Genomic DNA, 48752 nt, shown 5'->3' with positions numbered 1-48752 from the left:
GCCGGATATGACGATGCCGCTCTACGGCGCGTTCGCCGGCCGGATCGAAATCGAAGCACGAGCACGCGACCATCTCACGATGATGGGCAATACCGCCCGCGCGCGCCAGCGCGCCAAAAACACAGCACCTTCACGAACAAGCCCGCATCCTCGCCTCCACAAGAAGATCGCACCCCCGCCGCAAGCCCACTCTCACCCCACAAGCCCACACACCCCACCTCCACGAGCAAGCACACATCCCCTCCCCCACAAGAAGGTCGCACTCACCCTCCACGAACAAGCCCCCGCCACTAACCTCCACCTCCACGTGCACGGCGCCGCCGGATCGTCCGCGATGGGCACGATCATCCGGTTACCGCTCCTGGTCTCGCCGAAAACACCCGTGCACCCGCCGACCGAGATCGACGGGTGCACGGGTACGACTGCGCGGGGACCGCTAGGACTTGACCAGCGTCTCCTCGGGATGATGTTTGGCAACGCCCGTGAATCCGACGTGTGCTTCCTTGCGCATCCGCTCGACCATATGCGGATAGTGCAGTTCGAAGGCAGGCCGTTCGGAGCGGATCCGCGGCAGCTCGTAGAAATTGTGCCGCGGCGGCGGGCAGGAGGTCGCCCATTCCAGCGAGTTGCCGTAACCCCACGGGTCGTCCACCGTGACCACCTCGCCGTAGCGGTAGCTCTTGAAGACGTTCCACAGGAACGGCAGCATCGAGGCGCCGAGGATGAAGGCACCGATGGTCGAGACCGTGTTCAGCGTGGTGAACCCGTCACCGGCCTGGTAGTCGGCGTAGCGGCGGGGCATACCCTCGGCGCCCAGCCAGTGCTGCACCAGGAAGGTGAGGTGGAAACCGAGGAAGGTCGTCCAGAAGTGCCACTTCGCGAGGCGTTCGTCGAGCATGCGGCCGGTCATCTTCGGGAACCAGAAGTAGATACCGGCGTAGGTGGCGAACACGATGGTGCCGAAGAGCACGTAGTGGAAGTGCGCGACCACGAAGTAGGAGTCGGTGACGTGGAAGTCCAGCGGCGGGCTGGCCAGGATGACACCGGACAGACCACCGAAGAGGAAGGTGACGAGGAAGCCCACCGAGAACAACATCGGTGATTCGAACGTCAACTGTCCCTTCCACATGGTGCCGATCCAGTTGAAGAACTTCACCCCGGTCGGGACCGCGATCAGGAAGGTCATGAACGAGAAGTAGGGCAGCAGCACCGCGCCGGTCGCGTACATGTGATGCGCCCACACCGCGATGGACAGCGCCGCGATACCCAGGGTCGCGTAGACCAGGGTCGTGTAACCGAAGATCGGTTTACGGCTGAAGACCGGGAAGATCTCGGAGACGATGCCGAAGAACGGCAGCGCGATGATGTAGACCTCCGGATGGCCGAAGAACCAGAACAGGTGCTGGTAGAGCAGGATGCCGCCGGTGCCCGGATCGTAGATGTGGCCACCCAGGTGCCGGTCGTAGGCCAGGCCCATCAGGGCGGCGGTCAGCAGCGGGAAGGCCAGCAGGACGAGCACACTGGTGACGGCGATGTTCCAGGTGAAGATCGGCATCCGGAACATGGTCATACCCGGAGCGCGCAGGCAGACCACGGTCGTCAGCATGTTCACACCACCGAGGATGGTGCCCAGACCGGAGACGGCCAGACCCATGATCCACAGATCGGTGCCCACACCCGGCGAGTGCAGGATATCGGTGAGCGGCACGTACGCCGTCCAGCCGAAGTCCGCGGCACCGCCCGGGGTGATGAAACCGGCGGTCGCCATGGTGGCGCCGAACGCGTACAGCCAGTAGCTGAAGGCGTTCAGGCGTGGGAAGGCGACGTCGGGGGCGCCGATCTGCAACGGCAGGATGATGTTGGCGAAGCCGAACACGATCGCGGTCGCGTAGAACAGCAGCATGATCGTGCCGTGCATGGTGAACAGCTGATTGAACTGTTCGGGCGAGAGGAACTGCAGACCCGGGCGCGCGAGCTCACCACGCATCATGAGGGCCATCAGGCCACCGATGAGGAAGAACGCCATCGAGGTGGTCAAGTACATGACGCCCAGGACCTTCGGGTCCGTGGTGGTCACCATCTTGTAGATGAACGACCCCTTCGGCCCCGTTCGCGCCGGGAATGGCCGAGTCGCTTCCACCCCCGGTGGGACTGGTTTGGGCTCTACGGCAGTCACTGATCCTCCTGAAGGTGCCTTTAGGGTCGCTCCGCAGGCTCCACTGTTTTGCCCGCCGCCCGGTGCACTGGGCGGCCAACGGTTAGCGTGCGCTTCTCGAATCGTAAACCTTCGGCCCAGCCCGGGTCGTCCGGGTCCTACTCTGTGTCGTACTCGGCTCCGGCGGGCACTGCTTCCCGGGGAGATATCAGCAGATATCAGCTGGGCACCGGAGGTAGCGCAGAGGACTCCGAGTGCCGGTCGGTGCACCGCCCATGCCTCGCGGCCGTTCGGAACACGCAGAACAGACGTGACCCACAGCAGTCGAGTTCGACGAGGCACCTCGAAGGATCGGGACCCGTCCCACCCTCGGCCGGAGGTACTCGACGGTTTCCACGGACGGCCGACCGCACCCCGCACGAGCCGAAGGCCCGAGTCCCGAGGTCCGAAGGGCGGGACACCAGGGGCTCGCCCCCGCGACGCCGGAGGCGGCGGCGAAAAAGCATCAATCACGGTGGGCATGTACCCTTCCCGGCATGCCGGTGAGCCCTGCTGTCCATACCCCAGCCGCGCGTGACCCCCGGACCCCCGTGCGGATCGGCCGGCTCCTGAGCGTCGTGCTCGCCTGCACCGCGCTGGTGGTATCCGCGTGCGCGAGCCATCCCGACGATTCGGCCTCGATCATCCGCACCACGACCAAGATCGCCGGGGCGGGCGTGATCGGTACCGAACGCGACACCACGCAGGCCTGCTCGCTGCCGACCGCACCCGATCCGTCCGAGGGACCCACGCGCACGGTCCGGCACGCCTCCGGCGAATCGCGGGTTCCGGCCGATCCCCAGCGAATCGTGGTGCTGGGCACCTCGGCGCTGGATGCCACCTGCGCGGTCGGGCTCTGGGAGCGGGTGGTCGGCGCGACCACTGTCGCGGGTCCCGCGCCACAGCCGGGTTATCTGGGGTACGGAGTGCTCGAGGTCCCGGGCGTCGGTACCGCCGGCGATCCCGATCCGGCGCTCATCGCACAGCTGGATCCCGATCTGATCATCGGCGAGGTCCCGACCGGCCGGGCCGGCTACGACGCGCTCAGCGAGATCGCCCCGACGGTACTGGTCGGCGACCAGCCGGGCTGGCAGGAACAGTTCACCGCTTTCGCGGGCGCGCTGGGCCGCCAGGGTGCGGGTGAAGCGGCGCTGGACGCCTACCGGGCCGAGGCAGCCGATACCGGCGCCACCTTGAACGCCCGTTTCGTCCAGGCCTCGATCGTGCGTTTCACCGCCGACGGCAGCGAGTACCTGGGCACCGAGACCTTCGCGGCGCAGATCCTCGCCGATACCGGCGCCGAGCGGCCGACCGCGCAACGCGAGACCTCCGGTCCGATCGACGAATCCGATCCGGTGGCCGCCGAGGGCGATCTGATCTATGTGATGTTCGACGGCCCGGACGGGCAGGAGCACGGCGAATCCGTGATGCGCTCGGAGCCGTGGGAGAAACTCGGCGCGGTGGGCGACAACCGCACCTTCCTCGTCGACGACGCACTCTGGCACACCACCGGCCCGACCTCGGCGCGTGCCCTGCTCACCGATATCCGCGACACGCTCAACGCCTACGTCATGGACTGAACCGTCCCGGCCACAGCCGGATTCCGCACCCGCCCGCGGACCCCGGCATTCGACCGCACCCGGCTGCCGTTCCGGGCGCCCGGCGTTCCGCGCACCCGGCCGGTGGCCGTGCGCGCGTCCACAGAGGACTCACAGCACGGCTCCAGGGATGCGCCAGACAGCGTCCCTACCGTGGGGATCACCCCATCGAGAAGAGGTGCGCAACGTGCGGAAACTACCTTCACCACCGCGAACGGAACTCGGGCACGAACACGATCTCGGACTCGCCCACGATATGTCGGTGATGCTGTCCCGGCGGCGAGCGCTCTGGATCCTCGGCGCCGTCGGTTCCGCATCGGTGGCCGCGGCCTGCGCGTCCGGGAACGAGAACCCCGGGACCAGCGCCGTCGCGGAGGCCACCACGGATGCCACCACCGTCGCCGCGGCCCCGCAGGAAACCGCCGGACCGTATCCCGGTGACGGATCGAACGGGCCGAATGTCCTGGTCGAATCCGGTGTCGTCCGCTCCGATATCACCGGCAGTTTCGGGCCGTACTCGGGTACCGCCGAGGGTGTCCCGGTGACCATCCGGCTCACCCTGCGGGATCTCGCCCGCAGCGGCGCCGCCGGCACCGGGATGGCCCTGTACCTGTGGCATTGCGACCGCGACGGCGAGTACTCGCTCTACGGCGAGGGCATCACCGAACAGAACTATCTGCGCGGCGTCCAGATCGCCGACGATGCCGGGCAGGTGAGTTTCACCTCGATCTTCCCGGCCTGCTATGCCGGGCGATGGCCGCATATCCATTTCGAGGTCTACGACGACCTCGCGACCGCCGTCGCCGGGGAGAACGCCCGGCTGACCTCGCAGATCGCGCTTCCACAGGACAGCTGCGAGCAGGTTTTCGCCGCCGACTCCGGTTATGCCCGCAGCCGCACCAATCTGTCGGAGGTCACCCTGGCCGGCGACAACGTCTTCGGCGACGGCTGGGACGCCGAACTCGCCACGGTCACCGGCGACCCGGGATCGGGACTGGCTATCTCGCTCACCATCGGGGTGGCCGAGAAATCCGCCGCCTCCGGCGACAATCCGCCGAGCGCACCCGGCCCCGGTGACCATCCCGCCGGCGAGCCGCCCGGCGGCACCCGGCCACCCGGTCGACAACCGCCGGTCGGTGCTCCCTCGGCCAACTGACCGTTGGCGGGCCGGGTACGGAAACGAGGTTCCGGGCCGCACTCGCCGGCTCGGCGAACACCGGTCCGCAACCGGACGTCAACCGTTCCGAGACCCCGTTCTCGCAGGTGAGCGGCATTTCGCGAGTACCTTCGAAGTATGGGCGACAAGGATGAGGGTGATCGCTCGCTCGCTACGCGGTTGAGTATCGGGATCGTCATCGGACTGGCGATCGGGATACCACTGGGCTTGGTCGTGTTGAGCAATGTGGCACTCGGGGTCGGCCTGGGCATCGGCTTCGGTCTCGCGTTCGGCCTCGCCATGGCGTCGTCGAGCGACGACAGATCCGATGGCCACCACAAACCCCCTTCCGACGACTGAAGTACGCTCGGCGCCTGCGGTCGCAGTACGCCGAAAAACCCCGCTCCCCTAGCGCATTCGACGCGTGAAACACAAGTTGTGGTAGCGCTCGGCGATTCGACCCACAAGGGGTAGTGTTACCGCACGCGCAGGGTAGTCGTCGGATTCGTTGGGAAGGGTGTGGAAGCAGCATGAAGCTCATCGATCGGGTTTCGGCCATCAACTGGAATCGGGTACCCGACGAGAAGGACGCCGAGGTCTGGGATCGGCTCACCGGCAACTTCTGGTTGCCGGAAAAGGTGCCGGTATCCAACGACATCCCCTCCTGGAACACCCTCACCCCCGACGAGAAACAACTCACCATGCGGGTGTTCACCGGCCTGACCCTGCTGGACACCATCCAGGGCACCGTCGGCGCGGTCAGCCTGATCCCCGACGCGCTCACCCCGCACGAAGAAGCGGTGCTCACCAATATCGCGTTCATGGAGTCGGTACACGCCAAGAGCTACAGCTCCATCTTCTCCACCCTGTGCTCCACGCGCGAGATCGATGACGCCTTCCGCTGGTCGGAGGAGAACCGCAACCTGCAGCGCAAGGCCGAGATCGTGCTGGAGTACTACCGCGGCGAGGATCCGCTCAAGCGCAAGGTCGCCTCCACACTGCTGGAGAGCTTCCTCTTCTACTCCGGTTTCTACCTGCCGATGCACTGGTCCTCACGCGCCAAGCTCACCAACACCGCCGATATGATCCGCCTGATCATTCGCGACGAGGCAGTACACGGCTACTACATCGGCTACAAGTACCAGCGCGGACTCGAACAGGTCACCCAGGCCGAACGCGACGACCTCAAGAACTACACCTTCGAGTTGCTCTTCGAGCTCTACGACAACGAGGTCGATTACACCCAGGACCTCTACGACGAGGTCGGCCTCACCGAGGACGTCAAGAAGTTCCTCCGCTACAACGCCAACAAGGCCCTGATGAACCTGGGTTACGAGGGGTTGTTCCCGAAGGACGAGACCGAGGTCAACCCGGCCATCCTGTCCGCCCTCTCCCCCAACGCCGACGAGAACCACGACTTCTTCTCCGGGTCGGGGTCCAGTTATGTCATCGGCAAAGCGGTCAACACCGAAGACGACGACTGGGACTTCTGAACACCCGTCCCGGTGAATCGGGCCCGTTCGGGCCCCACCGCGCCGGGCAGCCGGGAATGTGGGCCGGGCGTCTTCTCGACGCCCGGCCCACATTCGTATATCGAATCGGACCAGCGGCTGTCGATGCCATCGGAACCGAGTCACAGAATTGATGGATTCGAAACCGGAAGGTCCGACCGACCCCCGTTAAGGTTGATGGCGACCTACCCAATTCAGGGAGATGGCGAACATGGCAAATTCGGTCATGGACGACTACGTCAGCCAACTGCGCGTCGCGTTACATCAGCTCCGCGATTGGCCCTACCCCGATCAGATCGATCACGAGCTTTTCCGGGCATTCATGAAGACCCCGCACGATGTGGGCGGGGAGCCCGATGCACCGGCTGTTTTCGAAGAGAAACAGGAGGAGGTCTGGGAGCTCAATACGTTCATCACCTGCGAGGTGCTGGGCTGGCGGGGCATCTGGACCTCCGAGGAACGCCGCCGGCTGGGGAATGTCGATATCGGGCGTACGCAGTATCTCGGCTTTCCCTATTACGGCCGCTGGGTGCTGGCCGTTGCCCGCTGCCTCATCGACAAACGGCATATCACACTGCGTGAGCTGCTCGAACGAACCCAGGAGGTCCGCGAGCGCGCCGCGGGCCGCGCCGGCCCATTGGAGGCCACACCGCGCAGCAGCGGAGACGGCACCGAGGTAGTCCGCAATATTCATCACCGGGATGCGGTCGGCCACGGCGATCCCCAATGTTTCACCGGGCAAGCGGACACTCCCCGATTCGGGGTCGGCGACCGGATCCTGGTGCGCGACCTCCCGACTATCTTCTACACCCGCACCCAGGAGTATCTGCGCGGTAAACCGGGGACGGTCGTCAGAGTGTCTTACGAGAGCCCGATACCGGAAGACGAAGCGTTCGACCGCGAGGACCGGCGACCCGAATGGTTCTACATCGTGCGCTTCGATATGAAAGACCTGTGGGATCCGTATCAGGGACCCCCCGGTGACACCCTGCAAGCGGAAATATCGGAGCCCTGGCTCCAGGCGATCTCGTAGACCGGTCACACCTCAGTGAGAGGAACACGATGAGCGGGATTTCGAACGAAGGCGAGGACGACGAAGCACCCCGGCACGCGGCGCCGATGGTGGAGGAGGTCACCGATTTCGAGGTGCTCGAAATCGCGCTGCGCGAGCTCGCGATCGAGAAGGGATTGTTCACCGCCGAGGACCACCGCCACTACACCGAGTATTTCGAACAACTGGGTCCGGTGCCGGGTGCCCGGTTCGTCGCCAAGGCGTGGTCCGACCCCGAATTCAAGCGGCTGGCTCTGGAAGACGCCGTCACCGCGTGCCATGAGGTCGGCATCGATTGGCTGCGGCCGACCGGGTTCGGTACGCCGAGTGATTTCACCGCACTGCACATACTCGAGGACACGCCGACTCTGCATCACGTGATCTGCTGCAGCCTGTGCTCCTGCTATCCCCGCCCCCTGCTCGGGAATTCGCCCGAGTGGTATCGGACGCCGAACTACCGCCGCCGGCTCGTCCGCTGGCCGCGTCAGGTTCTCGCCGAATTCGGCCTCTACCTCACCGAAGACGTCCGGATTCGCGTCGAGGACTCCAATTCCAAGCATCGGTTCATGGTGCTGCCCGTCCGCCCGGACGGGACGGAGGGATGGAACGAGGAGCAGCTCACCCGGATCGCGACACGCGACTGCTTGATCGGTGTCGCACTTCCCCGGCCCGGACGAACCGCGGATGTGGATCGCCCTGTACACGCCGCGGTGCACCCGGCGCAGAAATACTGACGGACCGGAGGACAACAGATGGCAGTGGGCCAGGACGTCACGCGGATCAGAGTGCAGTTGCTGGAGCAGATGATCGCCCGGGGGCAGGTGTGGTCACGGATGGCCGAGAAATACGGCGTCGACAATCCTTCTCCGCCGTGGAAATCGAGTCTGGACGGGATATGCGACGCCCTCGATAGAGAAGGGACGGCGCTACCGCTGCTCGCTCGGCGGGACGAGGAGGATCGTCTCACCGGGGATGTGTATCCGGCACTGCCGTTCCCGGAGAATCAGCTCGTTGCGCTGGCGCATTCGCTGATCGCCCGGAAGATCATCGACGAGGCCGAGTTGGCCGATCATATCGAGGAGGTCCGGGCCCGGCTCGAAGCGGGAGAATGAACCCGTGGGCATTACCCGGGACGGTTCACTGTGGTCGCGGGACGGATGCCCTCCCGGAACCGTCCGCGCGATGCCGGTGATGTCCTGCGGCTGCCTCCGCTATCTCGATGATCCTGTCCCGCAGCTCGACGGGGGCAACGATATCGACCTCGGCACCGAAACCCACCAGCATGGCCGCGGCCCCCTCCACGCTGCGTACCCGCAGCCGGTACACATCCGGCTCGTCCGCGACGGGTTCGGGGTCACCGAGCGCGGTCACCGCCAGCGACCGCCACACCAGCGGTAACCGCGGCCGATGCACCCGCAGCACGATCTCGGTCGCGGGCCCCCCACGGAAGTCGTCACGCATCTGCCGCCACACCTGGTGCAGATCGAGGTCCGCCGGCCGCCGGCTGGGCTCACCGAGCCGACGCATCGCACTGATCCGGGACACCCGGTAGCTGCGGGGTCGACCGCGATGAGCGGCGACGAGGTACCAGGTCGGGCCGACCTGGAGCAGTCCCCAGGGATCGACGGTGCGGTCTCCCGGAGCGTCGGCCTGCCTCGATCGGTAGCGGATCCTGATCCGCTCGTCGTCCAGCACCGCGGCCTGTACCTCGGCCAATGCGTCGAGGGCCGCCGGTTCGCGGTGCCATCCGCCGGCGTCGAGGACGATTCGATCCTGCACATGGGTGACCAGCCGGTGCTGGTCGTCGGGAAGACCGGTGGACAGCTTGTGCAGGGCACTACAGAACGAACTGCCCAGGCCGAGAGCTTCGGCCGTACTCCGGCCGCCCGCGACGAAGAGCGCTCGGGCCTCTTCCGCGGTGAGTTGCTCGGCATCCGGTTCGAACCCGGGGACCAGGGCGAATCCGCCACCGCGGCCGCGTTCGGCGTACACCGGGATACCGGCGGCGGAGAGCGCCTCCATATCGCGCAGCACCGTCCGTTTCGTGACTTCGAGGCGCCGGGCCAGCTCGGCGGCACTCATCCGCCTGTGCCGCCGCAACAGCTGAACGATCAGGAGCAACCGGTCCGCGCGCATTTCTCCAGAATCCCACGAAAAGGTGACACGAGATGTCACCTTGTGTCCCACAGACTGCTCCCATGACCCAGATCCCCGACTTCCGATCAGATCTCGCCGCCGCCCAGGAATGGGTGGCCGGACTCATGACCGCAGTGCGCGCCGAACAATGGAACGAACCCACCCCCTGCACGGAATTCGACGTCCGCGCACTTCTCGAACACCTCTCCTGTCATCCGGCCAAACTGGTGGCGACCGCCACCGGCGCGGATCCCCGCCCACTACCCTCCCGGGCAGACATCGATACGGCCCGGCCCGGCGAGGATTACCTCAAACGATCCCGCGCTGCCCTCGACCAGTGGGCCGACGACGCGTTGCTGACCCGCACGCTCACCGCTCCCTGGGGTGCGGCGCCCGGCGGACTCGCGGTCGGGGGGTATCTGATGGAAACGGTCGCGCACGGCTGGGACCTGGCCGTGGCCACCGGCCAGAACGCCGAAGCCGACCCGGCTCTGGTGGCCGCGGCGCAAGCGATCGCGGACCGGGCGCTGAACGACGCCTTCCGCGGCCCCGAGTCGCCTTTCGGCCTGAGGGTCGAACCGCGCGCCCAAGCCGGGCCGACCGAGCGGCTGGCCGCGTTCCTCGGGCGTCGCCGGCCCGAGAATCGCTGACCCGACCTCCTCGGCGCGCCCGCCGCACCGCATCCTCACTCAGGCCGGTGTGGCGGGTAGGCGCGTCTGCGGATCGACAGTCATCTCGAACTCGGCCCGCGAATCTCCGGCGGCTACCCGCCCGTGGATACCACTGCGGCGGAACCCGTGACGGAAGTAGAAGCGCTCGGCCACGGTGTTCCCTTCGGTCACCTCCAGACGGATCCGATCGCAGGCGCGGGCGGTCGCATGATCCAGCACAGCGCGCAGCAGCAGATCGGCGACTCCGGTTCCCCGGGCGTCCGGTGCCACCCACATGGAGATCAGGTGTAGTTCGGCGCCTTCACCTACGACGCCGACTGTGCCCATCGCGGCACCGGCGACCACTGCCACGAATTGCGTTCGTCCGGCGAGTAGTTCCCGCCAATCCTGTTCGCTCCGTCGCCGGGCCGTGTCCAGCGTGGCACCGAACGCATGCGGCGCGTCGGCGAGCGATCGAAGCCGGATCTGCCGGAAGGCGGCCCAATCCGCGACCTCCAACTCCCGGATGCGCGCGGTAGCGGGATCCATCCGGTCATTGTGGTGCACCCGGCACACTCCTGCCGCCGTTTCGCGAGCACCGCCGGTTGTACGGCAGCGGCGGCGGGTCTGCCGATGTATTACTGAATCATCACGGATGAGAACAGGATTCGAACAGTACTGCACGACCGGCGTATCGACGAGCACGAATACATCCGCCAGCAGAACCATCGTGGCCGCAGGTTCGCATATCCCGGTCTCGATCCGCGGCGCACCGCACTGGTGGTAGTCGACACGGTGCCGTTCCATATCGCCGGCAACGCCTACTGCCGCGGCATCGTGCCGCATATCAACCGCCTCGCCCACGCCCTGCGCACAACCGGCGGAACTGTGGTGTGGGCGCTACCCGGAGAAGGCGGCCCGCTTCCACACGCGATCGAGTTCTTCGGCGCCGCGAGAGCATGCGATCGCGACCACAACGCCACGCTGCACACCATCTATCGGTCGTTCGGGGATGTGCGGCCGACTTCGGAGGTACTGGACATGATCGAGGCGTCCCGGTCGAACGACGCGCACGATCGAGTCCGGCGACCGCGACACCGTCCGCCGGGATGAGGCGACACAAATGCCCGCTGTCCGGTCGGCCCCTCGTGCCGTCGGCCGGACCGGCACACGACGGCCGATGACGCCGATACCGGCCCGCCCGCCGACACTGCTGCGGCGACGACCCGAACCGACCCGCAACGCGCACAGAGAGTGTGAGGATGGTGCAACGAACCGACTAGGGAGGAACCATGGGGAAGCTGGACGGAAAAGTCGCTGTGATCACCGGCGGCGCGCGCGGACAGGGCCGGTCGCACGCGGTGACCCTGGCAGCGGCGGGCGCGGATATCGTGTTGTGCGATATCGCGGCTCCCATCGCCACCGTGCCCTACTCACTGGGTTCGGCCGACGATCTCGCCGAAACCGCGAAACTTGTCGGCGAGACCGGCCGCCGCTGTGTATCGGTCACCGCCGATGTCCGTGATCAGCAACAGATGGATACCGTGGCCGAACGCGCGATCGACGAATTCGGCGGTATCGATATCCTCCTGGCCAACGCGGGGATCGCCTCCAACGCTTTCCTCGCCGAGATGCCCGAGCAGACCTGGCAGGACATGATCGATGTGAACCTGACCGGCGTCTATCACAGTTTCCGCGCCGTGGTTCCGCATATGATCGAGCGCGGCTCGGGGCGGATCGTCGCCACCTCCTCCATCGTCGCCCGGATGGGCGCCCGCAGATCCGCCCACTACTCCGCTGCGAAATGGGGTGTGGTCGGTCTGGTGAAATCGCTGGCGGAGGAGGTCGGTGGACACGGAATCACCGTGAACGCGGTCCTGCCCTCCGGCGTACAGACCGAGATGATCATGAACCCCGCCACCTACCGCGAACTCATGCCGGATCACGAGAACCCGACCCGCGCGGACGCGATGGCGATGTTCGAGGCCGGGGGCGGACTCATCCAGCCGGAGGAGGTCTCGGAGCTGATTCTGCTGCTGGTCTCCGACTCCGGCGGCCGCTACAACGGGGAGGCGATCACCATCTCGGGCGGTCTGAGCACCCATACGGTGTGATCGGAATCGTGGATGCCGAAAACTCGGTCCGCGTTTCCGATACCGCGACATCTTCGAGCAGGAGCATCCTCGCCCACGACGGGGCCGGACCGTGGGCACGGCGGATCCGGCCGACCGTCGATCCCCGGGGCGAATCCGCGGAGCGGTCGTCGAGACCGCGGAACTCAGGGCTCCGCGAGGTCATAGGAGGTGCTGCGACCTCCCGAGTCCGAACGGCTCAGCACACCGAGATCCACGAGTTCGTTGATATCACGCAGCGCAGTGTCCTGAGAGCATTTGGTGATGACGGCCCACTTGCGCGTGGTGAGTTTGCCGTTGAATCCGTCCAGGATTCGATTCAGCACAGTCATCTGGCGGTCGTTCATCGGAACCGGTTGCCAGTGCCGCCGGAAACGAGACTTCCGGAGGACGTTGTCCACTGTCTCATCGGAATGGGCGGTCGCGCGATGCAGCGCTTCGAGGAACCAGATCAGCCACCCCGTCACATCCAGAGAGCCCTTGTGAGTGCGCTCCAGTATCCGGTAGTACGCGGCGCGATCGCGTTGGATCTGCGCGGACAGACTGTAGAACCGCCGAGAGCTGTGATCCGCACGTGCCAGCCACAAGTCGCCGAGAGCCCGTGCGATGCGACCGTTTCCGTCGTCGAACGGGTGCACGGTCACAAACCACAGGTGCGCCAATCCGGCTCTGATGATTGCCGGTTCGGCGGTGTCCGCACTGACCCATTCCAGAAACTTCCGCATCTCGTCGTCCAGCCGCGCCGCAGGCGGAGCTTCGAAGTGCATCCGTTCCCGACCGTAGTCCCCGGACACCACCTGCACGGGTCCGCCACCGTCGGTGCGCCACGACCCGATCCGAATCCGGGTTCTGCCGGAATATCCGGTCGGAAATAGCGCGGCATGCCAGCCGTGCAGACGTTCCGCGGTCACGGGCCTGTCGTGGTGCGCGGTGGCGTCGAGAACCATTTCGACGACACCGTCCACATGTCGGTCGGCTGGAGCCGGCGCTCCGATATCCACTCCGAGGTGACGTGCGAGCGAGGAGCGCACGGAGGACACATCCAGCAGCTCGCCCTCGATCTCGCTGGTCTTGACGACATCCTGGGTCAGGACAGCCGAACTCGCCTCGTCCTGGACGGTTTCGGGTGTCTCGGCGAGCCGACCCAGCAACCGGCCCTGTTGCTGCGCCGCTTCGGTCAGCGGTACGGCCGACCGGGCAGAGTCGTATTCGAACAGCGGCCGATCGTCCTGTTGCCAGATGCACTTCCGGTACCCGGACGCCATGCGGTGATACCACCCTCTGTTCACCGCAAATCTTGCGGTGAACAGAGGGCCGATGGTCCGGTGCCGAATCAACGGCGCCGCCGCGGTCAGGTGTTCGCGCGAAGGACCCCTGTTCTGTACACCTGCGTCGGCCGACCGCTCGGAAATACCGGGATCGAACTGACGCAGGTGCCGCTCAGATCCCCAGGACCAGTTTCGCCGTGGTGAAGTAGATGATCAGTCCGGTCGCGTCGACCAGCGTCGTGACCATCGGCGCCGACACCACGGCCGGATCGATCCGCAGCCGCTTGGCGAGCAGCGGCATGGTTCCCCCGATGGTGGCGGCCCAGGCACAGATCAGTACCAGCGTCACCCCGACGACCACCGCGACCCGGGGACCGACGAACAGTCCGCCGATGACCACCCCGACCACGGCCAGCATGGTCCCGAGCACCAGCCCCACCCGGCATTCGCGCCAGATGACCTTGAACAGATCACCGCCGCGTACTTCACCGACCGCGACCGCACGCACACACGCAGTGGCCGCCTGCGCACCCGCGTTACCGCCCGCGCCGATCAGCAACGGAATGAACAGCGCGAGCTGCGCCGCCTGTTCCAGGGTGGCTTCGAAGAAACCCGTCACACTCACCGTCAGGGTGGCGGCCACCAGCAGCAGCATCAGCCAGAGCGCCCGGTAGCGGGCCAGCTGGAACACCCCGGCGGCCATGTAATGGCCTTCCCAGGGGGCCGAACCGGCCTGTTTGGCGACGTCCTCGCTGTCGGCGGCCTCGATGACCTCGACGGCGTCGTCGATGGTGAGCAGGCCCACCAGGCGGTCCTCGCTGTCGACCACCGGCATATTGATGTCGTTGGTCTCGCGCATGAGGCGCGCGGCCTTCTCCGCCGAATCGGTGGCCCGGACGAACGCGGGTTCGGTGACGACGAGATCGGCGACCATGGTGTCGGGGCCGGTGAGTACCAGTTCCCGCAGTTCCACGATGCCCTGCAGCCGGCGGCCGGCGTCGACCACCGGCAGGGTGTACACCGTTTCGGCGTTACCGCCCTTGAGACGGACCGTACGCAGGGCGTCGGCCACCGTGAGCGTCCCCGGAATCGCGACGACCTCGGGTGACATGAACCGGCCGACCGAACCCTCCGGGTAGCCGAGGAGCGCGGCGGTCATCCGGCGCTCGCGCGGGCTCAGTCCGGCGAGTGCCTTCTTGGCCACCTTCGCGGGGGCTTCCCGCAGCATGCGGGCCCGGTCGTCGGGCGCCATGCCCTCGACGAGTTCGCGGAAGCTCTGGTCCCGCAATCCCTGCAGGATCTGCTGCTGATCGACAGGTTCGAGTTCCTCGAACACCGCCAGCGCCAGATCCTTGTCCAGCAACCGGAACGCCACCCCGGCCTCGACCGCGTCCATCCGGGCGAGTTCGTCGGCGATGACATGTGGCGGATGATTGTCCAGCCAATGCAACGCGGCGTCCACGCGATGGCTTTCGACCACGTTCTGGAGGGATTCCGACAGCGTCGTCGGCACTTCGATGAGATCGATCTGCGACATGAGAAGTCCTCGGCACAGCAGTGAGTTGCGAGTGATTTCGAAGGAAAGTCACACCGCGAGGCGCCGAGCCGGACCGCTCCGCCGGCAGTCGCTGCTAGCGGAAACGCGGGCGGACGACGCCGCGCGGCCTTCGACTGGGAGGTTCGCTGCGCATTACAACACCACCACCTCTCGAGTCGCCGCCACGCGCGTATATGAACGCCCGATCCGGATTTCAGTCTATGAACGCGAACGGATTCTTGATCAGAGTACATCCTGATCATGGGAAGTCGGCATCGACATGTTCGGCACACGGCGTTTCACACTCTCGGGCGTGTCCGCGCCCCGCGTAGTTCCGCGGGATCGTCGAGAAACAGGCTGATCCGGGTCACCGCGGCGGCGATCCGGCCGCTGGGCAGCGGCGACTCCACCCGGATATCGACCGGTTCGCGCAACGTCACGTCGACGGTGGTGCCGTCCGGGCCGGCGAGGAACAGGCGGTCGCCGTCGAGGGCGGTCCCGGTGTGGTTGTAGCGGCGATGGTCGGCGACGGCCGCGATCCGGTCGAACGCTACGGTCGCGACCTCGCGGCCGCCGCGGCGCAGCACGAGCGCCCGGTCGGTCGCGTAGTGCGGGTAGGCGATATCGGCGACGACCACCGCGAACAACAACAGCAGTGACCACAGTGACAGCACGCCGAGCAGCGCATTCAGCCACAGCCACGGGATCAGGATGTGCAGCATCGTCATCTCCAGCACCGTGGCCGCCAGGAAGGCCAGCGGCAGCGCCAGCACACCCTGGGTACCGGGCAGCGGCCGGCGTTCCCGGCCGTCGCAATCGGTCCGACGGCGTGCCCACAACCAGATTCCGCGGTAGGCCCGGACCTGGTTTCGCAGCAACCCGGTCGCCCGCCCGGTCACGGCCGGCCGCCCGGATCGCCGGTCAGCAGTTCGATCGCGCGCAGTACCGCCGCACGCTGAGCCGGGTCGGGGACGAGATCCACCGGCGACCAATCGGGTCCGCTCGCGTCGCCGGAAACCTCCAGCGAATCGAAATCGGCGGCCCGCAGACCCGCGACGAGTTCGTGCGCCACCTGTTCGATCAACTCCCCGCACTGGTCCACCGGCCGGCCGCTCAACTGCTCCCAGCCACGCAGTACCCGGCGATAGCTCGCCCGGGCCGAGGTGTTCGAGATCGCGCGCGCGAACCAGGTGAACAGTTCGTCCGGGGTATCGCCGGAGATCGCGATGATCTCCAGCAGATCGCGCTCCCGGTCGAACGCGGCACGTTCCAGATCGTCGGCCTGCTCCCGGGCGGTATCGAGTGCGGCGGCGAGATCCACGGGTAACGCGGTGAGCGTGCGGCCCGCGTCGACGGCGGCCAGCATCCGGCCCAGCCCTTCCTTCTTGCGCACGAGCTGGGCCACCCGGTGGGAGATCTCGTCGTGCAGCGCCGCCAGATCGGCACGGAGATCATCGGTATCCGATGATCCGTGCTCGGTCGCGAACACCGCGGCCACCGCACCCAGCGGCAATCCGTTGTCGGCGAGCCAGCGGATACGCATGAGCCGCGCCAGCTCCGCCATTCCGTAATCGCGGTAGCCGTGGTCGGGGCGGACCGGTTCGGGAAGCAGGCCGAGCCGGTGGTAGTGGCGGACGGCGCGGGGCGTCGTTCCGGCGGCCGTGGCTATTTCGCTGATCCTCATATCAAGAGCTTGAGGTGTGACGCTACGTCGTAGTCAAGACCGGAAACGAGCGCACTGCGCACGCAGGTTTCCGCGGCGGCGAGATACCGCATTGCTCAGCTCCAGGGGAGAATCGCGTCCTCGACCTCCGGCCAGGTGCGGGCGTGTCGGACCCACTGCGGGATCGGCCCGCGCTGCACACCGAAGAGATACAGATGTGGTACGAGGTCGCGCAGCGCCCGATGGACCTCGACGCGGGCGCTCGCAATTCGACGCGGGCAGCGCGCAACCGTTGCCCGCATCGTGAGTCCTCGACAGAGTGGAGGTCGAGATATCTCGCGACGGCCCCCGGGCCCGACATCTGAGGAGAGTGCTGTGCGCTTCGGAATCTTCATCCCGCAGGGGTGGCGTCTCGACCTGGTAGGTCTCGAACCCGCTACCCACTGGGAGGTGATGCGAGGTCTCGCGGCCCGCGCCGACGCGAACCCGGTGTGGGAGTCGCTGTGGGTGTACGACCATTTCCATACGGTCCCGGAGCCCAGCGACGAAGCCACCCACGAGGCGTGGACGCTGATGTCGGCCTTCGCCGCGACCACCTCGCGGGTGCGGCTGGGCCAGATGTGTACGGCGATCAGCTACCGCAACCCCGCCTACCTCGCCAAGGTCGCCGCGACGGTGGACCTGATCTCCGGTGGCCGCACCGAGATGGGTATCGGCGGCGGCTGGTACGAACACGAATGGCGCGCCTACGGATACGGCTTCCCCAGCGCCGGTGAACGGCTCGGCCGCCTGGACGAAGGGGTACAGATCTTCCGCCAGGCCTGGCAGACCGGCAGTGCCACCCTCGACGGCCGCTACTACCAGGTGGACGGCGCTATTGTGCGCCCGCTACCCGCTCAGGAGGGCGGCCCGCCGCTGTGGATCGCGGGCGGCGGCGAGAAGAAAACCCTGCGTATCGCCGCGAAATACGCGAACTACACGAATTTCGCCGGTAACAACCCCGACGAGTTCACCCACAAATCCGAGATCCTGCGCGCGCACTGCGTCGATGTGGGCACCGATTTCGACGCCATCGTGCGCAGCGCCAACTTCAATGTCGCCATCGGTACCACCGAAGCCGAGGTCGAACAGCGCAAGTCCGAGCACGCCGCCCGGCTCGTCCCGGTACTGGGCGAAAAGAAGGCTCGAGCCTACGTCGACAACCTGAACAACGACGGCGCGGCGGTCGGCACCCCGGAACAGATCGTGGCGAAACTCACCGCCGTCCGCGATCGCGGGCTGGGCTACGCCATCTTCAACTTCCCCGAGGCGGCCTACGACACCAGCGGTATCGAACTCTTCGAACGCGAAGTGCTCCCTGCGCTCACCGACTGAGCCCCTGCCCCTTTCGCGCCGGCCGTATCACGACACGACTGGACAACGCCTATCTGTCCGACCCGGCTGCCGGGCGGCAAGTGCGGCGTGGATGGACCGTCTTCCCGTCGGTAGGACGGTCCGTCCAGCAGCCGGCAGCCCGTATCGGCGGCCGATTGAACTCCGAGGAGGAACCTTCAGAGCGCGACGACGGTCAGCAACGGATCAAGACCTTTGAAGTCGTCCACATTGCGGGTGAACAGCGGCAGATCGTTGGACGAGGCGATCGCAGCTATCATCAGATCCATCTTGCGCGGCTTGGGATTTCGTCCGGCCGTATGCACCAGTTTCGCCATCGAGGTGAATCGCCGCGCCGCGATGGAGGAGAACGGCAGTGCATCGAAAGCGTGCTCGATCTCCAGAAGTCGTTCGGTACGCAGAGCGAGCGTTTCCGCATTCGATGCCAGCGCTATGCCCGAGCCCAACTCCGCAAGCGTCACCGTGCTGATCTTCGGCTGGATCGGAAGTTCCTCATCGTCGATAACCGCCAAGTCGATGAGTACACACGTATCCAACAGACCGACTGGATAACGGAACTTTCCCCCCGGTTCAGTCATCCAGCCGGTCCTCTCCGAACGCGACGTCGATTTCTGCGCGCTCATCCGCAGCATTCGCAGTGCTCGCGAACCTGGCGAGCCGCTTCTTCAGTTCGGCGGTCGTCAGGTTCTGCCGGGTCGTGATCGGGCGCAGTTCGCCGACGGGTCGTCCGTTGCGGGTAATGACGAAATCCTCGCCCGCTTCCAGCGCATCCATCACACCCGCGCTGCCGTTGCGTAGCTCGGCTTGGCTGATCGTCCTCGTCATTCACCCAATATAGCGCTCGATGCTATGGGATGCTATGGGCGGTGGTACCTCAAACTGCAGTCGGCACCGCCCTTCCGTTACGAAGACCAGCGATGCCGACTGTCGGTTATTGCGATAGATATGTAGCCGGGTTCCTCAGAGCATGCAGCTCACGCAGCCCTCGACCTCGGTGCCCTCCAGGGCCATCTGCCGCAGGCGGATGTAGTAGAGGGTTTTGATGCCCTTGCGCCAGGCGTAGATCTGGGCCTTGTTCAGGTCGCGGGTGGTGGCCGTGTCCTTGAAGAACAGCGTCAGCGACAGGCCCTGGTCCACGTGCTGGGTAGCCGCGGCGTAGGTGTCGATGATCTTCTCGTAGCCGATCTCGTACGCGTCCTGGTAGTAGTCCAGGTTCTCGTTGGTCATGTACGGAGCCGGGTAGTAGACGCGGCCGATCTTGCCTTCCTTGCGGATCTCGATCTTCGACGCCACCGGGTGGATCGAGCTGGTGGAGTGGTTGATGTAGGAGATCGAACCGGTCGGCGGGACGGCCTGCAGATTCTGGTTGTACAGGCCGTATTCCATGACCGCGGCCTTCAGTTCCCGCCAGTCGTCCTGGGTGGGGATGCGGATACCGGCGTCGGCGAACAAGCGCGCGATCCGCTCGGTCTGCGGTTCCCACACCCGGTCGGTGTACTTGTCGAAGTACTCACCGCTGGCGTACTTGGACTCCGGGAACCCGCCGAACCAGGTACCGCGTTCGCGCGCCAGCGCGTTCGATGCCCGCAGGGCGTGGAAGACGACCGTGTAGAAGTAGATATTGGTGAAGTCCAGGCCCTCTTCGGACCCGTAGTGGATATGTTCGCGGGCCAGATAGCCGTGCAGGTTCATCTGGCCGAGCCCGATGGCGTGCGAGGAGTTGTTGCCCTGTTCGATCGAGGGCACCGAGTTGATATGGGTCTGGTCGGAGACGGCCGTCAACGCCCGGATGGAGACCTCGATGGTGCGCGCGAAGTCCGGGGAATCCATCGCCTTGGCGATGTTCAGCGACCCCAGGTTGCAGGAGATGTCCTTGCCCACATGGGAGTAGGTGAGGTCGTCGTTGTAGATCGACGGGGTGGAGACCTGCAGGATCTCCGAGCACAGGTTCGAATGGGTGATCTTGCCGGCGATCGGGTTGGCCCGGTTCACCGTGTCCTCGAACATGATGTAGGGGTAGCCGGATTCGAACTGCAGCTCGGCGATGGTCTGGAAGAACTCGCGCGCCTTGATCTTGGACTTGCGGATCCGCTTGTCGTCGACCATCTCGTAGTACTTCTCGGTGACATCGACATCGGCGAACGGCTTGCCGTAGATACGTTCCACGTCGTACGGCGAGAACAGATACATGTCCTCGTTCTTCTTGGCCAGTTCGAAGGTGATGTCGGGGATCACCACACCCAGCGACAGGGTTTTGATGCGGATCTTCTCGTCCGCGTTCTCCCGCTTGGTGTCGAGGAACCGATAGATATCGGGGTGGTGAGCGTGCAGGTACACCGCGCCCGCGCCCTGGCGCGCACCGAGCTGGTTGGCGTAGGAGAAGGAGTCCTCGAGCAGCTTCATGATCGGGATGACGCCGGAGGACTGGTTCTCGATCTTCTTGATCGGCGCGCCGTGCTCACGGATATTGCTGAGCAGCAACGCGACCCCGCCACCGCGCTTGGACAGCTGCAGCGCGGAATTGATGGAGCGCCCGATGGACTCCATATTGTCCTCGATACGGAGCAGGAAGCAATTGTGCACGACGGTGCCGCGAATCGTGTAGGTGTGAGTGTCTTCGACGTGCAGGTTATAGACCTTCTCGGGCGCTTCGTTTGTACGCTCGATCGCCCGGACACCGTAGACATGGCGGCCCTGCACGACCTGGTAGGTCGAACGCTTCGTACCCTTGCGGCCGGTGTAGTTGTGCAGGTTCTTACCGATATCGAAGATGAACTCTTCGTTTGTACCGGGTAACCCGGGTACGAAGACCTGGCCGGTCTGATTTCCTGCCTGATTCACGTACGTGCGGACGACCGATACGATGCCGAGGCGCCGCAGAAGCAGTTGCACCTGATCGACCAGGTCGGGATTCACCAGATCGAGAACCATTCCTCCGGTGGTGCTGCACCCGTCGCCACGGAACAGTCCAGCGAGCAGGCCGCGCTGGAAATCCTCGTCCGCGGTCATCACATCGTGCGACAGCCGTTTCATGCTGTAGCCCGTTCCGGCCATCGACAACATCATCGATGCGACGACACCGCTGTTGCACACCATCTTCGTGGAGTGGTCGGAGTGATTCGTGTGCAGCGAAAGATCGACACCGAACACCTGCTTGAACGCCATGCCGAGTTCGACATGATATTCGGCCTCATGCGCGCCCAGCGTGAAGTGAACACCGTTCGGCCGGACACCGTCGACACCCGACCGCTTGGACACAAACCCTTCGGAGAGGTACCACCCGAGAATCAGGCCCAGGTCATAAGACTCCTCGACAATGCGGTTCACCGCAACGAAGCGCTGGTGATGCCGCTGTTTGTTACGGTGCTTCGCATCCGTGTCGACCTTGCGGATCTGCCCGTCGACTTCTTCATAGGCCCCCTCGCCGACGAATTTCATCAGATCGAACGTCCGGCGCTCTCGGATGTCCAGCGGTGCCGTTGTCACGATGAAATCCGAAGGATGGACATCCTGCGCGGCCAGCCACACGAACCCATTGAACGGGTCGGCACCGTCCCCGTCGATCAGAGTCTCGACGTCACGAGCGGTCCAGACCAGAATCGGGTGTTCTGGGGTGCAGAGAATCGGCTCCTTGTGCCCGAAGTGCGAAATCGAGATCAGCGCCTGATCGTTGGGGTTCTCGATCAACTTCTCCACCGTGGAATACGAACCATCGTGGGAGAGGACTCGGTCACCCGGGCGCAAGGTCTCTATCGGCCGGGGGCCGTCGATGGTGTCCACCGGGGTTCCTGCCGGGAAGCAGGACACCGGTTCGCCGCGCTGCTTCTTACCGGAATTGAGGAAGGTCGGGGTGGCCGGCTGGAAGCGGCCGTCGATGATCTCCTCGACGAGCATGCCCGCGAGTACCTCGTCACCGGCGGCCAGGGTCAGCGCGACCATGCAGACCCGGTCCTCGAAACGCTCCAGGTAGCGCTTCCCGTCGAAGGTCTTGAGGGTGTAGGAGGTGTAGTACTTGAACGCGCCGAGAAAGGTGGGGAACCGGAACTTCGCGGCGTACGCCTGCTGGAACAGCTTCTTCACGAAGGCCCGGCTGTACTGGTCGAGTACCTCGGGTTCGTAGTAGTTCTCCTCGACGAGATAGTCGAGCTTCTCGTCGAGGTTGTGGAAGAAGACGGTGTTCTGGTTGACGTGCTGCAAGAAGTACTGGTGCGCGGCCTCGCGATCCTTGTCGAACTGGATCTCGCCGTTCGGACCGTACAGGTTCAGCATCGCGTTGAGGGCGTGGTAGTCCAGGACCTCACCGGGTTCGCCGGCGCGCTGCGGGGGCTGCTCCAGGCGGGCCGTCATACCTGCTGGTGCTGTCGTTGTTGCTGCCAAAACAATCCCAATCCCTCACGGACGCGGGCGACGTCCTCGGCGGTTCCCATGAGTTCGAAGCGGTACAGGTAGGGCACCCCGCATTTGCGGGAGATGACATCACCTGCGAAGCAGAAGGTGTCACCGAAGTTCGTGTTCCCGGCCGCGATCACCCCGCGCAGTAGTGCGCGATTGTGCGGATCGTTGAGGAACTTGGCGACCTGGCGCGGTACGAATTCCTTGTCCGGGCGAGCCGAAGAACCCAACACGTGCCGACCGCCCCCGTAGGTGGGGACGATCAGCACGTAGGGTTCGTCGACGCGCAGGGACTCGGTGGTGTGCAGGGGTATCCGGAGCGCCGGGATATCCAGCTTCTCGACGAATCGGTGTGTGTTCTGCGAAGCGCTGGAGAAGTAGACCAGCGAATTCGATTCCGACATCTCACCTCCCCTGCTCCCCGATCGGTTCGGGCCTGACGCGCTCAGGCTGTGCCTATTACGCCTGAGCTCGGGCCCTTCGTGGTGACACTGCGTTGCCGCCTCCGGGCCTGACGCGCTCAGGCAGCGACGGTGGCCAGCGCCTTGATGCGGTCCGGACGGAAGCCGGACCAGTGCTCGTCACCGGAGACGACCACGGGAGCCTGCAGGTAGCCGAGGGCCATCACGTAGTCGCGGGCATCGGCGTCCTCGGAGATATCGACGACCTGATATTCCACCCCGGCCTTGTCGAGAGCCTTGTAGGTGGCGTTGCACTGGACGCAAGCGGGCTTGGTGTACACGGTGATCATTCGAGTCCCTCTCTCCTGTGCCTATGTGCGGTGTTCGCGGCCTTCGTGGTGACGGTCCGCCGCCCTCCGGGCCGAGCTCACCGCATGACTGATCGCAGCCGGTGACCCGTCTGTCTGTGCGGTGTGGTCGGCACGATCGGATGATCTGCGCAAACTCCGAGGACCGACCCTGAAACGCCACGTCCGGGCCGGTTCCACCCGGCGCCGGCGGGCCGATTGCACCGCCGTCTCCAGGCATCGATGACACTACACCTAGTGGCCGACAGAAAGAAACAACACGAGATGTTGCGAGTCACAACCATGTGATTTCACCGCTGTAAGCCGCAGGACAGCAACTCGACACGCCGCGTTCATCGTGGTCCAGATCACAAATCCATCGGGCCAGCTCTCTTTCAGCAAACGCAGGAGACTACGCCCGTCACACCAGTAGCTCCGGACCCCAGCAGGCCCTCCGGTCCCGTACGAAACCGACCGACCGGAAACGCGAGGGCCGCCCCGTCCGGTGGGACGGGGCGGCCCTCGCGTACCGCTGCGGGATCAGGCAGAGACGAGTTCCCCGCGAGCCGCGGTGACCAGAACCTGCACGGCCGCGGCCAGCTCGCGCTGGGCGTCCGCGTCCTCACGCGGATGGCCGGCAGCGAAACGCTCACCCCAGGCGGCGTAGTGCAGATGCGCCTCCTCGACGACCTTCCCGCCGGCGATACCCACGGACTTGACCGCGTCGGCGTGCGCCCACCGCGCGGCGTTGGGGCTGATCGAACCGCTGAGCACGGCCACCGGCAGACCGCTGATCGCGCCCGCACCGTAGGGCCGGGACAGCCAATCGATCGCGTTCTTCAGTACCGCGGGCAGGGTGCCGTTATATTCCGGGGTGACCAACAGCAGCCCGTCGCTCGCCGCGACCGCGTCGCGCAGCGCCTGGGCGGCGGCCGGTACCGAACCCGCGACGTCGATATCCTCGTTGTAGAACGGGATATCACCGATACCTTCGTAGATGGAGACCTCGGCGCCGCCGGGCGCGGTGGCGACCGCGGCCTCGGTGACCTGCCGGCTGATCGAGGCGCCGCGAAGGCTGCCGACGAGGGCGACGATACGGGTCTGACTCATGTTCACTCCTGCGGTACTAGTTGTGTGACGATCCCACTGCCCAGACTAACCGGACCACGGTCCGCTACATTCCTCCGGAGGGACGCACAGCGCCGTGAACTACGACACACTCAGTCCGGACTCCACCGATTCCGGAAGACCCCCGGCCGGACCACCACAGACCCCCGCATCCGCACCGGCCGCCGCCGCGGCGCCCCTCGCGCTGCGGGTTCTACCGCCGCAGCCGGTGGGACCCGCGCTCCCCGGGACCGCCGAACCCGCCGAACGCGCCGATGCCGCGCGCAACCGGCGCCGATTGCTCGACGCCGCACAGGAACTCGTCCGCGAACACGGAGTCGACGCCCTCACCATGGACGCACTGGCGAAACGGGCCGGCGTCGGCAAGGGCACGGTGTTCCGGCGGTTCGGTAACCGGACCGGCCTGATGTACGCCCTGCTGGACCATTCCGAAACGCTGGCCCAGGAAGCGTTCATCTTCGGACCGCCGCCGCTGGGGCCCGGCGCACCACCGGTGGAGCGACTCGTCGCGTTCGGGCGCGCGCGGCTGCTCGATATCGAAGTGGAGGGCGAACTGCATCGAGCCGCCGAACTCGGTTCATCCGAAGACCATTACGGCAGCCGGCCCTATCTGGTCCTGAAAACCCATGTGACGATGCTGCTGCGCGATGCGGGCGCCGCGGGCGATCCGGCACTGCTGGCCGATACTCTGCTCGCCGCACTCGGCGCCGCACTCGTCCTGCACCAGATCCGCACCCTCGGCTACACCCCCGGGCAGATCGGCGACAACTGGGAAGCCCTTGTTCGTCGCGTAGCCGATCCGGCCGCGCAGTAGAGTGGTCCGGCATGGGAAACCTGCGGGAACAGATCATCTCCGAACTGGGTGTGCTGCCGGACATCGAACCGAAGGAGGAGGTTCGGCGCCGCGTCGATTTCCTGAAGAACTATCTGCGCGCCACACCGGCAAAGGGTTTCGTACTCGGCATCAGCGGCGGCCAGGACAGCGCGCTCGCGGGGCGGCTGTGCCAGCTGGCCGCCGAGGAGTTGCGCGCGGAGGGCCACGAGGCCAGATTCATCGCGGTGCGGCTGCCCTACGGTGTCCAGGCCGATGAAGCCGACGCCCGGGTCTCCATGACCTTCGTCGCGCCCGACGAATCGGTGGTGGTGAACGTTCGGCCCGGTGCGAATGCCGTAGCAGCCGAGGTGGCCTCGGCCCTCAAGGTCGGCAAACTACGAGATTTCGTGCGCGGCAACATCAAGGCTCGCGAACGGATGGTGATCCAGTATGCCCTCGCCGGACAGGAGAATCTGCTGGTGGTCGGCACCGATCACGCGGCCGAGGCGGTGACCGGTTTCTTCACCAAGTTCGGTGACGGCGGTGTGGACGTGACCCCGCTGACCGGTCTGTCCAAACGACAGGGCGCGGCCCTGCTCGAGGAGCTCGGCGCTCCCGCACGACTGTCGTCCAAGGTGCCCACCGCCGATCTGGAGGACGAGCGTCCGGCACTGCCCGACGAGGAAGCACTCGGCCTGCGCTACAGCGAGATCGACGATTACCTCGAGGGCAAGAACGTCACCGACGAGGTGGCGAAGCGGATCGAGACGATCTTCCGCAACACCCGGCACAAGCGGGCCGTCCCGGTCACCCCGCTCGACGACTGGTGGCGCTGAGCGAACCCGGCTCCGAAAGCCGCGCAGCGGCGCCGGGCCACGGCGCACACCGACTCGGCGATCGGATCGGGGCCCGGCCGGGACGGCGAACCGCGGCCGACCGACTGCTCGTCTCCCGAGCGGGTGCGGCCACGCCACAGCCCATACCGATGGGCTGCCGCCTCCCCCCGATGCTCGCACCTCGGAGCGCCCCGAGCGAGCATGTCACCGGTGAATTCCCAGGGTGTGCCGGTCGAGGGGGTGGACGTGCCCGGTATCCGTGACCGACGATATCCGCATGTTGCTCACGCGCGAGGCCGATCTTTTCGAAGGCTCCAGGGCCCGCTTGCAGGCGATCGCCTATCGCCTGCTGGGCTCGGCCGGCGATGCCGAGGACGCGGTGCAGGAGACATACCTGCGCTGGCAAGCCGCCGACCGCGAGCACGTCGAGATTCCCGAGGCGTGGCTGACCAAAGTGCTCACCAATCTCTGCCTCAACCAGCTCACCTCCGCCCGCGCCCGCCGGGAGACCTATGTGGGTCAGTGGCTTCCGGAACCGGTACTGGCCGGCAGCGCGATGCTGGGCCCGGCCGACACTGTGGAGCAGCGGGAATCCGTTTCGATCGCCATGCTCACGCTCATGGAGCGACTCACCGCCAAAGAGCGGGTCGTCTATGTACTGCGTGAGGCCTTCGGCTACCCGCACCACGAGATCGCCGAACTGCTCGACATCACCGATGCCAACTGCCAGCAGATCTACCGCCGTGCCAAACAGCATCTCTCGACCGGCCGTGCGCGCATCGAGGTCGACGAAGCCGCCGCGCGACGGATCGTGGCGGAATTCCTGGCCGCGGCGGTCAGCGGACAGACCGAGACGCTGGTGACACTGCTCACCGACGATGCCTCCATCATCGGCGACGGCGGCGAATTCGTCGCGACGCTGAACCGGCCACTGGTCGGCGCGGAACGCGTCGCGCGGTTCGTGCGACTCGCGATCAAGCCCTCGAACGGCACGTGGGACAAGCTCGGCGGCAAACCCGAGATGTTCGCGGCCGTCGCCAACGGCATGCCCGCGCTGGTGCTGGTGTCCGAGGATCGGGTCGTCGGCATCTTGGTCCTGCATGTCACCGTCGACGGTATCGCCGCCGTGCACGGCCACGCCAACCCCGACAAGCTGGGCTATGCCAGCCGTCAGTGGGCCGGTTACGCACCGGGAGCACCCCTACCCGAATTGTGGTGACCCGTGTCCGCGACAGCCCCTACTGTCGCGGGAGTTCGCCGGATGCGAAGTCCGGGCCCTCGGCGACCTCCATTTCGGCCAGTCTGCGGCGGAGATAGCGGCGGGCGGGGTCGTTACCGGCCGCCGCTATCGCGGCCCGGTACTCGCGCGCCGCATCGGTGCGGCGGCCCGCCCGCCGGTACAGATCGGCGCGGGCAGCCGTGACGAGCTGCCCACCGGCCAGTCGCCGGTCGCCGGCCACCGCGTCCAGTGCCAGCAGGCCCGCTTCCGGGCCGTCGCGCAGGCCCACCGCGATCGCGCGGTTCACCCGTGCGGCCGGCGAGGGCGCGACGGCCAGCAGATCGTCGTAGGCGGCGACGATGGCCGGCCAATCGGTCGCCGCCCAATCCGGTGCCATGGCATGGGCCGCCGCGATCCGGGCCTGCGCCAGATACGGACCGTTCCCGTCCGCGGCGGCGCGGACCAGGTGGTTGCGGCCCTCGCGAATCGCCACCCGGTCCCAACGGTCCCGGTCCTGCTCGGCGAGCGGAACCAGTTCTCCGTCGCCGTTCCGCCGCTGCGCCCGACGGCTGTCGGTCAGCAGCATCAGGGCCAGTAGTGCGTGGCACTCCGACCGGACCGCACGCTCGGCATCCGGGAGCAGTTCGCAGAGCAACTGCCCCACCCGGATCGCCTCATCGCACAGTTCGTCGCGCACTGCGGTGGGCCCGGCGGTCGCGAAATAGCCCTCGGTGAACATCAGGTGCACCACCGCGAGCACGGTCGGCGCCCGTTCGGGCAGCAGCCGGGCAGGCGGGACCCGCAGCGGTATCCGGGCCTGGCGGATCTTGGCCTTGGCCCGGGTGATCCGTTGCGCGACTGTCGCTTCCGGTTGCAGGAACAGTCGGGCGATCTCGGCCGTTCGCAATCCGCAGACGAACCGCAGGGTCAACGCCACCTTGGCCGGCTCCGCGAGCGCGGGATGACAGCAGGTGAAGATCATCAGCAGCCGATCGTCGGGGCAGCCGGTATCCGGATCCGCGGCGGCCGGCTCGGGATCGAACCGTACGGCATCGCGCTCCTTGTCCGACCGCGCCGCTTCGCGGCGCAACCGGTCCAGCGCTCGATTGCGGGCCGTAGTGGTGATCCACGCACCCGGCTTGGCCGGGACACCGTCGCGCGGCCAGGTACGCAGCGCGGCGGTGAATGCTTCCTGCACCGCGTCCTCGGCCAGTTCGATATCACCGGTGAGCCGGGCGACAGTAGCCACGGCGCGGCCGAACTCGGCGCGATACACACCGCCGAGTCCGGCCGCTCCTCCATCGCTCACGCGCTCAGATCGACCACCCGTCGCACCTCGGTGCCGCCCTTCTCACCGATCGGGATGAGTGCGGCGAGTTCGGTGGCCGCGCCGGCATCCGGTGCCGTGAACAGGTACAGCCCCGCGACCACCTCCGCGGACTCGGTGAACGGACCGTCGGTGATCAGCGGCCGCCCACCCGATCCGGAACGGACCGTGGTCGCCGTCGCGGGTGGCTGCAACGCGCCGCTACCGCGGATCGCCGCCCCGGCCCGCGTACCGAACCGTTCGTGCTCGGCCACCCCGGACTCCCATTCCGGGGTGCCCGGTACCACGACCGTATCGGCCTGCTCCCACAGCAGGGCCGTCCACCAGTCGGCCCCCGGTGCGCCGTGCGGCAGCCACTGCACCAGTGGCCGGAGTTCGACCGATCCGCTGGTGGCGGCGGGCAGTCGGCGGGCGAGTTCTATCGCCTGGTCGAGATCGGCCACATCGAATACGTAGAACCCGCCCACGACCTCGGCGTTCTCGGCGAACGGGCCATCGGTGACCAGGGTCGTACCGCCGTCGCGGCGGACGGTGATCGCGGTCTCGGCGGGATAGAGGGCCGCGCCACCGGCGACGACCTCACCCGCCTGCGCATCGAACGCCGCGTACTGCGCGACCTCCGCGTCGAACTCGGCCGTACCCGGCTGCGCGACGTCTTCGTCCGCGCGGCCGGTCAACAGAGCCAGGTAGTGCATACCGTCATCCTTCCTCGTCGGCGAGGGGTCCGATACCCCTCACATCACAACGACGTGCGCGGACGCGGTTTCTCTACAGGATGCGCCGAATTCGGTGAGCGGAAATACCGGAGCGGATCAGCCGCCGGCGAAGGGAGGCATGACATCGACGCGCGGAGTCAGCGGCGCGGCACTGTCCCGGGTCAGTTCGTCCCCCATCAGATAGGCACAGACGGCGAGCATCTTGTCCAGGCCGGGACCGTAGGTTTCGGTCAGCCGGAAACGAAGGTCGGCGATCGTGGCGCCGGCGGGCAGGTCGAGGGTTTCGCTGTCCTTGCCGACCGCATCGGCCACGGCGGCGAAGTAGCGGACCTCAACCACCGATAGCTCCCATCGTGCGTTCCGGAGGGACGAAACCCTCGGCATCGATACCGTGCCCGGCCCATTTCTGCCACATGGCGCCGCGCCACAACTGCGCGAGTTCCTCGTCGCTCGCACCCGCGCGCAGACTCGCCCGCAGATCGAACTCCTGATCACTGAACAGGCAGGAGCGCAGCATACCGTCGGCGGTGAGCCGGGTGCGATCACAGGTATCGCAGAATTTACGGGTCACCGAGGCGATGATCCCGACGGTGGCCGGACCACCGTCGACCAGCCAGCTCTCCGCGGGCGCGGCGGGATCGTCCCGGCCGACGGGAGTGAGCCGGAAGCGGGCGCCGAGCACCTCGAGCAGCTGAGCGGCGGTCACCATGTTCGCCCGGGCCCATTCGTGGTCGGCGTCCAGCGGCATTTCCTCGATGAACCGCAGTTCACAGCCTTGGTCCAGACACCAGCGCAGCAGGTCCGCCGAACCGCGCAGGGTCTGCCGCATGAGTACCGCGTTCACCTTCACCGGCGCCAGCCCGGCCGCGGCGGCGGCGCGGATACCCGACATCGCGGAATCCAGCCGGTCGCGCCGGGTCAGCCGGGCGAAATCCGCGCGGTCCACAGTGTCCAGCGAAATATTGACCCGGCTCAGCCCGGCCGCGGCCAGTCCGGCGGCGCGATGCCGCAGACCTATGCCGTTGGAGGTCATGGCCAGCGGAATCCCGGGCACGGCCGCCTGACAACCGGCCACGATCTCCTCCAGATCGCGCCGCATCAGCGGCTCCCCACCGGTGAACCGCACCTCGCGGATCCCCAGTTCACGGACCGCGAGTGCGACCAGGCGGACGATCTCGGCGGCCGTGAGCAGTTCCGCGGGCGGAATCGCGGGCAGTCCTTCTTCGGGCATGCAGTAGGTACAGCGCAGCGAGCACTTCTCGGTGATGGACACCCGCAGATCCCGCGCGATCCGGCCGAATCGATCCACCAGCAGCGGCGTTTCCGGACGCCCATCGAGAGAAGGACGCCCGGACCGCACAGTGGGGATCCCCATTTCGACCAGCGTCACGCCTCCATTATGTACGCCGGTCCCCCCGCTGTATCGAACCTCGGGGGTATCCGCCGGTCACGGCGGCGCCCGCCCGCGCGTCACGGCGGGTACCGACGGGCGGCGATCGCCCGGTGGGCACTACTAGTCTGGGCCTATGATCTCTCGGCCCGTCAGTCGTCCGGTCCGGTCGGCGGACGACTATCGCGACACCATCGAACAGCTGTTGCGACCGCTGGCCGACCGGCCGGTGGTGGAAGTCCCGGTCGCCGAAGCGCTCGGCCGCCTGCTGGCCGAGGATCAGCACGCGCCGATCGATCTGCCGGTTTTCCGCAATTCCGCCATGGACGGGTACGCCGTGCGATCGGAGGATATCGCGGTCACGCCGGTGACCCTGCCGACAACCGGGGTGATCGCCGCGGGTGATCCCGGTCGCGAGGCCTTGGCACCCGGTACCGCCCGCAAGGTGATGACGGGTGCGCCGCTACCGGCCGGCGCCGACTGTGTGGTCCCGGTGGAGGACACCACCGCCGGGACGAGCTCGGTGCAGATCACGCGTGGCCGCTCGGCCGGTGAATTCGTCCGGGAACCGGGTAGCGATATCCGGGCCGGTGCCGGACTGGTCGCCGCCGCGACCGAGCTCGCGCCGCGCCATATCGCGGCGCTCGCCGCGGCCGGGGTGGGCCGGATCCCGGTGTTCACACCGGTGCGCGCGGTGGTGATCAGCACCGGCAGCGAACTGGTCGCCGCCGGCACCGCGTTGCGGCCGGGGCAGATCTACAACTCCAACGGGATCGCGCTGGCCGCGGCACTCACCGCGAACGGTGTCGACGTCGCCGGCGTCGAGCACAGCGGTGACGAGCCCGAGGAGTTCCGGCAGCTGCTGCGGGCGGCGACCGCCGCCGCCGATCTGGTGATCACCACCGGTGGGGTGTCCAAGGGTGATTTCGAGGTCGTGCGGGAGGTGCTGATCCCGCTCGGCGGCGAATTCGGTTCGGTGGCCATGCAACCGGGCGGTCCCCAGGGACTCACCGTCGTCGACGGAGTACCGGTGCTCAGTTTCCCCGGTAATCCGGTGAGCGCGGTGGTGTCGTTCGAGGTGCTGGCGCGGCCCATCCTGCGTCATCTCTCCGGGCTCGGTCCGGTGCCCGAGTACGAACTGCCGCTTCTGGGCGCGGTACGCCGGTCGCCGGAGGGGCGCCGTCAGTTCCTGCGCGGCCGGCTGGTGTGGAACGGTGCGCGGCCGCACGCCGTGGAGGTGGTGTCGGGTCCCGGTTCCCATCTCGTCGCGAGTATGGCGGCAGCCGATGTCCTGATCGATATTCCGGCGGCGGTCACCGAATTGCCGCCCGGTGCGACTGTGCGAGTGTGGACGCTATGAGCGAGTTGTCGCATGTGGACGCCGAAGGCCGCGCCCGCATGGTGGATGTGAGTGCCAAAGCCGATACCGCGCGGGTCGCTGTCGCGGGCGGAGCACTGCAGACCACCCCCGAGGTGGTGGCGCTGGTACGGGCCGACGATATGCCGAAGGCCGATGTACTCGCCACCGCCCGGCTCGCCGGAATCGCGGGAGCCAAGAAGACCTCCGAACTGATTCCGCTGTGCCATCAGCTCGCCCTGTCCTCGGTGAAGGTCGAATTCGGTTTCACCGATACCGCCGTCACCATCGAGGCCACGGCGAAGACGACCGGCCCCACCGGTGTGGAGATGGAAGCGCTCACCGCGGTGGCCGTGGCCGGACTGACACTGCACGACATGGTGAAAGCGGTCGATCCGGCAGCGGAGTTGACCGGGGTCCGCCTGCTCAGTAAAGAGGGCGGCAAACGCGGCCACTGGACCCGCCCGGAGCGGATCGCCGGCACCGGGACCACGGCACATCCGGAGCCGCGTGCCGAACCCGCGGCGCACGCGAACACCCTCCGCGACGAGGCGGCCGGAAGCGCGGTGGTGGTCGTGGCCTCCACCGGTGCGGCGGCCGGAACCCGGACCGACACGACCGGACCTCGTCTGGTGTCGTGGCTGCGCGATCTCGGATACACCGTGCGCGGGCCGCTCGTCTACGCCGACGCCGATATCGCCGACGGCCTGGCCGACGCCTTGCACACCGGCCCGGATCTGGTGGTGACCACCGGCGGCACCGGTGCCTCCCCGACCGACCGCACTCCGGAGGCGACCGCCGCCGTCCTGGACCGGGAACTCCCCGGGGTGGCCGAGGCCGTCCGGCAGCGCGGAACCGCGAAATTCCCGCTGGCCGCGCTCAGTCGTGGAATCGCCGGACTGGCCGGCCGTTCGGTGGTGGTGAACCTGCCCGGTTCCCAGGGCGGGGTGAAAGACGGTATCGCGGTGCTGGAACCGCTGCTGGCGCATCTGCTCGCCCAGGTGGCGGGCGGCGGCGCGCACGAGAACGACCGTGCGGGACATCCGCCGGGCGAGAATTTCGGAAACGAGAGCGCACATGCCTGACCTCACCCCCGGGCCTCCCGGCGAATTCGCCACCGCGGCGGCCGGTGTCCGGCTCGCCGAGATCAGCGAACAGCCCTTGGACCCCGCCGTGGTCGATACCGCCGTCCGCGGCGCGCACTACGGGGCCGTGGTGCTGTTCACCGGCGTGGTCCGCGATCACGACGGCGGGCAGGCGGTTTCGGCGCTCGAGTACTCCGCGCATCCGGAGGCGATACGTTTCCTGCGCGAATGTTGCGCCTCGGTCGCCGAATCCAGCGGTCTGCCGGTGGCGGCCGTACACCGGATCGGGAACCTGGTCGTAGGTGATCTGGCGATCGTGACAGCGGTGGCCGCGCCCCATCGCGGCGCGGCCTTCGAGGCGTGCTCGACGCTGGTCGACCGGATCAAGCACGAGGTACCGATCTGGAAACGTCAGCTGTTCACCGACGGACTCTCCGAATGGGTCAACGCCTGCGGCTGATAGTCCTCGGCGGTCCCCCCGCCGAGATCGGGAACGTAGCGCCAGACTGCGAGCATCTCCTGATCCCCCAGGGCCTCGGGGCCGGGGTGCACGGTGTCGCGTAACCGGTCCAGTACCGCTCCGGTGTCCAGGCCGGTCCCGATGAGTACCAGTTCTGTCCCTTCGCCCCGGGAACGGGGCGCCGGTTCCAGTGTGATCGCACGGCCGACCAGATGCAGGAGGAACCGGCCGTGTCCGGGCGCGGCGAAGGTGACGAAACCCTTGGCGCGGAACAGTCCGGCGGGCGGATCTTCCAGGAAGTCGATCAGGCGGCGTGGATGCAGGGCGGCGGCCTCGGTGAACGCCACGGTCGCATAGTCGTCGTGCAGATGCCGGTGGCCGGCTCCGGCGTGCTCGTCGTGACAGTGCTCGTCGAGCAGTTCGTCGAAACTGAGCTGTTCACCGATCCGCGGTTCGCCACGACGGCGCGGATCGAACAGCAGACCGGGATCGATGCGCCCGCGAGTGGTCGCGTACACCGGTACGCCCCCGGTCAGTTCCGTGATCTCCGCCCGCAATTGCGTCAGTTGTCCGGCACCCACCCGGTCGGCTTTGTTCACCACCACCAGATCCGCCAGCCGCAGATGACTCGCCAGTTCCGGATGCCGCTCTCTACTGCCCGCGAACTCCCCCGCGTCGACCACTTCGAGCAGCCCGCCGTAGCGGATCCGGGAATTCTCGCTGCCCACCACCATCCGCACCAGATTCCGCGGTTCGGCCAGCCCACTGGCCTCCACCACGATCACATCGATCCCGGCGCGGGGTTCGGTGAGCCGGGTGAACAAATCGTCGAGTTCGGAGACATCCACCGCACAGCACACACATCCGTTGCCCAGGGACACCATGGCGTCGACCTGTCCGGCCACCAGCATGGCGTCGATGTTCACGGCCCCGAAATCGTTGACCACCACACCGATCCGGGTGCCCCGGTTGTTGCGCAGCAGGTCGTTGAGCAGGGTGGTCTTTCCGGCGCCGAGAAATCCGGCCACGATCACCACGGGTATGCGCTCAGCCACCGCGCAATGATACGGGCGGCGCGGCGGGCGACCTCGCTGGGACGCGGGGGTTCCGGCACCGGATCGGACGCCGTCCCGCTCGTGGATCGCGCCGGCGTACGCGGGCCACGGAGTTCTCGATACCGGGATGAGCGCAGAGGCCGTGCCGATCGGACCGCATCCAACCGAATTGGATATGTTTCAGAAAATGCGCCGCCGGGGCGGTTCGGATCGATAGCCCGGCATTTCCCGTGCGTTCTCCGGAAATATCGCGATTCTCCGAAATCGCCAGCGCCACTCTGGTAAACGTGCCGGGGAGATTGCGGGGGATCTCGTTGTATCGAGAACAAAGAAATACCGAGGAGAATCGAATGCGTGCAGGCACGTTCCTGATCGCCGGTGCGGTGCTGTCGGCGGCGACCGTGCTGGGCAGCGGTATCGCGGCGGCAGAGCCCGCGGATTCCATACCGCACGACGGCGTCTACCGGGTCGGGGTGGATATCCGGCCCGGCACCTGGGAATCGCCCGGACCCACGGATCCCACCAGGAGCTGTGACTGGCGGCGACTCCGGCTGATCGAGGGCGACAACACGAATATGAGCTACATCATCGAGAACAACTACACGAAACTCGGCCCGATCCGCGTCACCGTCAAACCCACCGACGCGGGGTTCAAGACCGAGAACTGCGGCCCCTGGCGGATGGTGCCACCGACACCGACCGGTTCGGCCGGGCTCTGACTCGGACACACCACGGCCCGGCCTTCCCGCTTCCGGGGAGACCGGGCCGATCGTGGCGCGGACCGGATCCGCGACCGGTCACCGGTGGGCGCGGAGCTGATACAGCCCTTCGGTCTCGGCGACCACCACGCCGTCGATATCACTGAGCACCGCGCGCAGTGTGAAATCCGCCTTACCGTTCGCCGCCGCCTCCGCCGCGATCCGCTCGATCTCGGCCTCGTCCAGCGTGGCCTGGGCGCGTACCGCCGTGGTCGCCGGCTTCCGGAACACGATCCGCAGATCCTTCACCAGCGGATAGAAGCGCGCCGTATCGAAACTCGCCACGGCGATGGCACCGCCGAGGATCTCCCCGACGGTGAACAGCACCCCGGCGTACATGACCCCGAAATGATTGCCGTTGCCCTCGACCGGCACGGTGGCCGCGGCATACCCGCGCCGCACCTCCTCGGCGCACACACCCATCCGGTGCGCCACCGGAATGGTCTGTTCCAGCGCCGAGTTCACGACCTCGGCGATGGGCGGGTTGCGGACATCACTCATAACAGGGGCGGCCCTTCCGTACGGTTCACGCGACGGGATGTTTCTCGGTGCTCGGCGGTTCGGGTTCGGACTCGGCGTCGGGTACCTCGGTACCGCGCAGCGATGTCCCCGCGGTCTCCCGCAGGAAGTACCAGGCCACCAGGCCGATCAATGCGGCACCGGTCATATAGATGGCCGGGAAGAGGGTCCAGTTCGTCCCCTCGATCACCGCCTCGTTCACCAGCGGAGCGGTACCACCGAACGCGGCCGTGGACACGTTGTAGGCCAGTGCGAACCCGGCGTAGCGGACGTGGGTCGGGAAGATGGCGGGGAAGGTCGCGCTGATGGTGGACAACTGCGGGACATAGAGCAGGCCCAGCACCACGAAGCCCACGATGGCCCAGCCGGTACCCATACCCATCAGCCAGTACATCGGCACCGACAGCACCGCCAGCCCGACCAGCGAGAACAGCCACAGCGGACGCCGCCCGGTCCGGTCGGACAACCGGCCGAAGAACGGTACGCAGGCCATCATGATCACCTGCCCGATCAGCATCATGGCAGTAGTGGTCGACTCGCCCAGCCCGATCGTCTTCTGCAGGTAGGTGGGCTGGTAGGTGAGCAGCGTGTAGTTCGCCACGTTCAGCGCGATGACCAGGCCGCCCAGCACCAGCAGCTCACGCCGGTATTCGGTGATCAGCACCCGGAGCCCACCCTTCGGGTGCTCCTGTTCGTTCACCTCGGTGAAAACCGGCGATTCGTCGAGCTTCGTACGCAGGTACCAGCCGATGGCACCCAGCGGGACGGCGATCAGGAAGGGGATCCGCCAGCCCCAGTCGTGCATGGCGTCCGAGCCGAGGATCAACTGGCACAGCAGCACCACGGCCGAACCGCCGACGAAACCGCCGAGCGTGCCGAACTCCAGGAAGCTACCGAAGAAGCCACGTTTCTTGTCGGTGGCGCATTCGGCGAGATAGGTCGCCGCCCCGCCGTATTCACCGCCGGTCGAGAAACCCTGCACCACGCGGAGCAGGATCAGCAGGATGGGGGCGAGCACGCCGACCTGGCTGTGTGTCGGCAGTACGCCGATCAGGCCGGTGGCGGCCGCCATGAGCAGGATGGTGGTGGCCAGTACCACCTTGCGGCCCACCCGGTCGCCCAGCGGGCCCCAGACCATACCGCCCACCGGCCGCAGGACGAAGGAGATGGCGAAGCCGAGCATGGTGCCCAGCGTGCCGAGTTCCCCCGGGAAGAAGGCATCGGTCAGGTAGGTGGCCGTTGCGGCGTAGACACCGTAATCGAACCATTCGGTGGCGTTACCCATTGCCGAGGCCGCCACCGACCTCTTGAGTTGCGGTGCTTCGACCTGTTGTGGTTCCGGCTGTTGCTGGTCCGTCACGGTCAGTCCTCTCCGGCGCGTGCGTCCGTGTCGGCCCGGCCGACCCATGACGTCGCGCTCGCCGCCGACCGGGTTCCGGCGAGTATCGACCTCAATCCGTTACCCGGGAATTTGCCCAGATAAACGCGGCCACCTCCGGACCGGGGTCGCCGGGCACCTCTCATCAGCTACTGACCAGCGTATGTGAAGGCGGTCACACCTGCGGCGAAACGGCTCGGCCGGGTGCGCGCGACACCCGGCCGGAACCGGCGATTGCGACCGCTCAGCGCGGCTCCTCGCCGCCGACGACGGCAGGATCGGGCCGGTGGTTCACCTCGATCAGCGGGAGCCGCAGCGCGGCGGGGGCGGACTCCGGGACCACCGGAGCCACCGGAGCCACCGGAGCCACCCGCCGATAGGCGGACCCGAGCGGCGGCCGCGGATCGGCCGCACCCTTGTTCGGCCACATCGCGACCGCCCGCTCGGACTGCGCGGTGATGGTGAGCGACGGGTTGACGCCCAGGTTGGCCGAGATGGTCGAACCGTCGATCACATGCAGACCCGGATAACCGTAGAGCCGCTGATAGGGATCCACGACACCGGTCTCGGCGCTTTCACCGATCACGCAGCCGCCGATGAAATGGCCGGTCATCGGGATATTGAACACGCTGCTGGTGGCGCCACCGGCGATACCGTCGATCTTGTCGGCGACCCGGCGTCCCACCTCGTGGCCGGCCGGGATCCAGGTCGGGTTGGGCGCGCCCTCCCCCTGCCGGGTCGTCATCTTGCGGCCGAACACCCCGCGCTTGGTGTAGGTGGTGATCGAATTGTCCACCGACTGCATCACCAGCAGGCCGATCATCTGTTCCGACCAGCCCCGGGGGTTGTGCAGATGCGGCAGGTCGCGGCGGTTGCGCCAGATCTCGCGTAGCCACAGCCGGCGCTTGGACACCCCGGGTTCCTCGTCGACCATGACGCTGCCCATCAGCGAGATCACATTGCTGCCCTTGCCGTAGCGCACCGGCTCGATATGGGTGTCGTGGTCGGGGTGGATGGACGAGGTGATGGCCACGCCCTTGGTGAAATCGCTGGTCTTGTCCCGGCTGCGGATCGCGAGCAGCTCCTCCGAGTTGGTCCGGGACAGGTATCCCAGACGGCCGGAGATATCGGGCAGCGAGCCGGAATCACGCAGCTTGTGCAGCAGCCGCTGGGTCCCCAGGGAGGCAGCGGAGAAGATCACCTGTTCCGCGGTGAACACGGCGCGCTTCTTGCGTACCCAGCGCCCGGTCGTCACCGTCCGCACCTCGTACCCGCCGCCGGGCAGCGGTTTCACATCGGTGACCGTACGCAGAGCGTGCACCGTCGCCCCGGCCTGCTCGGCCAGGTAGAGGTAGTTCTTGACCAGGGTGTTCTTGGCGTTGTGCCGGCAGCCGGTCATACATTCACCGCAGTGGGTGCAGGTGCGGCGCGCGGGTCCGGCACCGCCGAAGTACGGATCGGGCACATCCTCACCGGGCCGGCTTCCCGGGCCGCCGAAGAAGACTCCGACCGGTGTCCGCTGATAGGAATCGGCGACTCCCAGTTCCTCCGCGACCTCCAGGAAGACCCGGTCGGTCGGCGTGGTCGCCGGATTGGTGGCCACGCCCAGCATGCGTTTGGCCTGGTCGTAGTACGGCGTGAGTTCGTCTTTCCAGTCCGTGATCCCCGCCCACTGGCCGTCGCGGAAGAATTTCTCCGGCGGCTCGTAGAGGGTGTTCGCATAGACCAGGGAGCCGCCGCCCACGCCCGACCCGGCCATGATGAGGGTGTTCTTCAGCAGCGCGAGCCGCTGGATCCCGAAGCAGCCGAGATACGGCGCCCACAGGTACTGCCTGGCGCGCCAGGACGTTTTCGCGAATTCGTCGTCGGCGAAGCGCCGACCTGCTTCGAGGACACCGACCCGGTATCCCTTCTCGGTCAACCGCAGGGCGCTCACGCTGCCCCCGAATCCGGAGCCGATGACGAGTACGTCGTAGTCGAAGGTCTGGCCGGGCCCGGCGGCGGCGCCGGTGCTCGTTGCGGAACTGGACATCTTTCCGAGGCTATGGCCTGGATCACCCATCCGGGAACATACCCGCGGACACGAAATCGGCACTTTCGGCCAACCTGGCCGGGAACGGGTCGCGCCGGTTCATCCGCCCGCGCCCGCCACCGGATCCCGAACGCGATCCGTATCCGCCGGATCGGTGCCCGGCCCGGGATCCCAGGCCGCCTGCGCACCGGGCCGGCCGTGCTCCACCACATAGGCGGCCCGGGTGCTGATCGGCGCGCCGGGCCGGCCGACGAAAGGCACCACCCGATAATCGCTGCGCCACAGCCGCTCGTCGATCTCGACCCGGACATAGCCCCGTTGCCCGTTGAAGAACTTCATATCCGGGTTGGCGGCCAGCAACGTCCGGCCCCGCGCCGGTAGATCCGCGCCGTCCCGTCCGGTCGTGATCGAGGTCCCGGTGAACTCGGTGGCCACCACCGGAGATTCCGGCTCGCGATAGTTCCCGCGCAGATCGACCACATAGTTCTCGTGCCGGTCACCGGTGAGCACCACCAGATTTCCGCGGCCGCGCGCGGCGGCCGCGGCGAGCACCGCGTCACGGTCGGCGACGTACCCGTCCCAGGCGTCGGTACCCACGGCGACCGCGGGCCCGGGGTCGTAGTCGGACTGCGCCATGGCGACCTGATTGCCCAGGATCTGCCACCGGGCCCGGGACCGCGTGAGCCCGTCGATCAACCAGTCACGCTGCGGCGCACCCAGAATCGTACGGTCGGCGGCGAACCGGTCCGGGCAGTCGACCACCAGGTTTCCGCCGTCACCGCATACCAGCGACGATCGGTACTGCCGAGTGTCGAGCATGGTGAGATCGGCGAGACCGCCGAAGGAATAGCGGCGGTGCATCCGGACGTGGGGTCCCGCGGGGAGCTGATCGATCCGCAGCGGCAGATGTTCGTACATGGCCCGGAAAGCGGCGGCCCGGCGCCGCCGGAACAGTGCGGGCAGCAGATGGATGTCGATTCCGGTGCCGGGATCGAAACCGGCCCAGTTGTTGTCGATCTCGTGGTCGTCGAAGGTGCAGATCCAGGGGAACGCGGCATGGGCCGCCTGTAATTCGGGTTCGGCCTTGTACTGCGCGTACCGCAGCCGGTACCCGGTGAGATCGGTCGCCTCGGCGCGCAGTGTCGCGGGGATCGATACACCCGCACGGCCGCGCGCCCATTCCTTCTCGTAGATGTAATCACCCAGGTGGACGACGAAATCCAGGTCTTCGTCGCACAGATGCCGGTAGGCGGTGTAGTAGCCGGAACTCCAGTGCTGGCAGGAGGCGAAAGCGAAGCGCAACCGCCGCACCGGCGCGGCCGCGGCGGGCGCGGTGCGGGTACGGCCCACCGGGGAGATCGCGCCGCCGGCGCGAAAACGGTAGTAGTACCAGCGATCCGGTGCCAGACCCCGGACCTCGGGATGCACACTGTGCGCGAGTTCCCGGGTGGCCACCGCGCTACCGCGTGCCGCGACCCGGCGGAAATTCTCGTCCTCGGCGACCTCGTACTCGACCGTGACCGGGGCCCGGGCGGTACCACCGAGTGAATCCGGGGCGAAGGGGTCCGGAGCCAGCCGGGTCCACAGCACCACACCGTCGGGCAGTGGATCCCCGGATGCCACACCGAGCGTGAAGGGGTCCCCCAGCCGACGCGGCGCCCGGTACGGCGCACTGCTCGCGAGCCCGGCCCCGGCCAGCAGCGCGGCCGCACCGGCGGTGCCCGCCTGCAGTAACCGACGTCGGGACAGAGTCATGCGTCAGCTTAACCCGGGCGATTTGCCCGGTTCGCCGCGGTCCGGCCGCCCGGTTCGGTCACCGGGCGGCCGGACCCCGGTCTAGCGATCGCCGATACAGACCACGAACCGGCGTTCGTCGTAGACGAAACCGCGGTCGGCCGACGGACAGGCGTTCACATCCACGGTTTCCGGCAGGATGCTGATCACCTGCACCCCGCCCGGGCCGCATTCCGTGCGTTGCGGCTGGTCACTCGAAACATCCACACAACTGCCGACCACCCAGTCGATATCGAGGCACATGGTCGTCTCGCCGATGGTGTGACTGGAGTCGGCATCCGCGGGGCAGGCAGTCCCCGCCGGTCCGGTACTGGCGACCTTGTAGCGGGATTCCGCACTACCACAGGACGCCTTGACGACATCCTTCTCACCTACCGCGCTCAGACATTCACCGGCGGCCACTTCGACCTTCGGCGGAGCCTGTTTGGCCTCTTTGTTGGCCGAACCCGCGGTACCGACCGCGGAGGCGGTGACACTGGGCGGAGCGGGCGGGGTGCTCGTCGGCACCAGCACCGACGGCGGCGCCACGGGCGCCGGCGAGGTCGTGGCGACCCCGGGAGAAGCCGTCGTCTCGACGGCGGGCGGGGCGGCGAGATCGTCGGTCTTCTCGTCACTTCCCGCGGTGGCCAGCAATGCGGCCACCCCGATCCCGAGCACGATCGAGGTCACCACGGCCGCGATGGCGATCGCGGCCGCGGTGGCGCCTACCCGCGCGCGTTTGTCCTGCTGCGAGAGCGGCGCCCGACCGCCGTCCTCGTCGGGAGCCGGTTCGGTCACGGTTCGCCGCGCAGAACGGCCATCACGGAGTCGAGGAACGGTTGCCCGCCGGTGATGTAGCCGCCGGCCACCGCGCCCACGACCAGACCGATCGGACCGGTGATGATGCTGAGGAAGCCGAGGCCGACGAATGCGCCGAGCAGACCGCCCAGCACCGCGCCCACCGCGACACCGACGACGTTCTCCTGCAGTTCGGTGGTGAGCCGGGCCATCGAGCTGACCGGACGCATCTCACCGATGTTCTCGGCGGTGACCGTCGGGGTCAGTTCGAGAGTCGTCCCGTCGGCACTGATCTCGTGGGCCACGGCCATCTCGCTGCCGGAGATCTCGTACTGCAGCGGCACTTCGGCGACCACGGCGCCGCTGACGGCCTTGAGGACAGCCTTGGCGCCGTCCGGGGACAGTTCGAACCGCCCGTCCTGGACCTCGGTGGTGATCGTCTGGGTCTTCTGGTCGACGCTGGTCTCGTAAGCGACGCCCTGGTCGACGCCCTCGCTCTTGATCTCCGGAGCCGGAGCGGCGGGTTCGGCGTGCACCACGCCGGCGGAAATCCCTACAGCAGCAACGGACAGGAGTGCGGTTGCGGCGAAAGTGCCGAACTTCATTACGTTCAATTCCTTCTCACGTGAACCGACCCTGGGCCGGGCGGCTGCGATTTCACTTCGCGCACAGGACCATACCGATAATTCGAGTTGGCTTGCATATCAGGAATTAAACGGATAATTCATCATTTAAATTGCTGTTCAATAACTCCGTCGTCCGGCGAGAATTCCGGGATACGCGTCCGGTGCAACGGTTATAGGGCCCTGCGATATCACCGTGACGCCACCATCGGAACCGGCAGCATTCCCCTGGCAATCGTTTTGTGCCCATAACTTTTACGCACCGTTATTCACCGATCGGCACTCAGGTGTTACACACCCACCGGAATGTGCCAGTCCCGGGTGGAGGGGCCGACGCCCGTCCGGACCCGGCAACCGGGACTACTTCGTGACCCTCGGTGACGGTTCCCCGCGACCCCGGAGTGCTGGACTACCACCAGGACTTTCCACCGGGTACCCACCGTCGATACGACCGGAGTACAAGCCATGACGACCACCGCACACCTGCGTATCGCGATCACCGCCGGAGCCGTCACCGCCGCTGTCGCGTTCGGGCCGGTGCCCGGCGCCTCGGCCGCTGTATCGAATGTGAGCGTCTCCGGCGGATTCGGCCTCGGTTTCGTCCAGTACGGGACGAGCTGTACCTACACCGTCACCGTGCTGGGCGACGGTGTGAACGCACTGGAGGACCGGGTGAACGGGCAACCCGGCGGCGGGACCTTCGGCCCGATCGAGCAGGTGGCACCCGGAAAATTCACCGCCGACTGGGCACCGGCGGTCGCCGGCCGCCATGTGGTGTCGGCCGACGGAGTGGCCACCGAGGTGTACGTGCAGAAGGGTTACGACTTCGGCATCATCTGTTTCACGCTGCCGGAGTATCTGCGCCTGCCGGACTGACGAGTCGTCGCACGCACCACAGCCGGTCGGGATCGCGGCCGCCGCCGTGTCCGTCAGAGCGCTTGACAGACTCCGTACTTTTGACAGACTCCGACGAAAATGGCCGGGGGCGATCCCGGGCCGGACGAAGGGATTTCGGATGGGTGTCTACGCGGTCACGGGTGCGGCGTCGGGGATGGGCAGAGCGGTCGCCGACAAACTGACCGCCGCGGGCCACCGGGTGATCGGGGTGGATATCCAGGAGACCGATATCGTCGCCGACCTGGCTACCTCCGCAGGACGGCGGGCGGCGATCGACGGCGTCCTGACCGCCGCGGACGGCCGGCTCGACGGTGCCGTGCTCGCCGCGGGCCTGGGGCCGGCACCCGATCCCGCGCGGCTGCCGGTGATCGCGGCTGTGAACTATCTCGGCACAGTCGAACTACTGGAGGGCTGGCGGCCCGCGCTCGCGGCGAGCGGGGCCGCGCGGGTAGTCGCCTTCGGCAGCAATTCCGCCACCACTGTGCCCGCGGTACCCCGCCGGGCGATCGCGGCCTTCCTGGCCGGCGATACCGAGCGCGCCGTCCGGTCGGTGCGGATCTTCGGCAAACAGGCGGGCCCGTTCGTGTACGCGGCGTCCAAGATCGCGGTCAGCCGCTGGGTGCGACGGCATGCCGTCCGGCCGGAATGGGCCGGGGAAGGTATCCGGCTCAACGTCATCGCCCCCGGCGCGATCCTCACCCCGCTGCTCGAGCGCCAGCTCGAATCGCCGGTCGAGGCCAAGGCGATCAATGCTTTCCCGGTACCGACCGGCGGATTCGGCAAACCGGAGCATATCGCCGACTGGGTGTACATGATGCTTTCACCCTCGGCCGAATTTCTCTGTGGCAGTGTAATTTTCGTAGATGGCGGGACAGACGCGTACTTCCGTCCCGACGATTGGCCGCGTGCGGTCCCGCTGCGCCGGGTCGCCGGTTATCTGCGCAAGTTCCGTGGTTTCTCCGCGACCCGGCGAACGGAGTAACCACGGAACTCACCCGCGGTGGGGTACGCGCGATGCGGAGCGGACGTGTGCCCTGCCACCGGCCGCCCGCACAGGTCCCGGCTACCGCTTGCGCGCGACCGCACCCCAGCAGTTCACCTGTGTATCCAGCCAATCCGGCGACTCCCCCGCGGGGCGCCATTGATTGGCGACGACGACACCGGGTTCCAGCAACTCCAATCCGTCGAAGAACCGGGCGAACTCCTCGCGGGTGCGGGACCGGGCGAAAACGCCGCTCTGCCGGTACACCTCGAGCGCGCTCGCCATGGTCACCGGGTCGAGATCGATGGTGATATGCGACGCCACCAGGAACGAACCGGGCGCGAGTGCGTCCACCAGCGTGGCCACCACCCCGTAGGGGTCCTGTTCGGCGGTCAGGAAGTGCAGCACGGCGACCAGGCTCAGCGCCACCGGTTCGGCCAGATCGAGCGTTTCGCTCAGCTGTGGTGCCGACAGGATGGCGCCGGGGTCGGTGAGATCGGCGTCGATATAGGTCGTACGTCCCGTCGCGGTGCCGACCAGCAGCGCACGGGCATGGGCCAGCACGATCGGGTCGTTGTCCACATAAGCCACCCGCGCCGTCGGCTCCGCGGCCTGCGCCACCTGGTGCAGATTCGGCTCGGTGGGGATCCCGGTGCCGATATCGAGGAACTGGGTGACCCCCAGCGCGGTGATCTCGTTGACCGCGCGGTGCATGAAATTCCGGTTCTGCCGGGCGGCGACCCGAACGGTCGGGAACGCCGCGATCACCTTCTCGGCGGCATCCCGGTCGACCGGGTAGTGATCTTTACCACCCAGCACGTAATCGTAGATTCGGGCGCTGCTCGGCGCCGTCTGATCCACTTGCGGCGCCGACTTGCGGCCGGGTTCGGTCATGCTCTGTCCTATCGGTTCCGGGTCGCTGCGCAGAAATATCGCAGACCATGCCAATGATGCGTGCTCACAACGACATCGGCCAGCCCCTGCGCCACCCGGGCGACCACCCCGGCGCGACGATCAGCCGCGGGTCACCGGACCTCGTCCGCGGTCGCGGGCAACTGCAGGGCGTTGCACCAGATCCAGTCGAGAGTGTCGAGCAGGGTGTCGAATTCGATCCGCTCGCCCTCCACGTACACCAGGTAGGCCATCTTGCTCACCATGCTCGACAGCGCCAGCGCCGTCACCCGCGCGTCCAGCCGTGCTGTGACCAGACCGCGGTCCTGCAGACCCCGGATCAGCGCGGCATTGCGATCGATGAACGCCGAGGCCCGTTCGGCACGCAGCGCCGCGAACTTCGGATCGATCCGGGAGACTTGCTCGAGGACCGCCATCAACCGGGCATTGCGCCGATAGGACTTCAGATACTCCCGATTCGCCGCGGCGATCCAGTCGCGCGGGTCGTCGCTACCGGCGCGGGCCCGGATATGCGGGTGCAGCATCTCTTCCCGCACCGCCGCGACGACCTCGGCGAAAATCTCTTCCTTGCTGTCGAAGTGGGTGTAGAACGACCCCGATGCCACCCCCGCGGCCCGGGTGATATCGCTGATCCGCGCATCCACGAATCCGTCGGTTTCGAAGACCTCACGGGCCGCGGCGATCAGAGCGGCGCGGGTACGGATACCACGCCGGCTCTTCGGGGCCGGCCGGGAGGAACCGCCGGCCGGCGCGGAGTCCGGCGGCGCGCCCGCTGCCGTCGGCCTGTCCGGAGAAAGCCTGTCTTCCTGGACGTTCACCGCTCTGCTCACTGTCGTCGAAGGTTGTCCGGGACGCGGTGGCCGGTGACAGCGGGTCCGCGACCACCCACCCGGGCCGGACTGCCGGAGCCACTCATACGGGGAACAGGCGCCCCGTCGCCAACGTGGTGATCCGATCCTGATTACCGGAATCACGCAGTACCGCCCGGCCGATATCGCCGCGCAACGTGGCGTCGGCGAGCACGGGCCCGACCCGGGCGGGTTGCAGATAGCGCAGACCGAGGCTGCTCAGCGTGGCCCCGGGAGCCAGGGACAACACCGCCTCTTCGGCCGCGAGAGCGATCAGGCCGCCGTTGACGGTGCGTGAGGCGTTCAGGCCGTCGTCGGTGCGCGGCAGTTCCGCGATACCCGGCGCGCGGCGTACACACCCGGCGCGTTCGGCGAGCGGTACCTCGAGCAACCGGTCCGAGACCGGCATATCGATACTCATCTTCGCGGGCAACCGCAGCTCCTCGTTAGGCGACACCATGAACGACCCGCCGCCGAACGCGAACGGTTCACCGTCGACGGTCCACTCGACCTCCGCGACGAATACCGACCGCCCCGCCTTGATCTTGCGCCCGACCGCTCTGATCTCGCCGGATCCGGGGGCCGGCCGGTACAGGTGCACATCGAGCTCCAGGGTCACCGGTACCCGGGGTCCCAGCGTGAGTGCGGCCAGCAACCCGGTCACCGTATCGGTCCAGGTGGCCAGGACCGAGGTACGCAGCCGCTCGGTACCGGGTACGTGCATCTGCGGGGTGATCGTCGCCGACCCGTGCAGTTCGTCACCGGCCAGCGTGGTCGCGAAGCCGAGCTCCAGCAGGATATGGCGCCGCCGACGCGGCGCGGTTCCGGTCTCGACCGTCATGGATTGCCTCCTCGTGCCCGTCCGGACCGCGCCGGCTGAACTCACCGGGCGCCGGCCGGACATATCCAACGTATCCGGCGGCGGCCGGGAACGCCCGGGCTACGTCCACGAGCCCGGGCAGGCGATCAACGGTCGCCCGCGGCTTCGGCAGCCGCGCGGGCCCTGCCGAGCTCGGCCCGGGCGATGGTGAGTTTGTGCACCTCGTCGGGACCGTCGGCGATTCGCAGGGTACGCAGATGGGCGTACATGCTCGCGAGCGGGAAATCCTCGGTCACCCCGGCCGCGCCGTACACCTGGATGGCCCGGTCGACGATCCGCAATGCCATCACCGGCGCGGCGATCTTGATGGCGGCGATCTCGGTACGCGCCTCCTTGTTCCCGACCGTATCCATCATCCAGGCGGTTTTCAGCGTGAGCAGCCGCGCCTGTTCGATATCGATCCGGGCCTCGGCGATCCAGTCCCGGATATTGGCCCGCTCACTGACCTTGCGCCCGAACGTGGTCCGGGAATCGGCCCGAGCGCACATGAGTTCCAGCGCGCGCTCGGCCATCCCGATCGCCCGCATGGCGTGATGGATACGACCGGGACCCAGCCGCGCCTGGCTGATCGCGAACCCCTCCCCCTCCCCCTTCAGCACATCGGTGGCCGGCACCCGCACATCGGTGAACTCGATCTCGGCATGGCCTTCCCGGTCGACATAGCCGAATACCGGGAGATTGCGCACCACGGTGACGCCCGGCGCATCGATCGGGACCACCATCATCGACTGCTGCCGGTGCTTCGGCGCGTCGGGATCGGTTTTGCCCATCACGATGAGCACCCGGCAATGAGCGTGCATGGCGTTGGAGGCGAACCATTTACGACCGTTGAGCACATAGTCGTCGCCGTCGCGCTCCATCCGCATCTCCACATTGGTGGCATCGGAACTGGCGACCCCCGGTTCGGTCATCGCGAACGCGGACCGGATGGTGCCGTCGAGCAGCGGTTCCAGCCAGCGCTGTTTGTGCTCCTCGGTACCGAAGAGGGTGAGGACCTCCATATTGCCGGTATCGGGTGCCGAGCAGTTACAGGCCTCGGGAGCCAATGCCGGACTACGGCCCATGATCTCGGCCAGCGGCGCGTACTCCAGATTGGTCAGGCCCGGCCCCCACTCCGGGTGCGGATGGAACAGATTCCACAGGCCGCGCCGTTTCGCCTCCGACTTGAGGTCCTCGAGGATCTGCGGATGATGATGCGGATCGCCGGCCGCGGCCATCTGCTCGGCATACACGGGCTCGGCCGGATATACGCATTCGTCCATGAACGCGAGCAGCGTGCGCCGATACTCCCGGGCACGCTCGGTCGAGGTGAACAGCTCCACGAGTACTCCGATCTTCGGGGCGCGACTCGACACGCCACGGCCGTCGATGCACCCGACCGTAAACGAACTTGAATCCGGATTCAAGTACATGGCTGTGTCTATTGGCGCCGCCTTCGGCGTCGCGGGGTGGGGCCCTATTAACCCCGGTTCTTCACTCCTGCGCTCAGTCGCTGCGCTCCTTCGCTTCGTCGCTCCAGAACCGGGGCGGGCCCCAC

Annotated in this window: 48 protein-coding genes and 1 pseudogene; 20 read left to right on the top strand and 29 right to left on the bottom strand. The window is 67.0% G+C overall.

Annotated features, from left to right (window positions below):
* Positions 1–436: 436 nt before the first annotated feature.
* Positions 437–2176, bottom strand: a complete 1740-nt coding sequence (gene ctaD, locus ACWEWT_RS32745) for an aa3-type cytochrome oxidase subunit I (protein ID WP_452564717.1) — start codon at positions 2174–2176, stop codon at positions 437–439.
* Positions 2177–2691: 515 nt separating this feature from the next.
* Between ctaD and ACWEWT_RS32740 the strand changes: the two genes are divergently transcribed.
* From ACWEWT_RS32740 to ACWEWT_RS32710, 7 genes are all read left to right on the top strand, one after another.
* Positions 2692–3774, top strand: coding sequence for an ABC transporter substrate-binding protein (locus tag ACWEWT_RS32740; RefSeq protein WP_452564716.1), 1083 nt, complete (start codon positions 2692–2694; stop codon positions 3772–3774).
* Positions 3775–4048: 274 nt separating this feature from the next.
* Complete coding sequence (locus ACWEWT_RS32735; RefSeq protein ID WP_452564720.1) at positions 4049–4948, top strand: dioxygenase; 900 nt, start codon at positions 4049–4051, stop codon at positions 4946–4948.
* 138 nt (positions 4949–5086) lie between these two features.
* Positions 5087–5308, top strand: a complete 222-nt coding sequence (locus tag ACWEWT_RS32730) for a hypothetical protein (RefSeq protein ID WP_452564715.1) — start codon at positions 5087–5089, stop codon at positions 5306–5308.
* A gap of 170 nt (positions 5309–5478) precedes the next feature.
* On the top strand, positions 5479–6441 hold the full coding sequence (gene nrdF, locus ACWEWT_RS32725; protein WP_452564714.1) for a class 1b ribonucleoside-diphosphate reductase subunit beta: 963 nt from the start codon (positions 5479–5481) through the stop codon (positions 6439–6441).
* A 220-nt stretch (positions 6442–6661) separates the two neighbouring features.
* Positions 6662–7492 carry an SH3-like domain-containing protein gene (locus ACWEWT_RS32720; protein WP_452564713.1) on the top strand — a complete coding sequence of 277 codons (831 nt, stop codon included), beginning with the start codon at positions 6662–6664 and terminating at the stop codon, positions 7490–7492.
* 29 nt (positions 7493–7521) lie between these two features.
* Entirely contained in the window at positions 7522–8244 is a 723-nt protein-coding gene (gene scnC / locus ACWEWT_RS32715) for a thiocyanate hydrolase subunit gamma (protein ID WP_452564712.1), read from the top strand.
* A gap of 18 nt (positions 8245–8262) precedes the next feature.
* Positions 8263–8622, top strand: coding sequence for a thiocyanate hydrolase (locus ACWEWT_RS32710; RefSeq protein ID WP_452564711.1), 360 nt, complete (start codon positions 8263–8265; stop codon positions 8620–8622).
* 25 nt (positions 8623–8647) lie between these two features.
* Here ACWEWT_RS32710 and ACWEWT_RS32705 read toward each other — a convergent pair whose 3' ends face one another.
* Positions 8648–9646, bottom strand: coding sequence for a helix-turn-helix transcriptional regulator (locus tag ACWEWT_RS32705; RefSeq protein WP_452564710.1), 999 nt, complete (start codon positions 9644–9646; stop codon positions 8648–8650).
* A gap of 62 nt (positions 9647–9708) precedes the next feature.
* On the opposite strand from ACWEWT_RS32705, the gene ACWEWT_RS32700 reads away from it, so the two are divergent.
* The gene (locus ACWEWT_RS32700) at positions 9709–10296 is read left to right on the top strand and encodes a TIGR03086 family metal-binding protein (RefSeq protein ID WP_452564709.1); all 588 of its coding nucleotides are present in this window, start codon (positions 9709–9711) and stop codon (positions 10294–10296) included.
* Between the two features lie 39 nt (positions 10297–10335).
* On the opposite strand, the gene ACWEWT_RS32695 is transcribed toward ACWEWT_RS32700, so the two are convergent.
* The gene (locus tag ACWEWT_RS32695) at positions 10336–10845 is read right to left on the bottom strand and encodes a GNAT family N-acetyltransferase (RefSeq protein ID WP_452564708.1); all 510 of its coding nucleotides are present in this window, start codon (positions 10843–10845) and stop codon (positions 10336–10338) included.
* 231 nt (positions 10846–11076) lie between these two features.
* On the opposite strand from ACWEWT_RS32695, the gene ACWEWT_RS32690 reads away from it, so the two are divergent.
* Positions 11077–11409 carry a hypothetical protein gene (locus ACWEWT_RS32690; RefSeq protein WP_452564707.1) on the top strand — a complete coding sequence of 111 codons (333 nt, stop codon included), beginning with the start codon at positions 11077–11079 and terminating at the stop codon, positions 11407–11409.
* A 179-nt stretch (positions 11410–11588) separates the two neighbouring features.
* Complete coding sequence (locus tag ACWEWT_RS32685; RefSeq protein WP_452564706.1) at positions 11589–12410, top strand: mycofactocin-coupled SDR family oxidoreductase; 822 nt, start codon at positions 11589–11591, stop codon at positions 12408–12410.
* Between the two features lie 164 nt (positions 12411–12574).
* Here the strand turns inward: ACWEWT_RS32685 and ACWEWT_RS32680 are convergent, their stop codons facing one another.
* The 5 genes from ACWEWT_RS32680 to ACWEWT_RS32660 all read right to left on the bottom strand — a co-directional run bounded on the left by ACWEWT_RS32680 (position 12575) and on the right by ACWEWT_RS32660 (position 17198).
* Complete coding sequence (locus ACWEWT_RS32680; RefSeq protein ID WP_452564705.1) at positions 12575–13765, bottom strand: Fic family protein; 1191 nt, start codon at positions 13763–13765, stop codon at positions 12575–12577.
* 103 nt (positions 13766–13868) lie between these two features.
* Positions 13869–15233: a magnesium transporter gene (mgtE, locus tag ACWEWT_RS32675; RefSeq protein ID WP_452564704.1), complete on the bottom strand. Its 1365-nt coding sequence runs from the start codon at positions 15231–15233 to the stop codon at positions 13869–13871.
* A gap of 299 nt (positions 15234–15532) precedes the next feature.
* The gene (locus ACWEWT_RS32670) at positions 15533–16132 is read right to left on the bottom strand and encodes a hypothetical protein (RefSeq protein ID WP_452564703.1); all 600 of its coding nucleotides are present in this window, start codon (positions 16130–16132) and stop codon (positions 15533–15535) included.
* Positions 16129–16917, bottom strand: coding sequence for a helix-turn-helix domain-containing protein (locus ACWEWT_RS32665; RefSeq protein ID WP_452564702.1), 789 nt, complete (start codon positions 16915–16917; stop codon positions 16129–16131). The genes ACWEWT_RS32670 and ACWEWT_RS32665 overlap by 4 nt, the downstream gene beginning before the upstream one ends.
* A 95-nt stretch (positions 16918–17012) precedes the next feature.
* Positions 17013–17198 (bottom strand): hypothetical protein, encoded by a 186-nt coding sequence (locus ACWEWT_RS32660; RefSeq protein ID WP_452564701.1) that lies wholly within the window; start codon positions 17196–17198, stop codon positions 17013–17015.
* Between the two features lie 73 nt (positions 17199–17271).
* Here ACWEWT_RS32660 and ACWEWT_RS32655 point away from each other — a divergent pair, with 73 nt between their 5' ends.
* Positions 17272–18270 carry an LLM class F420-dependent oxidoreductase gene (locus ACWEWT_RS32655; protein ID WP_452564700.1) on the top strand — a complete coding sequence of 333 codons (999 nt, stop codon included), beginning with the start codon at positions 17272–17274 and terminating at the stop codon, positions 18268–18270.
* A gap of 176 nt (positions 18271–18446) precedes the next feature.
* Here the strand turns inward: ACWEWT_RS32655 and ACWEWT_RS32650 are convergent, their stop codons facing one another.
* From ACWEWT_RS32650 to ACWEWT_RS32625, 6 genes and pseudogenes are all read right to left on the bottom strand, one after another.
* Entirely contained in the window at positions 18447–18866 is a 420-nt protein-coding gene (locus ACWEWT_RS32650; protein ID WP_452564699.1) for a PIN domain-containing protein, read from the bottom strand.
* A complete protein-coding gene (locus ACWEWT_RS32645; protein ID WP_452564698.1) occupies positions 18859–19113 on the bottom strand; it encodes a type II toxin-antitoxin system Phd/YefM family antitoxin in 255 nt (84 codons plus the stop codon). Before ACWEWT_RS32645 ends, ACWEWT_RS32650 begins: the two co-directional genes overlap by 8 nt.
* Before the next feature lie 135 nt (positions 19114–19248).
* Positions 19249–22584: pseudogene (nrdE, locus tag ACWEWT_RS32640) on the bottom strand (class 1b ribonucleoside-diphosphate reductase subunit alpha); the annotation flags it as partial.
* Between the two features lie 47 nt (positions 22585–22631).
* Entirely contained in the window at positions 22632–23084 is a 453-nt protein-coding gene (gene nrdI, locus ACWEWT_RS32635; protein WP_452564697.1) for a class Ib ribonucleoside-diphosphate reductase assembly flavoprotein NrdI, read from the bottom strand.
* A gap of 116 nt (positions 23085–23200) precedes the next feature.
* Entirely contained in the window at positions 23201–23431 is a 231-nt protein-coding gene (gene nrdH / locus ACWEWT_RS32630) for a glutaredoxin-like protein NrdH (RefSeq protein WP_452564696.1), read from the bottom strand.
* Between the two features lie 537 nt (positions 23432–23968).
* Entirely contained in the window at positions 23969–24538 is a 570-nt protein-coding gene (locus ACWEWT_RS32625) for an NAD(P)H-dependent oxidoreductase (RefSeq protein WP_452564695.1), read from the bottom strand.
* A 226-nt stretch (positions 24539–24764) separates the two neighbouring features.
* Here ACWEWT_RS32625 and ACWEWT_RS32620 point away from each other — a divergent pair, with 226 nt between their 5' ends.
* The 3 genes from ACWEWT_RS32620 to sigJ all read left to right on the top strand — a co-directional run bounded on the left by ACWEWT_RS32620 (position 24765) and on the right by sigJ (position 27425).
* The gene (locus ACWEWT_RS32620) at positions 24765–25370 is read left to right on the top strand and encodes a TetR/AcrR family transcriptional regulator (RefSeq protein WP_452564719.1); all 606 of its coding nucleotides are present in this window, start codon (positions 24765–24767) and stop codon (positions 25368–25370) included.
* A gap of 11 nt (positions 25371–25381) precedes the next feature.
* Positions 25382–26206 carry an ammonia-dependent NAD(+) synthetase gene (gene nadE, locus ACWEWT_RS32615; protein WP_452564694.1) on the top strand — a complete coding sequence of 275 codons (825 nt, stop codon included), beginning with the start codon at positions 25382–25384 and terminating at the stop codon, positions 26204–26206.
* Positions 26207–26483: 277 nt separating this feature from the next.
* Positions 26484–27425 (top strand): RNA polymerase sigma factor SigJ, encoded by a 942-nt coding sequence (gene sigJ / locus ACWEWT_RS32610; RefSeq protein ID WP_452564693.1) that lies wholly within the window; start codon positions 26484–26486, stop codon positions 27423–27425.
* A gap of 19 nt (positions 27426–27444) precedes the next feature.
* On the opposite strand, the gene ACWEWT_RS32605 is transcribed toward sigJ, so the two are convergent.
* The 4 genes from ACWEWT_RS32605 to moaA form a co-directional block, all read right to left on the bottom strand.
* Positions 27445–28734 (bottom strand): RNA polymerase sigma factor, encoded by a 1290-nt coding sequence (locus tag ACWEWT_RS32605; protein ID WP_452564692.1) that lies wholly within the window; start codon positions 28732–28734, stop codon positions 27445–27447.
* The gene (locus ACWEWT_RS32600; RefSeq protein ID WP_452564691.1) at positions 28731–29447 is read right to left on the bottom strand and encodes a YciI family protein; all 717 of its coding nucleotides are present in this window, start codon (positions 29445–29447) and stop codon (positions 28731–28733) included. The genes ACWEWT_RS32605 and ACWEWT_RS32600 overlap by 4 nt, the downstream gene beginning before the upstream one ends.
* A 117-nt stretch (positions 29448–29564) precedes the next feature.
* Positions 29565–29807 carry a MoaD/ThiS family protein gene (locus tag ACWEWT_RS32595; protein ID WP_452564690.1) on the bottom strand — a complete coding sequence of 81 codons (243 nt, stop codon included), beginning with the start codon at positions 29805–29807 and terminating at the stop codon, positions 29565–29567.
* Positions 29800–30858, bottom strand: a complete 1059-nt coding sequence (gene moaA, locus ACWEWT_RS32590; RefSeq protein WP_452564689.1) for a GTP 3',8-cyclase MoaA — start codon at positions 30856–30858, stop codon at positions 29800–29802. Before moaA ends, ACWEWT_RS32595 begins: the two co-directional genes overlap by 8 nt.
* 136 nt (positions 30859–30994) lie before the next feature.
* Here moaA and ACWEWT_RS32585 point away from each other — a divergent pair, with 136 nt between their 5' ends.
* From ACWEWT_RS32585 to ACWEWT_RS32575, 3 genes are read left to right on the top strand one after another with little or no spacing between them, the layout of a single operon-like run.
* Entirely contained in the window at positions 30995–32218 is a 1224-nt protein-coding gene (locus ACWEWT_RS32585; protein ID WP_452564688.1) for a molybdopterin molybdotransferase MoeA, read from the top strand.
* A complete protein-coding gene (gene moaCB, locus ACWEWT_RS32580) occupies positions 32215–33300 on the top strand; it encodes a bifunctional molybdenum cofactor biosynthesis protein MoaC/MoaB (RefSeq protein WP_452564687.1) in 1086 nt (361 codons plus the stop codon). The genes ACWEWT_RS32585 and moaCB overlap by 4 nt, the downstream gene beginning before the upstream one ends.
* Positions 33293–33760: a molybdenum cofactor biosynthesis protein MoaE gene (locus ACWEWT_RS32575; RefSeq protein ID WP_452564686.1), complete on the top strand. Its 468-nt coding sequence runs from the start codon at positions 33293–33295 to the stop codon at positions 33758–33760. The genes moaCB and ACWEWT_RS32575 overlap by 8 nt, the downstream gene beginning before the upstream one ends.
* Here ACWEWT_RS32575 and ACWEWT_RS32570 read toward each other — a convergent pair.
* Entirely contained in the window at positions 33712–34815 is a 1104-nt protein-coding gene (locus ACWEWT_RS32570; protein WP_452564685.1) for a CobW family GTP-binding protein, read from the bottom strand. The genes ACWEWT_RS32575 and ACWEWT_RS32570 overlap by 49 nt on opposite strands.
* Positions 34816–35165: 350 nt before the next feature.
* Between ACWEWT_RS32570 and ACWEWT_RS32565 the strand changes: the two genes are divergently transcribed.
* Positions 35166–35534, top strand: a complete 369-nt coding sequence (locus ACWEWT_RS32565; RefSeq protein ID WP_452564684.1) for a hypothetical protein — start codon at positions 35166–35168, stop codon at positions 35532–35534.
* Between the two features lie 78 nt (positions 35535–35612).
* On the opposite strand, the gene ACWEWT_RS32560 is transcribed toward ACWEWT_RS32565, so the two are convergent.
* The 6 genes from ACWEWT_RS32560 to ACWEWT_RS32535 all read right to left on the bottom strand — a co-directional run bounded on the left by ACWEWT_RS32560 (position 35613) and on the right by ACWEWT_RS32535 (position 42678).
* The gene (locus tag ACWEWT_RS32560) at positions 35613–36074 is read right to left on the bottom strand and encodes a PaaI family thioesterase (RefSeq protein ID WP_452564683.1); all 462 of its coding nucleotides are present in this window, start codon (positions 36072–36074) and stop codon (positions 35613–35615) included.
* A gap of 25 nt (positions 36075–36099) precedes the next feature.
* Positions 36100–37500 carry an MFS transporter gene (locus ACWEWT_RS32555; protein ID WP_452564682.1) on the bottom strand — a complete coding sequence of 467 codons (1401 nt, stop codon included), beginning with the start codon at positions 37498–37500 and terminating at the stop codon, positions 36100–36102.
* A gap of 214 nt (positions 37501–37714) precedes the next feature.
* A complete protein-coding gene (locus ACWEWT_RS32550) occupies positions 37715–39502 on the bottom strand; it encodes a GMC family oxidoreductase N-terminal domain-containing protein (protein WP_452564681.1) in 1788 nt (595 codons plus the stop codon).
* Between the two features lie 99 nt (positions 39503–39601).
* Positions 39602–41257 (bottom strand): alkaline phosphatase D family protein, encoded by a 1656-nt coding sequence (locus ACWEWT_RS32545; protein ID WP_452564680.1) that lies wholly within the window; start codon positions 41255–41257, stop codon positions 39602–39604.
* Between the two features lie 81 nt (positions 41258–41338).
* Positions 41339–42073 carry an LppU/SCO3897 family protein gene (locus ACWEWT_RS32540; protein WP_452564679.1) on the bottom strand — a complete coding sequence of 245 codons (735 nt, stop codon included), beginning with the start codon at positions 42071–42073 and terminating at the stop codon, positions 41339–41341.
* Complete coding sequence (locus ACWEWT_RS32535; RefSeq protein WP_452564678.1) at positions 42070–42678, bottom strand: hypothetical protein; 609 nt, start codon at positions 42676–42678, stop codon at positions 42070–42072. Before ACWEWT_RS32535 ends, ACWEWT_RS32540 begins: the two co-directional genes overlap by 4 nt.
* 483 nt (positions 42679–43161) lie before the next feature.
* Between ACWEWT_RS32535 and ACWEWT_RS32530 the strand changes: the two genes are divergently transcribed.
* Both ACWEWT_RS32530 and ACWEWT_RS32525 read left to right on the top strand, forming a co-directional pair.
* Positions 43162–43572, top strand: a complete 411-nt coding sequence (locus ACWEWT_RS32530) for a hypothetical protein (protein WP_452564677.1) — start codon at positions 43162–43164, stop codon at positions 43570–43572.
* A 139-nt stretch (positions 43573–43711) separates the two neighbouring features.
* Positions 43712–44575 carry an SDR family oxidoreductase gene (locus ACWEWT_RS32525; protein WP_452564676.1) on the top strand — a complete coding sequence of 288 codons (864 nt, stop codon included), beginning with the start codon at positions 43712–43714 and terminating at the stop codon, positions 44573–44575.
* 81 nt (positions 44576–44656) lie between these two features.
* Here ACWEWT_RS32525 and ACWEWT_RS32520 read toward each other — a convergent pair whose 3' ends face one another.
* From ACWEWT_RS32520 to ACWEWT_RS32505, 4 genes are all read right to left on the bottom strand, one after another.
* Complete coding sequence (locus tag ACWEWT_RS32520; RefSeq protein ID WP_452564675.1) at positions 44657–45469, bottom strand: SAM-dependent methyltransferase; 813 nt, start codon at positions 45467–45469, stop codon at positions 44657–44659.
* A gap of 131 nt (positions 45470–45600) precedes the next feature.
* Positions 45601–46305, bottom strand: coding sequence for a TetR/AcrR family transcriptional regulator (locus ACWEWT_RS32515; RefSeq protein WP_452564674.1), 705 nt, complete (start codon positions 46303–46305; stop codon positions 45601–45603).
* A 94-nt stretch (positions 46306–46399) separates the two neighbouring features.
* Positions 46400–47176, bottom strand: a complete 777-nt coding sequence (locus tag ACWEWT_RS32510; protein WP_452564673.1) for a PaaI family thioesterase — start codon at positions 47174–47176, stop codon at positions 46400–46402.
* A 125-nt stretch (positions 47177–47301) separates the two neighbouring features.
* The gene (locus tag ACWEWT_RS32505) at positions 47302–48537 is read right to left on the bottom strand and encodes an acyl-CoA dehydrogenase family protein (RefSeq protein WP_452564718.1); all 1236 of its coding nucleotides are present in this window, start codon (positions 48535–48537) and stop codon (positions 47302–47304) included.
* Positions 48538–48752: the final 215 nt, after the last annotated feature.

The organism is Nocardia sp. NPDC003963, from assembly GCF_053605105.1.
Note: the sequence above shows the minus strand (reverse complement) of the source record. Positions and strands in the feature narration are given on the sequence as shown.

Bases quoted from the DNA above. Each gene is read 5' to 3' on its own strand.
- ACWEWT_RS32740 (WP_452564716.1), top strand. From the start codon at position 2,692: ATGCCGGTGAGCCCTGCTGTCCATACCCCAGCCGCGCGTGACCCCCGG.
- ACWEWT_RS32735 (WP_452564720.1), top strand. From the start codon at position 4,049: ATGTCGGTGATGCTGTCCCGGCGGCGAGCGCTCTGGATCCTCGGCGCC.
- ACWEWT_RS32730 (WP_452564715.1), top strand. From the start codon at position 5,087: ATGGGCGACAAGGATGAGGGTGATCGCTCGCTCGCTACGCGGTTGAGT.
- nrdF (WP_452564714.1), top strand. From the start codon at position 5,479: ATGAAGCTCATCGATCGGGTTTCGGCCATCAACTGGAATCGGGTACCC.
- ACWEWT_RS32720 (WP_452564713.1), top strand. From the start codon at position 6,662: ATGGCGAACATGGCAAATTCGGTCATGGACGACTACGTCAGCCAACTG.
- scnC (WP_452564712.1), top strand. From the start codon at position 7,522: ATGAGCGGGATTTCGAACGAAGGCGAGGACGACGAAGCACCCCGGCAC.
- ACWEWT_RS32710 (WP_452564711.1), top strand. From the start codon at position 8,263: ATGGCAGTGGGCCAGGACGTCACGCGGATCAGAGTGCAGTTGCTGGAG.
- ACWEWT_RS32705 (WP_452564710.1), bottom strand. From the start codon at position 9,646: ATGCGCGCGGACCGGTTGCTCCTGATCGTTCAGCTGTTGCGGCGGCAC.
- ACWEWT_RS32700 (WP_452564709.1), top strand. From the start codon at position 9,709: ATGACCCAGATCCCCGACTTCCGATCAGATCTCGCCGCCGCCCAGGAA.
- ACWEWT_RS32695 (WP_452564708.1), bottom strand. From the start codon at position 10,845: ATGGATCCCGCTACCGCGCGCATCCGGGAGTTGGAGGTCGCGGATTGG.
- ACWEWT_RS32685 (WP_452564706.1), top strand. From the start codon at position 11,589: ATGGGGAAGCTGGACGGAAAAGTCGCTGTGATCACCGGCGGCGCGCGC.
- mgtE (WP_452564704.1), bottom strand. From the start codon at position 15,233: ATGTCGCAGATCGATCTCATCGAAGTGCCGACGACGCTGTCGGAATCC.
- ACWEWT_RS32665 (WP_452564702.1), bottom strand. From the start codon at position 16,917: ATGAGGATCAGCGAAATAGCCACGGCCGCCGGAACGACGCCCCGCGCC.
- ACWEWT_RS32660 (WP_452564701.1), bottom strand. From the start codon at position 17,198: ATGCGGGCAACGGTTGCGCGCTGCCCGCGTCGAATTGCGAGCGCCCGC.
- ACWEWT_RS32650 (WP_452564699.1), bottom strand. From the start codon at position 18,866: ATGACTGAACCGGGGGGAAAGTTCCGTTATCCAGTCGGTCTGTTGGAT.
- ACWEWT_RS32645 (WP_452564698.1), bottom strand. From the start codon at position 19,113: ATGACGAGGACGATCAGCCAAGCCGAGCTACGCAACGGCAGCGCGGGT.
- nrdI (WP_452564697.1), bottom strand. From the start codon at position 23,084: ATGTCGGAATCGAATTCGCTGGTCTACTTCTCCAGCGCTTCGCAGAAC.
- nrdH (WP_452564696.1), bottom strand. From the start codon at position 23,431: ATGATCACCGTGTACACCAAGCCCGCTTGCGTCCAGTGCAACGCCACC.
- ACWEWT_RS32625 (WP_452564695.1), bottom strand. From the start codon at position 24,538: ATGAGTCAGACCCGTATCGTCGCCCTCGTCGGCAGCCTTCGCGGCGCC.
- nadE (WP_452564694.1), top strand. From the start codon at position 25,382: ATGGGAAACCTGCGGGAACAGATCATCTCCGAACTGGGTGTGCTGCCG.
- sigJ (WP_452564693.1), top strand. From the start codon at position 26,484: ATGTTGCTCACGCGCGAGGCCGATCTTTTCGAAGGCTCCAGGGCCCGC.
- ACWEWT_RS32600 (WP_452564691.1), bottom strand. From the start codon at position 29,447: ATGCACTACCTGGCTCTGTTGACCGGCCGCGCGGACGAAGACGTCGCG.
- ACWEWT_RS32585 (WP_452564688.1), top strand. From the start codon at position 30,995: ATGATCTCTCGGCCCGTCAGTCGTCCGGTCCGGTCGGCGGACGACTAT.
- moaCB (WP_452564687.1), top strand. From the start codon at position 32,215: ATGAGCGAGTTGTCGCATGTGGACGCCGAAGGCCGCGCCCGCATGGTG.
- ACWEWT_RS32575 (WP_452564686.1), top strand. From the start codon at position 33,293: ATGCCTGACCTCACCCCCGGGCCTCCCGGCGAATTCGCCACCGCGGCG.
- ACWEWT_RS32565 (WP_452564684.1), top strand. From the start codon at position 35,166: ATGCGTGCAGGCACGTTCCTGATCGCCGGTGCGGTGCTGTCGGCGGCG.
- ACWEWT_RS32560 (WP_452564683.1), bottom strand. From the start codon at position 36,074: ATGAGTGATGTCCGCAACCCGCCCATCGCCGAGGTCGTGAACTCGGCG.
- ACWEWT_RS32555 (WP_452564682.1), bottom strand. From the start codon at position 37,500: ATGGGTCGGCCGGGCCGACACGGACGCACGCGCCGGAGAGGACTGACC.
- ACWEWT_RS32550 (WP_452564681.1), bottom strand. From the start codon at position 39,502: ATGTCCAGTTCCGCAACGAGCACCGGCGCCGCCGCCGGGCCCGGCCAG.
- ACWEWT_RS32545 (WP_452564680.1), bottom strand. From the start codon at position 41,257: ATGACTCTGTCCCGACGTCGGTTACTGCAGGCGGGCACCGCCGGTGCG.
- ACWEWT_RS32535 (WP_452564678.1), bottom strand. From the start codon at position 42,678: ATGAAGTTCGGCACTTTCGCCGCAACCGCACTCCTGTCCGTTGCTGCT.
- ACWEWT_RS32530 (WP_452564677.1), top strand. From the start codon at position 43,162: ATGACGACCACCGCACACCTGCGTATCGCGATCACCGCCGGAGCCGTC.
- ACWEWT_RS32525 (WP_452564676.1), top strand. From the start codon at position 43,712: ATGGGTGTCTACGCGGTCACGGGTGCGGCGTCGGGGATGGGCAGAGCG.
- ACWEWT_RS32520 (WP_452564675.1), bottom strand. From the start codon at position 45,469: ATGACCGAACCCGGCCGCAAGTCGGCGCCGCAAGTGGATCAGACGGCG.
- ACWEWT_RS32510 (WP_452564673.1), bottom strand. From the start codon at position 47,176: ATGACGGTCGAGACCGGAACCGCGCCGCGTCGGCGGCGCCATATCCTG.